The sequence below is a fragment of the Phreatobacter sp. genome (genome assembly GCF_027532945.1).
GTDB lineage: Bacteria > Pseudomonadota > Alphaproteobacteria > Rhizobiales > Phreatobacteraceae > Phreatobacter.
In genome coordinates, this window is sequence record NZ_JAPZTZ010000002.1 from 1 (window position 1) to 56275 (window position 56275).

Genomic DNA, 56275 nt, shown 5'->3' on the forward strand with positions numbered 1-56275 from the left:
TCTCCCGGCCTTCGGCCGACCTCTCCCCGCCGGGGAGAGGTGAAGGTGGCGCCTCCGCGGTGAAGGCGGGTCCGGGAAGGGGTTCCCCTCCCCTCACTTCCAGTCCCGGAAGCCCTTGCCCTCGGCGACCAGCTTTTCCAAGAGCGCGGAGGGCTTGAAGTCGGCGCCGTGCAGGTCCTCGAAGCCCTTCATCACCTTCAGCACCTCGGCCAAGCCGATCGTGTCGCCATAGAACATCGGACCGCCGCGATAGACCGGCCAGCCATAGCCGTTGACCCAGACCGTATCGATGTCGGAGGCGCGGATGGCCTTGCCCTCCTCAAGGATCTTCGCGCCCTCGTTGATCATCGGATAGATGCAGCGCTGGAGGATCTCCTCATCCGAGATCGGCCGGCGGTTGATGCCCTTTTTCGCCGCGAGGTCGAGGATGACCTTCTCGGTGATGGGCGAGGGCTTGGCGTTGCGCGCCTCGTCATAGTCGTAGAAGCCGGCGCCGGTCTTCTGGCCGCGGCGGTCCATCTCACAGAGAATCTCGCGCACCGTCTCGCCCTTTGAGGTCTCGCGCGACCAGCCGATGTCGAGGCCGGCGAGGTCGCTCATGGCGAAGGGGCCCATGGGCAGGCCGAAATCGTAGAGCACGCGGTCGACGTCCCAGGGCATGGCGCCCTCGAGGATGAGCTTCGTCGCCTCGCGCTGGCGCTGGGCGAGCATGCGATTGCCCACGAAGCCGTGGCAGACGCCGACGAGGACGCCGACCTTGCCGATGGTTTTCGCAAGGCCCATGGCGGTGGCGATGACGTCCTTCGCCGTCTTCTCGCCGCGCACCACCTCCAGCAGCCGCATGACGTTGGCCGGCGAGAAGAAGTGCATGCCGATGACGTCCTCGGGCCGCGAGGTGGCGGCGGCGATCTCGTTGACGTCGAGATAGGAGGTGTTGGTGGCGAGGATCGCGCCCTTCTTGACGATGGCGTCGAGCTTGCCGAAGACCTCCTTCTTGATCGCCATGTTCTCGAAGACCGCCTCGATGACGAGGTCGCAATCGGCCAGCGCCGCAAAGTCCATCGAGGGCGTGAAGCGGCCCATCCGCGTCTCGACATCGGCCATGGTGAGGCGGCCGCGCTTGGCGGTGTTCTCGTAGTTCTTGCGGATCACCGAGAGGCCGCGGTCGAGGGCCTCCTGCTTGGCCTCGACGATGGTGACGGGGATGCCGACATTGACGAAGTTCATGGCGATGCCGCCGCCCATCGTGCCGGCGCCGATGATGCCGACCTTGGCGATGGTGCGGGTCGGCGTGTCGTCCGGCACGTCGGGGATCTTGGCGGCCTGGCGCTCCGCGAAGAAGACATGGCGCTGGGCGAGCGACTGGGTGCCGACCATCAGCCGCATGATCGTCTCGCGCTCGAACTTGAGGCCGGCATCGAAGGGCATGGAGACCGCCGCCTCGACGCACTGGATGCAGGCTTCCGGCGCCTCGAAGCCGCGGAACTTGCGGGCATTGGCCTTGCGGAAGGCGGCGAAGACGGCGGGATCGGCATTCAGCTTTTCGGAGCGGTCGCGCACCTTCTTGAGGGGCGCCGCATCCGTGACAAGCTTCGCCGCGAAGGCGATGGCATCGGCCTTGAGCGAGCCCTCGCCCGCCACGGCATCGACGAGGCCGTGGGTCGCGGCCTCCGCCGCCTTCATCGGATCACCGAAGGCGATGACCTCGAGCGCCCGCTCGATGCCGACGAGGCGCGGCAGGCGCTGCGTGCCGCCGGCGCCGGGAACGAGGCCGAGCTTCACCTCGGGCAGGCCGAGCTTCGCCGAGGGCACGGCGACGCGGTAATGGCAGGAGAGCGCCAGTTCCAGGCCGCCGCCGAGCGCCGTACCGTGGATCGCCGCGACGACCGGCTTCGGGCAGGCCTCCAGGATGGCATTGACCTCGTTCAGCGGCACGCCCTTCGGCGGCTTGCCGAACTCGGTGATGTCGGCGCCGGCGATGAAGGTGCGCCCGGCGCAGTGGATGACCACCGCCTTCACGGCCGGATCGGCGCCCGCCTTCTGCACCGCCTCGGCAATGCCGGTGCGCACATTGGCGGAGAGCGCGTTCACCGGCGGCGAGGCGACGGTGACGACGGCGACGGCGCCGTCAGTGGCGAGATCGACGACTTCGTTGATGGCGGTCACGGGCGAACTCCTGATCGAGAACAAGCGGTCAGCGCGGGCGCTGGCCGGCGAAGGGAAGCGTGGAGGACAGGCCGCCATCGACGGGGAAGGCCTGGCCGTTGACGTAGCTCGCCTCGTCGCTGGCGAGGAAACAGGCCATGGCGGCGATCTCCTCGGGCTGGCCGGGGCGGTTCAGCGGGTTGAGCTGGCCGAGCTTGCCCTCGCTGCCGCGCTTGCGGGCGTGGTCGAAGATCGGGACGGTCATGCCGGTCTCGATGAGGCCGGGGCAGACCGCGTTGACGCGCACGCCGGTGCCGTAGAAGGCGTTGGCCGCCGTCTGGACGAGGCTGACGACGCCGGCCTTGGAGGCCGAATAAGGCGCGCCGCCGGCATTGGCCTTGAGGCCCGCGACCGAGGCCGTGCAGACGATGGCGCCATGGCCTTGCGCGATCATCAGCGGAGCGACCTCGCGGATGGCGAGGAAGGGGCCGATGAGATTGACGCGCAGGATCTCCTGCCAGCTCTCGACGGTGAGGTCGAAGAAGGGCGTGAGCCCACCGGAGATACCGGCATTGGCGTAGATGGCGTCGATGCCGCCGAAAGCCTTCTCCGCTTCCGCGACATAGGCCTTCACGTCGGTCTCCGAGCCGGCATCGGCGGCCATGGCGCGCGCCGTCGCGCCGGTTGAGCGGATCTCGGCGGCGACCGCCTCCACCGCCTCCGCCGAGCGGTCGACGAGGAGGACCGAGGCGCCCTCCCTGGCGAAGAGGCGGGCGCTCGCCCGGCCGATGCCGCTCGCCGCACCGGTGACGATGGTGCGCTTGCCCTGAAGCCTGCCCATGCGGGTCCTCCCGAGACCTTCAGTCGCCCTGTTACCGGGCCTTGTCGTCAGCATCCCAGGCCGAGATCACCGCGCGCATCGTGGTGATGAGGGCCAGTGGCTGGTCGATGAGCACGTGGTGCTGCGCCTCCGGGATCTCGACGAAGAACGTGCCGGCCGGCGCTTGGCGGCGCACGTAATCCTTGATCTCGTCGGGGAAGAGCACCGAGCGCGAGCCCCAGGTGATGGCGAGGCGGCACTTGGCGGCGGCAAGGTCCTCAGCCGGATCGCGGCGGGTCATGCGCGACCACATGAAGGGGTCGAAGCGCCAGGTCCACCCTGACGAGCCGTCGGCCTTCTTCACCTCGCGCAACGAATACCGAGCGATGTTGTCGACGATGTAGAGGTTCTCCGCCGTCTGGGCCGGCATGAGGCGGAACCGGGCAATCGCCTGTTCGAACCTGTCGTAGACGAGGGTGTCGCGCGGCTCTCTCGAGGGCGGCCGGCTGAAGTCGCGCTTCGCCCGCATCTCCTTCGACAGGAAGGGCGAGTCGATGGTGATGAGCCCGCCGATGCGCTCGCCATGGACGGCAGCGAAGGCCATGCCGGGGAAGCTGCCGAAGGAATGCGAGGCGACCAGCGGCTTTACCGGGCCCTCTTCCAGCCCCGTGGCCTCAAGCGTTGCCAGCATCTCGCCCATGAGGTCGTCCATCGAGTAGGCGGGACGCCAGTCGGTGCCGCCCATGCCCGACCAGGAGGTCGCGACGACACGGTGGGTGCTCGCGAAGAACGGCGCGAGATGGCTCCACCAGTCGGCATGGGCGGAGCCGCCGTGGAGCAGGAGCAGGCCGGGCTTGCCGCGCTCACCCCAGGCGAGCGTCTCGATGGTGACGCCGGCGCCCTGGTGCGTGGTGCGCTCCGGCGCCTTGGCCAGCGCATCGGTAAACCAGGCGGGGGCCGGCGGCCTTGCGCCGGCGAAGGCGACCAGTGGTGCGGGGATCGGCTCACTGGCCATGCGGAAGTCCCGGTGGATGCGACGGGCGGAAGCATTCACCCCGCTCCCGCCCCTCGCAATAGGTCGAACGGCAGGAGCGCAGGTCTGATGCTGCCGTCAGCCGGCCTTCTTCAGGTGGCCGAACATGACCTTGCGGGCCTCGTCGTCCATCTGCGCCTTGAAGGTGAAGCGATCCTTCAGCGCCACGGCGCGGGCGGCAGCGGGACGCGCCGAGACCGCATCGCACAGGCGCTTGACGTTCGGATAGCGGTCGAAGGCGCCCTCGCCGAGGACGAAGGGCAGCATCCGGATCCAGCCCCAGAGCGCCATGTCGACGATGGAATAGGCGTTGCCGACCATCCAGTCGCGGCCGGCGAGATGGCCCTCGACCACCTTGAGGTGACGGTCCGCCTCATACTGGTAGCGCTCATGGGCATAGGGCACCGGCTCGGGGGCGAAGTGCTTGAAATGCACCGCCTGACCGAAGAAGGGGCCGATGCCGGTGGCGACGAACATCAGCCAGGAGAGAAGTTCGCCGCGCGCCTTGGCGTCGCCCGCGGGGGGCAGGAACTGGCCGGTCTTCTCGGCGAGGTAGAGCAGGATCGCATTGGAATCGAAGACCACCGCGTCGCCGTCGGTGATGGCGGGCACCTTGCCGTTGGGGTTGATGGCGAGGAAGTCCGGCGCGAACTGCGCGCCGGTGCGGGTGTCGACGGCGACCGGCTCATAGGCGAGGCCGGTCTCCTCCAGCAGCAGGGCGACCTTGGTCGGGTTGGGCGAACCGTTGAAGTAGAAGCGGATCATCGGGGGACCTTTCGGGCGTCAGCCGGCGGACATGGTGAGGGGCGGACCGATCTCGTCGGGGATCGGGCAGAGGTAAGGGGTCGCGGCAGTGCGGCGGGCGAGGTCCGCCTTGGCGGCGGCCATGAGCTCGGGATTCGAGAGAACCGCAGCGCCGGTGGCGGCCATGGCTTTGGCCACCTGCACCATGGCCTTGTGGGCGGCCGGCATCTTGCCCTGCGTCACGACCTGCCAGGTGTGGAAGGGCGTGCCGATGGCGACGGTGGGCGCATGGGCCTGGACGGTCGGTACGACCCAGCTGACATCGCCGACATCGGTCGAGCCGATCAGCGGGTTGCGCTTGGCGTCGAGCGGCACGGTGAAATCGGCGAGCGGCCGGTCCTCGGGCTCCCGGCCGATCGTGTGATAGACGCTGGCAATGTCCTGGGGCGTCAGGGTCGCCTGGATATCCTTCGCGAAGGCGCGGTCGGCGTCGTCGAAATGCGGCGGTCCAAGATCCTCCAGCACAGTCTGCAGCGCCTGTTCCAGCGGCGTGTTGCCGAGGATGTTGGAGACGGCAGAGATGATCTTCACCTCGACCTTGGTCTCGGTCATCAGCGCGGCGCCTTGCGCGATCTTCTTCACGCGCTCGACGAGTTCGAGCATGCCGGGCAGGTCGCGGGCGCGGATGGAATAGCGCACGCGCGCATGGGCCTGCACGACATTCGGCGCGATGCCACCGGTATCGAGGAGGGCGTAGTGGACGCGGGCGTCGGAGGGCATGTGCTCGCGCATGTAGTTGACGCCGACATTCATCAGCTCGACCGCGTCGAGAGCCGAGCGGCCGAGATGCGGCGAGGCGGCGGCATGCGAGGCCTTGCCGGTGAAGATGAAGTCTGCGCGGGTGTTGGCGAGCGACAGCGGCGGGGCAACCTCCCACCAGCTCGACGGGTGCCAGGTGATGGCGACGTCGGCATCCCCAAAGGCGCCGGCGCGCACCATGAAGGCCTTGGCCGCGCCGCCCTCTTCCGCCGGGCAGCCATAATAGCGCACGCGGCCGGGCGTGCCGGTCTCGGCGAGCCAGTTCTTCATGGCGGTGGCGGCAAGCAGCGCCGCCGAGCCGAGCAGGTTGTGACCGCAGCCATGGCCGTGGCCGCCGGTCTCGACCGGGCGATGCTCGGCAACGCCGGCCTCCTGGCTGAGGCCCGGCAGGGCGTCATATTCGCCGAGGAAGCAGATGACCGGACCGCCCTCGCCCGCCTCGCCCATGACGGCGGTCGGGATGCCGGCGAGGTTCTCGGTGACGCGGAAGCCCTCGGCCTTCAGCTGCGCGGTGTGCTCGGCGCAGGAGCGGACCTCGGTGTAGCAGACCTCCGGCATCCCCCAGACGCGGTCGGAGAGTTCGATGAGACGGCCAGAGGCCGCGTCCACCTGCCGCCACAGGTCGCTTCGGTTATCCATGATGTCCTCGGGATCGGCTGCGAAGGCCGCATATCACTGCCGCACCGCGGCGAAGTCCAGCGCGGCGGTGCATGGGAGGGTCATCGGAGGAGGGCTAGCTGCAGGACGCACTTGCTCGATGCAGTCGCCCCACCCCTCAATCCGCAAAGCGCGGCACCCGCTTCTCCATATTGGCGACGATGGCCTCGACCTGGTTGGGCGAGCCGAGGATGGCCTGCTGCTCCACCGATTCCATCATCAGCCCCTCGGCGGAGGAGACGAGCGGCGCCGCATTGAGCAGGCGCTTGGCGGCGCTGATGGCGGCGGGGTTCTTCGCAGCGATATCGCGCGCCGCAGCCAGCGCCGCGGCCCGCGGGTCCGCCTCGATGCGGGTGACAAGGCCGAGGGCGAGGGCCTCCTCGCCGGTGACGACGCGGCCGGTATAGGTGAGGTCGCGCACCACGTCGTCGCGGCAAAGATGCCGCAGCAGCTGCGTGCCGGCGACATCGGGAACGAGGCCCCACTTGATCTCCATGACCGAGAGTTTCGCATCAGCGGTGGCGAAGCGCAGGTCGGCGCCGAGCGCCACCTGGAGCCCGCCGCCATAGGCGACGCCATGTACCGCGCAGATGACCGGCACGGGCAGTTCGCGCCAGCACCAGGCGGCGAATTGCGGCCGATTGGCGATACCGTGGGTGCGCGGCACGAGGTCGGAGAGGCTGCGGTCACCGCCCGCCTGCATGGCGGCGAAGGAGCCGAAATCGAGGCCGGCGCAGAAGGCGCGGCCTTCCCCGGAGAGGACCGCGGCGCGTACGCCCATCGTGTCCCGGACCAGCGCCGCCGCCTCGATCAGCGCGTCGAACATGGCGGGATCGAGCGCGTTCATCTTGTCGGGGCGGTCGAGGCGGATGTCGGCGACACCGGCCTCGATGGTGACGGCGATGCGGTCGCGAATGCGGGTGGCGGTCATGGGCGGCTCCTCGGGCCGGCATGATGGGAGAGGCGCCGGGACGGGTGAAGACCGCCGTTCGGGAGTGAGGATGGCCTGCCCTTCAGCCCAGTTCCGCCGCCAGCGCCGCCGCCAGATCGCCTCTGGGCATGACCCGCACATCAGCCAATCCGAGCCAGCGCGCCATGAGCGTGAGTTCCTCCGCCAGAGGGCCGGCGACCGCGTCGACCGCGCCCTGCTCGCGGTGGGCCGCCTGCACCACCAGCGCCGAAGCGCCCCGGTCAGCCTTGAGGTCGACGCGCGCCACCAGCCGGTCGCCGAGGAGGAAGGGCAGCACGTAATAGCCGTGGGTGCGCTTGTCGGCGGGCGTGTAGATCTCGAGGCGGATGCGGGCACCGAAGAGCCCTTCCGTGCGCTCGCGCTGCCAGACCAGCGGATCGAAGGGGGCGAGCAGCGCCCGCGCCTCGACCCTGCGGGGGATGCGGGCGCCCTTCGCGAGATAGGCGGGGTTGCGGAACCCCTCGACGGTGACGGGCACGAGGTCCCCCGCCTCGACCAGTTCCGCAACCGCCTGCCGCGTCCCGGCGACGCCGAGGCGGAAATAGTCGCGCAGGCACCGCTCGGTGCCGATGCCGAGGGCGATGGCCGAGCGCCGGACCAGCTCGCGGTGGGCCATCGCCTCGTCCGGGGTCGGCGCCTCGACGATGGCGCGGGGCAGCACCCGCTCGGTGAGGTCGTAGATGCGCTCGAAGGCGCCGCGCCGCGTCGCGGTCGTCACGATCCCCGCCCAGAACAGCCATTCGATGGCGCGCTTGCCCTCCGACCAGCCCCACCAGCCGCCCTCGCCGCGATGGTCGTGGGAGAGTTCGCCCGCGGCCTTCGGGCCTTCCTCCTCGATCTCCCGGCGCACCTGTTCGATGAGGTCGGCCCGCTCGCGGCCGAAGCCGGCGAGGCCGGTATAGATCCCCTCGCCACGCCGGGCCCGCTCCATCCGCCAGCGGAACAGCGGTTGCAGCGCGACCGGCAGATAGGAGGCCTCGTGGCCCCAATATTCGAAGAGGGCCCGGCGGCGGCCGCCATAGGCGAGGGCATCGAGATCGCCGGGATCGTAGAGGCCGAGGCGGGAGAAACCGGGAAGGGTATGGGCCCGCGCCACCACGTTGACGGAATCGATCTGGATGACGCCGAGATCCTCGGCCATGCGCTTCAGATGCCGCCGCTCGGCCGGGCGCGCGCCACGTCCCGCCCCATGGCCGGCGAGGTCGAAGCCCTGCGCGGCGATGGCGATGCGGCGGGCCTGGGCGAGCGAGAGGCTGTCGGAATGGCGGGGCATGGCGTCAGATGAGGCTAGCGCGAGGGATAAGTCGGACACCACCCGAAAGCTGTCAGCATTTTTTTGCGGCCCGCAAAGCCCCGCCGCCGCTGGCCCGGCCGCTTCGCGCGGCTGCCATGCCGCAATAAAAAGGGCGGCCACTTGTCCCCAAGGCGGTGAGCCGGGCTAATCTCGCCGCCCGTCCATCAGAAGACCCCGAGGAGAGACCCATGACGCCGCGCCAGCCTCCGATGAAGCGCCCCCTCGGCCGCACCGGTCTCTCCATCGCCCCGCTGGTCTTCGGCGGCAATGTCTTCGGCTGGACGGCGGATGAGGCGACCTCCTTCGCCCTGCTCGACGCCTTCGTGGAGGCCGGCTTCGACGCGGTGGACACGGCGGACGTCTATTCGGCCTGGGCGCCGGGCAATTCCGGGGGCGAGAGCGAGACCATCATCGGCCGCTGGATGAAGGCGCGCGGATCGCGCGCGAAGATCACCCTCATCACCAAGGTCGGCTCGCCGATGGGCGAGGGCAAGAAGGGCCTGTCGGCGCGCTACATCGCGGAAGCCGTGGAGGCCTCGCTGAAGCGGTTGCAGACCGACGCGATCGATCTCTACCTGTCCCACTGGCCGGACCCGGAGACGCCGCACGAGGAGAGCCTCGCCGCCTATGACAAGCTGCTGAAAGCCGGCAAGGTGCGCGCCATCGGATGCTCGAACCTCGATGCGGCCCAGCTCTCGGCCTCGCTCGAGGCCGCCAAGGCCCACGGCCTGCCGCGCTACGACGTGCTGCAGCCCGAGTACAATCTCCACGACCGCGCCAAGTTCGAGGGGCCGCTGGCGGATCTCTGCGTCGCCGAGGAGATCGGCGTGATCACCTACTTCTCGCTCGCCAAGGGCTTCCTGTCCGGCAAGTACCGGTCAGAGGCGGATCTCGGCAAGAGCCCGCGGGGCGAGCGCGGCGTCAGGCCCTATCTGACCGAGCGCGGCTTCCGCATCCTCGCGGCGCTCGACGCGGTGGCCGAGGCCCATGCCTGCAAGCCGGCCGAGGTGGCGCTGGCCTGGCTCATGCGCAAGCGCGGCGTCACCGCGCCGATCGCCAGTGCCACGACGCTGGAGCAGATGGACAGCCTGTTGCGCTCGGCGGCGCTGCGGCTCACGGATTCCGACATGCGGACGCTCGACGCGGCGGGCGCCTGAGGACGGTCGCCCGACCCGCACCGCTCCCAAACTATTGCGAAGCCTCGCAACGTCTTGTTTCTGCGGGCGATGGCGTGCACAGATGCGGTGTTTCGCCGTTTCGGCGAGGCACCGCCCCAGATGTCCGTCCCAGATGCCCGCCACGACAGCGGATCCCCCGCGATGACGACTGCCCTCGCCGCCGGCCTCGCCTGTCTCGGCGCCCTCGCCCTGGCGCCGGCGAGCGCCCATGCCCAATGGCGGGTGCGCGAGGTCCAGGAGGCCCATGGGGCACCGGCGCTGGAGATCATCTATCGCAGCTCCGGCGAACGGCTGACCCTGCTGTGCAGCGCCGGCTCGGCCTTTGTCTCCTTCGCGCCGGGCTACCGCCTGCCGGCATCCGACGCGCTGGTGGAAGGGCATTACAGCGTCGACGGCCGGCCAGCGAAGACGGTGCGCTGGCAGATGACGCGCAACTCCGCCTTCATCACGGCCGGCTTCGCCACCAGCTTCGTCGCCGACATCACCGGCGCGTCGCAACTGTCCATCGCCTTTCCGGCGGTCGAACAGACCTATGATCTCTCCCCGCTGCGGCCCCATGCCGCCCGGCTAAGGGCCATCTGCGGCTCCGCGAGCTGAGGGTTTCGCTCCGGTTTCCCTATGGGCAATTCATTTACCGCACCACCAGTTCACCCTGTTTCCACTTGGCCTTTAGGGGTTTCTTGAAGGGCCATCTGTATCGCTGGTTGTCAGACACACGATCTGGAACGCCGCGATGCCCCTCGCCCGACTTTTCCGTGACATCACCGCCCTGCTCGGCCGCACCCGCCGCGACACCTCCGGCGTGACCGCGGTCCTGTTCGCCATCTGCGCCGTGCCCGTCATGCTGATCATCGGCGCCGGCGTCGACTTCTCCCGCGTCTCGGCAGCGCGCACCGCCGCACAGGCGGCAGCCGACGCTGCGGCCCTCGCGGCCGCCTCCTCGAAGCTCGATGCCGAGGCCGCCATGCGCGTCATTGCCGACAACCATGCCAATGCCAATGTCCGCGAGACCAATGCGCATGGCTCGAAGATCACCGACTTCGCCTATAATGCGACGACCCGTGAGGTCACGCTGAAGATCACCGGTACGGTGCCGGCGACGTTCCTGGCGCTGGCTGGCTGGTCGACCCTGCCCTACCAGGCCGAGGCCAAGGCCGTGCGCGGCCTCAACGGCACGACCGAACTGGTGCTGGTGCTGGACAATACCTGGTCCATGTCAGGTGCGAAGCTGGACGCGCTGAAGGCGGCGGCCGAGGATCTGGTCGTCCAGCTGCGCCAGGACCCGAAGGCCGATGTGAAGATCGGCGTCGTGCCCTATGCCGACTACGTCAATGTCGGCGTGAACAACCGCAATACCGGCTGGGTCGATGTGCCGGCCGATTACAGCACCACGACGCCGCGCGTCTGCACCACACAGACCACGCGGCAGACCTGCACCACACGCACCTGCACCCGGGGCGCACCGCGCACCTGCACCCGCGTCGTCGACGGCGTAACCGAGAGCTATGACTGCACGCCGCAGACCTGCACCACCCCCACCTGCACGACGCAGACCGTTCCGCCCTACGAGACCTGCACCGGCGGCAGCACCACCTGGTATCGCTGGTACGGCTGCGTCGGCTCGCGCCGCACGGGCAACCTGCGCCTCAACGACACCACGCCCTCCGAGCGCTATCCCGGCTACCTCGCCACCAGTCAGAACTGCCTCAATCCGATCGTGCCGCTAACCGCGAGCCAGTCCACCGTCGTCTCGGCGATCCGCGGGATGGTGGTGAATATCGGCGGCTACCGGCCCTCCACCTACATCCCGGCCGGGCTCATCTGGGGCGTCAACGTGCTCTCGCCGACCGCCCCCTTCTCCGAGGGCGCCGCCTATGACCCGACCAACCGCCGCCCGCGCAAGGTCATGGTGCTGATGACGGACGGCGAGAACACCCTGCGCTTCCAGGCCTCCGACGGTCGCCACATCACGCCGAACGGCAATGCCACCGCCCAGGCGGCGCAGCTGAAGCAGACCTATGACGACATGAACGACATCTGCACCTATGCGAAGTCGAAGCAGATCGAGGTCTTCACGGTGGCCTTCGACATCACCGCGGCGACGGCCATCACCGCCATGCGCAACTGTGCCTCCTCGCCGGCGCATTACTTCGACGCCCGCGACCGCCAGGGCCTGGCCGATGCCTTCAAGGCGATCGCCCTGTCGCTGCAGAACGTGCGCATCACCCAGTAACGGGCGAGGCAGCGCCCGCAGGGGCGCTGCCGGTCCCGGCGACACGCGGCAAGCCCCCGGACGGCCCTTGGTTGGGATCCGGGGCGAGGCTTTGCCCGACATCACGCTATTGCGTTCACCCGCGCAGCGGGTCCCTGTTTCCACGACTTGACCCCCGGGATGGCGAGGCGCATAGGCGCCTGACGATCCCCCCGGGGATTGCCCACCCGCGACGGAACCCCATGCCCAGCGACAGTCCTGATCGATCGTCTGTGCCGATGCGGCGCGCGGGCTAGTCCGACCCCGGACCCTCGCCGCCGTATCGGCGCGAAGAGGTCCTGCATGAACATCGATATCCTTGCCGCGCGTGGCCCCGGCCGCGTGTCCTGGCCATTGCCACTGCCGATCCCCGTTCCGCATCGCGCCGGCCGCCGGCGACGAAGACCTGCGCCTCATCCCCTCCCGGGATCCCGCCGCACCGTCCTTTCGTCTCCCGCTGCCGGAGCCATGCCATGACCCGCCTCCTCTCGCTCGACCGCCTCGCCATGCGCCGTCCCGCCGCGCTCCCGACCCTGATGGAGCCGGTGCCGGACATCGTCGACCGCCTCAACGACCTACCCCTCATGGAGGCCGCCGCGGCGCTCGCGGCGCTGCCGCCGGCCCATGCGGTGGAGGTGCTCGACCAGGCGGCGCTGGAGCGCGGCGCCGACATCCTCGTGGCGTTCGACCGGACGCTGGCGGCGACGCTGCTCGCCGGCATGTCCGCCGACCGGGCCGCCGACCTCATCGGCGCCGTGGGGCCGGCCGACCGCCTCGCACTGATGGGGCGGCTCGACGCCGAGACGCGCGCTGGCCTCGACCGGCTGCTCGCCTATCCGGAAGGCACCGTCGGCTCGCTGATGACGACGGAGGTCGTCACCGTGCCCTCGACCCACACGGTCGGCGAGGCGCTGGACCATGTGCGCCGCGTCGAGCGGACGCGCGAGACCGTCTATGCCGTCTTCGTGCTGGACGCCGTGACCGGCGTGCTGCTCCATGCCGTGCCGCTGCGCCGGCTCGTCGCCTGCGACCCGGCCGCGCCCGTCCTCGCCGCTGTCTCCGAGCGGCCGATGGTGACGGTGGAGGCCAATGCGCCGGCCGACGAGGCGGTGCGCATCGTCGCCCGCCACGACTTCCTCGCCGTGCCGGTGGTGGATGGCGGCGGGCACCTGCTCGGCATCGTCACGGTGGACGACGTGCTCGACACGATGATCGCGCGGCAGACCGAGCAGGTGCAGCGCATGGGCGGCATGGAGGCAATGCACCAGTCCTACTGGCGCACCGGCTTCTGGCAGATGCTGCGCAAGCGCGGCGGCTGGCTCTCCATCCTGCTGGTCGGCGAGATGATGACGGCGAGCGCCATGCAGGGCTTCCAGGGGGAGCTGGAGAAGGCCATCGTCCTGTCGCTGTTCATCCCGCTGATCATGAGCTCGGGCGGCAATTCCGGCTCGCAGGCCGCCTCGCTGGTGATCCGCGGCCTTGCGCTCGGCGATATCCGCCTTGCCGACTGGTGGCGCGTCGCCTTGCGCGAACTGCCCTCGGGCCTGGCGCTTGGCGCCCTGCTCGGCGTCATCGCGGTGGCGCGCATCGTGCTGTGGCAGCTCTTCGGCATCTACGACCACGGGCCCCACTGGCCGCTGGTGGCGGCGACCATCGGCCTCGCGCTCGTCTGCATCGTCACCTTCGGCTCGATGAACGGCTCGATGCTGCCCTTCTTGCTGAAGCGCCTCGGCTTCGACCCGGCCACGGCCTCCGCGCCCTTCGTGGCGACGCTGGTCGATGTCTCCGGCCTCGTCATCTATTTCAGCGTGGCGCTGGTGGTGCTGCGCGGCACGCTGCTGTGAGCGGGCGGCGCGCCCCTCCCCTCAGGACGGGGTGACGATCCGCGGGAAGGCGAGGAGCAGGCCGGCGAGCAGGGCGATATTGCCGATCATGGCGAGCCAGTGGAGCTGGCGCAGCCGCTCGACGCCCGCGGGCTCGCCGGCATCGCGCGCCTCAACACCCCTGTCGAAGCCGGCGAGCAGGGCCTGGCGCGCGACGAGCGCGCCGCCGCCAACCGCCACCGGCACCAGCGCCACGGCGAAGCGGCCGCTCGCCGCGAAGGCCAGCGCCGAGGCGCCGGCGGCCATCTGCAATAGGCGCAGGTAGAAGCCGAAGAGCACGCGCAGCAGCACCGTCACGCCGGGAATGGCCAGCGAGACGAAGAGAAAGCTCGGCGAGGCGAAGAGGAAATAGGCCTGCGGCAGCAGCAGGACGACGACGGCGAGGATCGCCAGCGGATCGGGAATCATGGGCGCGGCTCGGCAGGCGGGGCTGGGAGAGTGTGCGCCGGGAGGGGGGAAGGCGGAAGGGGGAATGACGAAGAGGAAATGCGAATAGGCGGTGCGCGTTTATGCGCGACACGACCTGCGCGCTGTCGGGCCGATGAAGCTGAGGTGTTCAGGAAAATGGTGCCCGGGGGCGGAATCGAACCACCGACACTGCGATTTTCAGTCGCATGCTCTACCAACTGAGCTACCCGGGCGACCGCGGGGCGTGACCGTCAGATGACGATCCGCTGCAGCGCGGGCCGGCTTATAGAGGCAAGCGCCGGGGCTGTCCACCCTCCTTGCGCCGATTGATCCACAGGCGCGGCGACCGGTCGCGAAGCCGGCCCGCCGGCCCCTGCTCCGCCCCCGCAACCACCGCAAGAAAAGGCCCCGATGGCGGGGCCATCGGGGCGAGGTGTGAGGTCAGGCAGGCATGCACGGCGAAAGAACGAAGGATCAGCGCAGGACGACGACCCGGGTGCCGACGCGGACGCGGTCGTAGAGGTCGACGACGTCCTCGTTGGTCATGCGGAAGCAGCCGGAGGAGACGGCCTGGCCGATCGTGTGCGGCTCGTTGGAGCCGTGGATGCGGTAGAGCGAGGAGCCGAGATACATGGCGCGGGCGCCGAGCGGATTGTCCGGGCCGCCGGCCATGTAGCGCGGCAGGTCGGGGCGGCGCTGCAGCATCTGGACGGGCGGGCGCCAGTCCGGCCACTCGGCCTTGCGGGTGATGGTCTGCGAGCCGCCCCATTCGAAGCCGGGGCGGCCGACGCCGACGCCGTAGCGCATGGCCTGGCCGCCGGGCATGACGAGATAGAGGCGGCGGGCATTGGTGTCGACGACGACCGTGCCGGGGACCTCGCCGCCGTGATAGGCGACGATCTCGCGCGGGATGGCATTGGCCTGGGCGACGGCCGCGTGCGGGCGGGAGATCAGCGGCTCGCGGGTGTCGGGGTCGAACATCACCACATTGGCGAAGGGGTTGGCAGAGGCCGCGGTGGCGGCGGCGGTGGCAGCGGCGGCGATGCCGGCGGAGAGGAAGAAGCGGCGGTTCATGGTCGTGGGTCCGAGGTCGGGAGCGGGGGGCGATCAGTTGGTGGTCTGATCGAGGGCGACGGTGCGGATCTGGCGCAGATGGCCGCCGGAGGCGGAGGTCTGGCAGGCCTGCGGGATGTAGGGCCAGGTATGGCGGGCGCAGTCGGCGCGCTCGCCGCGGATGGCGGCCTGCTTGCCGGCGGCCTCGTCCTGCCGCGGCGCCTGGTCGAGGCGGTTGCGGAAGGTGTCGAAGGCGCCGTGCGCATGGTCGAGGTCGCCCTTGGAGGGGCTGACATGCAGCACCGGACCCGAGACCGAGGCGCGGCCATCGGGCATCGCGACGAGGCCCACGGCGAGGCCGCAGCCGGCGAAAAGAGCGAAGCCGAGAAGTTTCGACATCCTGTTCATCTGCGATCCCCCTTGTGCAGCGCCCTTCTTGGGCCGGTCTCCCTTTCAGTCGCTGCGGGGGCGAAAAAGGTTCAGGACTTTTTCGCGCCGCCCGTCTCATCGGGACAGTGACGTTCTAGGGGCCGGGATTTTCGCAGGCGTGTTGCGGTGTTTCCACCCGCGTTTCAGCGCAGGCACGAAGGTTTCAAGCCTTGCGGCCGGGTGTCGCCACGGGGTCGCCGATGTTTCGCGGGCGGGCCGAATGTTGCGTGGGAGCGTGCACGGGGCCGCGCCTCAGCCGGCCTCGCCCTCGGGCATGAACATGTAGCCAGCGCCGCGCACGGTCTTGATATAGGCGGGGCGGTCGGCATCCGGCTCGATCTTGCGGCGGATGCGGGTAATGCGCACGTCGATGGCGCGGTCGAAGGCTTCCGGATCGCGGGCGCCGGCAAGGTCCAGCAGCTTGTCGCGCGACAGGACGCGGCGGGGATTGTCGGCGAAGGCTTTCAGCAGGGCGAATTCGGAGGTGGTGAGCGGATGATCCTGCCCCTCCGCGTCGCGCAGCACATGGGCGGCGAGGTCCAGCACCTTGGTGCCGAAGGGCACCTGCTCGCGGCCGCCCGGCAGGCCGGGCGCCTCGGAGGGGGCGGCGGCGCGGCGCAACTGCGCCCGGACACGGGCGAGCAGCTCGCGCAGCTCGCAGGGCTTGGCGAGATAGTCGTCGGCGCCGATCTCGAGGCCGGTGATGCGGTCGTCGGGGCTCGCCGTGGCGGTGAGCATGATGACGGGAATGGCCATGCGGCCTTTCAGGTCGCGCACCACGGACAGGCCGTCCTCGCCGGGCATGTTGAGGTCGAGGACGACGAGGGCGGGGCGCTCGGTCGCCATCGCGGCGCGCAGGGCCTCGCCGCCGTCGCAGAGCAGGGTGCGATAGCCGTGCAGCGTCAGGTAGTCGCCGACCATCTCGCGGGCCGGGGCCTCGTCGTCGACGACGGCGATGAGCTCGCCGGCCATCAGGACGGCCCTCCGGGGGTCAAGGGCGGCAGGACGATGGTGAAGGTGGCGCCGCGCCCCGGCGCCGCATTGGCGGCGGTGATGCGGCCGCCATGCAGCTCGACGATGCGGCGGCAGATGAACAGGCCGAGGCCGGTGGAGCTCTCGCCGCCGGTCGGCGTCGCGGAGAGGCGCTGGAAGCGGCCAAACAGCCGCTGCTGGTCCTCGGGCGTCAGGCCCGGCCCACTGTCGGTGACGGCGATGGCATGGCCGGATTCGGAAGCCGCGAGCGTCACGGTGATACGCCCGCCGGGCGGGGAATATTTCACCGCATTGGAGACGAGGTTGTCGATGGCCTCGCGCAGGCGGTCCGGATCGCCGCGGCCGGTCAGGCTGTCGGGGCCATGATAGAGCAGGAGCTGGCCCTTGCGGTCGGCGAGCGGCACATTGGCATCGAGGACCGCGCCGACGATGGCGGCGGTGTCGATCTCGGCGAAGCGCAGCTGCACGTCCTCGGCGTCGAGCATGGCGTCGGCGAGGAGCTCGTCCACCATCGAGGTCATGCGGGCGACCGAGGAGCGGATCTGCTCGATCTGGCCGCGGGCGCGGTCGATATTGGGCGGATCGAGACCGAGCAGCTCGTTCATCATCTCGGAGCGGCCGAGGATGACGCCGAGCGGATTCTTCAGGTCATGGGCGACGGTGCCGAGCACCTCGGCCTTGTGGTCGTTGGTGCGCTTCAGCCGCTGCCACTGGGCCTTCAGCCGCTCGTTGGCGGCGGTGAGCTGGCGGGTGCGGTCGGCGACGCGCTTTTCCAGCGTGGCATTGGCGGCCTGGAGCTGCTCGTAGAGCAGGACCGTGTCGAAGGCGGCCGGCAGGCTGCCGCAGAAGACGCCGAGCAAGGCGGCCTCTGTCTCGGTCGGCGGCTCCTCGCAGACGAGGGCCACGACGACATCGCGGCCACCGGCGGTATGCAGCATGACGCCGACATCATGGCCGCCGGCGAGCGAGGCGCCGGCAGCGAAGGTGCGGCCGACGAGATCGGCGACGCGGCCGGGCAGGACGCGGCCGGAGAGCTCGCCCATGGCGTTGCGGGCGGCAAGGACGCGGGTTGCGCCGGCCTCGCGCATGACCACGGCGCCCTCGCCGCACTGGCCGACGAGGGCGGCGGCTTCCGCGAGGACGGCGGCGGCGAGGCGCTCGCCGCCGGGCAGGCCGTAGATGCGGGCGGAGGCACCGACGATGGCCTCGAGGCCGCGGCGCATCTCGGTGAGGCGGATGAGCTGCTGGTGGCTGCGCAGGGCGGCGGTGAGCGAGGTGAAGAGCTTGTCGCCGGTGAGCTCGGTCTTCGCCTTGTAGTCGTTGATGTCGTAGTCGACGATGACCTGCCGCTCCGGCGCCTGGCCGGGCTGGCCGGTGCGCAGGATGATGCGCACCGTGTCATTGCCGAGCTCCTTGCGGATGTATTCGACGAGGTCGAGGCCGGCGCCGTCGCTCTCCATCACCACGTCGAGCAGCACCACCGCCATGTCGGGATGGCGGGCGAGCAGGCTGCGGCCCTCGGCGGCGGAGAAGGCGGAGTGGAGGTCGAGCCGGTTGCCGGCGAGCTGGTAGTCCGACAGCGCATATTTGGTGCCGGAATGGACGGCCGGATCGTCGTCGATGATGGCGACCTTCCAGCGGCCCATGGCCGCCACGTCGGCGACGGGTCCGTCCTCAAGGATGGCGACGAGATCGTCGTCCTCGGGCGTCATGCGCATCTCGGCGTCGTTCTCGGACGTCATGCGGGGTCCTGACGGTCGGGCTCCTGCGGCGCGACCAGCGGCAGGACGATGCGGAAGGTCGTACCGGCGCCGGGCGTCGAGGACAGGGCAATACGCCCGCCGAGCCGGCGTGTCACGATGTTGAAGACGATGTTGAGGCCAAGGCCCGTGCCGCCCTCCCCGCGCTTGGTGGTGAAGAACGGGTCATAGGCCTGACGCTGCACCTCGGCTGACATGCCGATGCCGTCGTCGCGGAAGGTGATGACGACGTGGTCGCCCTCCTGCACCGCAGCGATGGCGAAAGTGCCGTTGCGCCCCTCCGGGAAGGCGTGGGTGAGGGCATTGATGAAGAGGTTGGTGACGACCTGGCCATAGGGGCCGGGATAGCTGTCGAGGACGATGCCGGCGGGCACCGAGACCTCGAGCTGGACCGGCGCGCGGCGCAGCGTCGGCCGGAGGCTCGCGACGATCTGGTCGGTGGCCTCGGCGAGATCGAAGGCGCGGCGGTCGGCATGGCTGCGGTCCACCGCCACCTGCTTGAAGGCCTGGATCATCTCGCCGGCGCGCTGGAGGTTGAGCGCGAGCTGGTTCGCCGCCTCGCGGCTGCCCTGGACGAATTCGGTGAGGCGGGAGCGGCGCAATTCGCCGCGCTCGACATCGGCGGCGAAGTCATCGACGCGGCGGGCCAGGGTCGAGGCGACGGTGAGCGAGATGCCGATGGGGTTGTTGACCTCGTGGGCGACGCCGGCGACGAGGCCGCCGAGGGCGGCGAGCTTCTCGGCCTCGACGAGGCTCTGCTGGGTGTCGCGCAGTTCCGACAGCGCGGTCTCGGCGCGGTTCTTGGCGGCGACGAGGTCGCGCTCGGCCTTCTGCTTCTCGATGGCATTCTGGCGGAAGACCTCGACGTCGCGGGCCATGCGGCCGAGGTCGTCGGCGGCGGTGAGACCGGCGGGCTGGCGGGCAAGGTCGCCGGCGACGATGGCGTTCATGCTGCCGGCGAGATCGTCGAGCGGCACGCGGATGGAGCGCGCGATGAGCGTCCAGATCACCGCGACGATGGCGAGGAAGATGCCGGCAATGCCGACCGCCTGGACGAAGACGATGCGCAGCGTCTCGTCGAGGCGCGCCTGGGCGGCGTCCTCCTTGGCGCGGACGCGCTCGGCCACCTCCTGGATGACGGTCGCCATGACCGCCTGGTTGCCGTCGATCTCCACCTGCAGGAGGCGGTTCTGCATGCCGAGGACCTGGATCATCCGGCCGAAGCCGGCGCGCAGCGCCGTGGTGCGCTCCAGCAGGGTCTTCAGCGCCGCGCGCTGGAACTCGGTCTCCGCCAGATCGACCATGACCGGGGCGGTCGCCTGGATCACCTCGATGGAGCGGGAGGCCTCGCGCTGCGCCTGCACCGACTGGGTGAGATAATAGTCGTTGATGGCGACGAGGAAGATGGTGAAGGCCTCGCGCGACTTGCCGAGTGAGGGCGCGATGAGCGCGGCGCGGTCGTTCATGGCCGTCTCGACCACGGCATAGAGCTGGGAGAGTTCGCTCGCGGGCTTGCGGATCTCGTTCTCGTAGATGGAGGAGATGGTCTCGCGCACCGAGCGCAACTCGTCGAAGCCGAGCATGAAGCGCTCGGTGACGGAGGAGACCGAGCGGGCCGGGTTCTGCAGGGCGAGGTCGATTTCCTGCTCGATGGCGAGCTTGGCGAGGAGCGCTTTGCGCCGTTGCTCGATCTCGTTCAGCACGGTCTCGTTCGGCAAAGCGAAATAGCGGTGGATGAGGGTCTGCAGCCGTCCGGCGTCATTCTCAATGGAGGACAGCAGGCGGTCGATCCGGCGGGCCTCCTGCAGGTCGTCCCAGGCGGAGCGAATGGCCCGCGCGCCCGAGGCGATGAGCAGCATCAGCAGCGTGATGAAGGCAAGGTTCAGGATGACGATGGTGGCGATGCGCCAGCGCACGGGGATGCGGCGGAACTGCTCCGATGCCCAGTCGAGCCGGCCGCTGATGCTGCGCTTGACCGGCCGGGCCTGCACTGCCGCTCCGCTCGCTGCCATCACTTCGCCTGGCGGATGCGCGCGACGAGGGCGGCGAGCGAAGGCTCGGAGGCATAGCGGTCGACAATGGGGCGCACCGCCGTCTCGAAGCCGGACCGGTCCTGGAGCGTGACGACGGAGACGCCCTGCGCCTCGGCCTCGCGGCGGGAGGCAGCCTCGAGCTTCTGCCACTCACCGCGCATGGCGAGCGCCGATTCCCGCGCGGCGGCCCGGAAGATCACCTGTTCCTCGGGCGTCAGCTCTTCCCAGCACTTCTTCGACACGACCAGCACTTCCGGGCTCATCGTGTGCTCGGTGAGGGTGATGTGGCGCGCGGCGCGGAAATGATCGGTGGTGACGTAGGAGGGCCAGTTGTTCTCGGCGCCGTGGATGAGGCCGGTGGTGAGGCTCACCGTGACCTGGCCATAGGGCAGCGCCACCGGCTCGGCCCCCAGCGCCCGCATCATCTCCACCATCATGTCCGACTGCTGGACGCGGATGCGCAGGCCCTTCAGGTCCTCGACGCGGCGGATGGGCCGGGCGGAGTTGTAGATGGAGCGCGCGCCGGAATCATAGAAGGCGAGGCCGATGAGGCCGTAGCGCTCGAAACTCGCAAGGATGTCGTCGCCGACCGGCCCGTCGAGCACGGCGTGGAGGTGGTCCACCGAGCGGAAGAGGAACGGCAGGGCGAGGATGTTCGCTTCCGGGATGAAGCTCGCCAGCGGCGCGACATTGGTGCGGTTGATGTCGATGGCGCCGATGCGGGTCTGCTCGATCGTCTCCTTCTCCTCGCCGAGCTGGCGCGAATGGAAGATGCGGAGCGTGTGGCGTCCGTTGGTGCGCTCGGTGATGAGGCGACCCATCAGCTCCAGCGCCTTCACCGTGGGATAGTCGGCGGGCTGGGTATCGGCGACGCGGAATTCGCGCGCCGCAAGGGGCGCCGCGGCCAACAGGGCCAGCATCGACGTCATCGCCAGCATCGTTGTGACGGCCGCAAGGCCTGACAGCCAGCGTCGCATCCCCTGCCCCCCGATCCGACCATTGCGGCCTTGGGCGACCAGCATGCCATACAAGTGGCGGTCCTTGCCACGGTCCCGCTCATCAGCCCGGCTGCTTTGGAACAGGCGGCTGTTTCAGCGCCGCGACGGCTGGCTGAAAACTGCGCAACGTCGGGGCCGGTCGGCGGCACGCTGAGGAAACCGACAGGACGGAAAGGTCCGCCCCGTCGCGGAGCCCTCGGGCGCCGCTCCCACAAGGACATGATCCATGCGCATCACCACCCGTCTGCTCGCGACCCTCGTTCTGGTCGGCGCCGGCGCCACCGCGAGCCTCGCGCAAGGGGCGAACGAGATCGGCGTGCCCTCCTGCGACCGCTTCATCAACGACTACGAGGCCTGCATCACCACCAAGGTGCCGGAAGCCCAGCGCGGTGCCTTCTCCCAGCAGATCACCCAGCTGCGCGGCACCTGGCGGGAGTTTGCCCGCGACGGCCAGGCGCGCCAGCAGCTCGACTCGGTCTGCACCGCGCAGAGCGCCCAGCTCCGGCAGGTGATGGCGCCCTACGGCTGCTCGTTCTAACGGGCGCAGTCCGCGCGAAGACGCGTGCGGAGGACGGGGCGGCCCTGGCCTCAGGCCGACGGTTCCCCGCCCGCGCAGCAGGGCTGCGCTGCTGGCCTGGCGCTAGCCACCGTCACCAAGGGCCCCCCATATCGTCCCCAAGGCTGAGGAGGAGACCATGGCCGACAGCTTCCGGGACGATCAGGCGCGCGGGCGCTTCGAACTTGATGTCGACGGGCGGATCGCCTTCGCGCGCTACCGCCGCCAGGACGACCGCCTCGTCATCGAGCATGTGGAGGCCGAGCCGGCGTTGCGCGGCACCGGCGCGGCGGGACGGCTGATGGAGCGCATCGTCGCCGTCGCGGGCGAAGAGTCGCGCAGCATCGTGCCGCTCTGCGGCTATGCGGCGAGCTGGCTGCGGCGCCACGAGCGCCGGGGCTGAGCCCCTCTCACCCCGCCATTTTGCCGGGGTTCATGATGTTCTGCGGGTCCACGGCGCGCTTCAGCGACACCATCAGGGCCAGCGCCGCGTCGCCATGCTCGGCGGCGAGGTATTTCATCTTGCCCTGGCCGACGCCGTGCTCGCCGGTGCAGGTGCCCTCCATGGCGAGCGCCCGCTCGACGATGCGGCCCATGAAGGCCTTGCAGGCCTCGACACTCGCCGGATCGCTCTCGTCCATCAGCGGCAGGACGTGGAAATTGCCGTCGCCGACATGGCCGACGATGGGGGCGATGAGGCCGCTCGCCTCGATGTCCTTCTTGGTTTCATCGATACATTCGGCGAGCCGCGAGATCGGCACGCAGACATCCGATGACTGGCCCTTCCAGCCGGGCCGGAGCGCCATGGCCGCCCAATAGGCATCGTGCCGGGCCTGCCAGAGGCGGGTGCGGTCCTCGGCCTTCGCCGCCCACTGGAAGTCGCCGGCGCCATAATCGTCGGCGATCGCCCGGAAGCGCTCGACCTGTTCGGCGACGCCGGCGTCCGTGCCGTGGAACTCCAGCAGGAGCAGCGGCTTCTCGGGCAGGGAGAGCTTCGAATAGGCGTTGACCGCGCCGACCTGCACCTCGTCGAGGAGCTCGATGCGCGCCATGGGGATGCCGGTCTGGATGGCGACGATGGTGGCGTCGGCCGCGTCCTTCACGGTCGGGAAGGTGCAGGTCGCCGCCGAGATGGCCTCGGGGATGCCGTGCAGCTTGAGGGTGATCTTCGTGATGATGCCGAGCGTGCCCTCGGAGCCGACGAAGAGGCGGGTGAGGTCGTAGCCGGCGGAGGTCTTGCGGGCGCGGCGCGCGGTGTCGATCACCTCGCCGTTCGGCAGCACCACTTCCAGGGCGATGACATTGTCCTTCATCGTGCCGTAGCGCACGGCATTGGTGCCGGAGGCGCGGGTCGCCGCCATGCCGCCGATGGAGGCATCGGCGCCGGGATCGATGGGGAAGAACAGCCCCATGTCGCGCAGGTATTCGTTGAGCTGCTTGCGGGTGACGCCGGGCTCGACCACGACGTCGAGATCCTCGGCATGGACCTCGATGATGCGCTTCATCAGCGAGGTGTCGACGGAGATGCCGCCGAAGGGCGCGTTGACGTGGCCCTCCAGCGACGAGCCGGTGCCGAACGGAATGACCGGCATGGCATGGGCCGCCGCGATCTGCATCACCGCCACGCAATCCTCGGTGCTCTCGGCGAAGACGACGACGTCCGGCGGCTGGTTCTCGATCCAGGTGAGGGTATGGGCATGCTGCTGGCGCACCGCCTGCGAGGTCACCGCGCGGTTGCCGAAGCGCGCCTGGAGCTCGCCGACCACCGCGGCGACGGTCTCCGGCGACGGGCGGGTGCGGGTGGCGGGCGTCTCAGGCAGCATCAGGCGGTCCTCGCTTCGCTCCGTCTGACGGCGCGGAGTGGTGGGAGGCGGACATTAGGCACTCGCGGGGGCCACGCAAAGGCCGTCGGTCGGGAGGGTGCCTTGAGCAGCTTCGCCCGGCCGATGCACGGCACACCTCTCCCCGGCGGGGAGAGGTCGACGAGCGAAGCGAGGCGGGAGAGGGGGAGATTTCGTTGGATCGGGCCCAGCCCCCTGTCCCGGCCTTCGGCCGACCTCTCCCCACCGGGGAGAGGTGGGGTTGCGCCTCGCCTGATGAGGCGGTGCCGGCCGGTATCCTCAGGAGGCCGCGGCAGCCCCCTCCCCCGCGCGGCGGCATTGCCGGTCCCCCGCGCCATCCGCTAAGCCGGAGCCATGAGCCTCTTCGACCTCTGCCCCGACACGGGCCTTGCCATCACCCCGCCCATGGCCGTGCGGCCGGAGATGATCGACTATAACGGCCACGTGAACGTCGCCTTCTACGTCAAGCTGTTCGACGAGGGGCTCGACATCCTGTTCGAGCGGATCGGCCTGTCGCGCGCCTATGTCGAGACGCGCCAGATGAGCTTTTTCGCGCTGGAGGCGCATGTGCGCTACCTCCGCGAGATCAGCCTCGCCGACCGGGTGCGGATGCGCCTGCGCATCCTCGATCTCGACCCGAAGCGCATCCACTACTGGATGGAGCTGGTCCATGCGGACGAGGGCTGGCTGTCGGCGACGATGGAATCGATCTCCATCCATGTCGACATGGCCTCGCGCCGGCCTGCGCCCTTCCCGGACGACATCATGGCGCGGCTGACCGCGTGGCACGCGGCGGATGCGGAAAGGCCGCGCCCGGAGGGCGTCGGCCAGGTCATCGGCATCCGGCGGAAGGGCTGAGCTTCAGCGCCCGAAATCAGCGCCGCAATCAGCGCGCGAACGGGAGCGTGTAGGAGCCGCCGAGCGTCGTCATGATCCCGGCGCGGCGCAGTTCGTCGGCGGAGACCACGGTCATGGCCTCGCGCGCCAGGCGCTCGGCGCGGGCGCGGCGGAAGGCGTTGAGATAGCGGGCGATCGTGGCGAAGAACATGGGGGTGCCCTCCTTCGGGGCGCGGAGACGGCGAGAGCCGACCCCGCCAAGGCGAGGCCGGCATCCCGACGTTCTGGGGTCAGGCGATGTCCGTCAGACGGACGCCATCATGGAACGGGTGCGGCGGATCATCTGGTCACGGGTCATGCCGTGGCGGGCGAGCTCGTCGTCCGACAGGTGGGCCAGATAGCCGTGCACATAGGTGGCGGCGCGCAGCTCCTGCGCCTCCACGATGGAATTGTAGAGCGAACGCCAGAAACCGGGCTTGTCGGACTTCGTGGACGTGACGGCCTTCTCGGCCGGAGCGGCGGAAGCGATCTTGTCGAGCGCAATGGTAGCCATGGTGGTCTCTCCTCTGAAAGAGTGGACGACCTCGAGGCTTCCTCCCTTTCGACAAGACCTATTTTGTTGCAGTGCAGCGATTTTTCAAGTTGTGCAGCGCACAATCAGCCTTGCATTCCGCGCATGGCTTGTGAAAACGATCCGTTAAGGATCTGAATCCGCAATCTTATTTCACGAGTTCGAACCACTCGTCCTCGGTCATGACGATGACGCCGAGGTCACGCGCCTTGTCGAGTTTGGAGCCCGCGCCGGGCCCTGCGACGACGTAATCGGTCTTCTTCGACACCGACCCGGCGACCTTGGCGCCCAGCCGCTCGGCCATGGCCTTGGCCTCGTCGCGGGTCATCTTCTCGAGCGAACCGGTGAAGACCACGGTCTTGCCGGCGACGGGGGTGTCGGATTTCGGCTTCTCCGCCTCCTGGACCGTGAGTTCGGCCACCAGCCGCTCGACCATGGCGCGGTTGCGCGGCTCGGCGAAATAGGCGGCGAGCGCGTCGATCACCGCATCGCCGATCTGGTCGAGCGAATCGAGCTCGTGGCGGGTATCGGCATCACCATCGGCGACGCGCACCGCGGCATCGTGGAACGACTGCCAGGTGCCATAGGCGCGGGCGAGGACGCGGGCCGTGGTCTCGCCGACATGGCGGATACCGAGCGCGGCGATGAGCCGGTCGAGCGGCACGGTGCGGCTCGCCTCGATGGCGTCGAAGAGGTTTTTGGCCGAGAGCGCGCCGAAGCCCTCCTTGTCCTTGAGCTTCTTGAGGTTCGCCCCGTCCCGCTGCGCCAGGGTGAAAATGTCAGCGGGCTCGCGGATCGGCAGGTCGGGGTCATCGTAGAAGAAGGGCAGCCGCTCCGCCCCGAGGCCCTCGATGTCGAGGACGCGGCGGGAGACGACGTGCCGGAGCCGCTCCAACGCCTGCGCCGAGCAGGCGAAGCCGCCGGTGCAGCGCCTGACAGCCTCGCCCTCCTCGCGGATGGCCGGGCTGCCGCAGGCGGGACAGGTCGACGGGAAGGCATAGGGTCTGGCGTCGGCGGGGCGCTTCTCCGCCACCACGTCGAGGACCTGGGGGATGACGTCGCCGGCGCGCTGGACGATGACCGTATCGCCGACGCGGATGTCCTGCTCGCGGAACCGCTCGCCGTCGGTGCCGATGCCCTTGATGTAGTCCTCGTTGTGGAGCGTCGCATTGGAGACGACAACGCCGCCGACGGTGACCGGGCGCAGCTTGGCGACGGGGGTGAGCGCGCCGGTGCGGCCGACCTGGATGTCGATGGCGTCGAGGATGGTCGTCGCCTTCTCCGCCGCGAATTTGTGGGCGATGGCCCAGCGCGGCGAGCGCGAGACGAAACCGAGGCGCGCCTGGAGGGCGAGGTCGTCGACCTTGTAGACGACGCCATCGATGTCATAGCCGAGGGTCGCCCGCATGGCGCCGATGCGGCGGTAATGGGCCAGCAGCTCTTCTGCGCTCTCGCAGACCACGGTGAGCGAATTGGTGGGGAACCCAAGCTCGCCGAACCACTTCACCATGCCGGATTGGGTGTCGCGTGGCCGGGCGGGCGCAATCTCCCCCCAGGCATAGGCGAAGAAGCGCAGGGGGCGCTCGGCGGTGATGCGCGGGTCGAGCTGGCGCAGCGAGCCGGCGGCAGCGTTGCGGGGATTGGCGAAGGGCGGCAGGCCGCGCTCCTCCTGCCGGGCATTGATGCGGCGGAAATCCTCGTGGGAGAGATAGACCTCGCCGCGCACCTCCAGGACCTCCGGCGCGCCCTGCAGCACCTGCGGGATCTCGTGGATGGTGCGGATATTGGCGGTGACGTCCTCGCCGACCGCGCCGTCGCCGCGGGTGGCGGCGACCGCGAGGCGGCCGCCGAGATAGCGCAGCGAGCAGGACAGGCCGTCGATCTTCGGCTCGGCGGTCATGGCCACCGGGGCCTCGGCCTCGAGGCCGAGGAAGCGGCGGACGCGGCCGACGAAATCGGTCACCTCCTCGTCGGCAAAAGCATTGCCGAGGGAGAGCATCGGGACCGCATGGGCGACCTTGCCGAACTTTCCCGAGGGCGCGGCGCCGACGCGCTCGGAGAGGCTCTCAGGTGTCCGCAGCGCCGGATGGGCCGCCTCGATCTCCTCGTAGCGACGACGCAGGGCGTCGTATTCGGCGTCGGTGAGGGTCGGCGCATCGTCCTGGTAGTACTGCCGGTCCGCCTCGGCGAGGGCTTCACCGAGGCGCTCGTGCTCGGCCCGGGCCTCCTCGGCGGAGAGGCTTTCGACGGGAACGGCGGGACTGAGGGATCGCGACATGACGAACTCGGCAGTGGAGGCGGAAGCGCCCGCCCGTCATGCCCTGAGGATGAGCGGATTTCCAAGAGGCTTGGGCGCGCGCCAGAACGATAGAGGGCGGGGTGGCGCCGGCAAGGGCCGATGTTGCCAGCCACTGGCATCACTCGACGATGCCGAGGCGCATGCCGCGGCGCGCGGCCTCGCGCAGCACAGCCTCGTTCGAGGGCCACCACATCTGGACGATGCCGGTCATGCCGAAACGGGCAAGCGCCGCGGGGGTTGCGGTCCATTCCTCCGCGAGGTCGCGGACGCCGGAGCGCGGGTCGCGGCGATAGGATGGGTCGTAGGTGATCGCGCCATCGACGCCGATCTCGCGGAAGAAGGCGCGGGTCAGCGCCAGCAGTTCGCGCTCTTCGCCGCCGCCGAACAGGCCGCCGAAGGCGCCGGGCGCGATGCCGCCGTGGAAGACGAGCAGCCCGCGGTCGGCCACCGCCTTGGTGCGGGCGGCGGGGAAGAGGAAATTGGCGCAGGAGGAGGCGCAGCGGTCGTCGACGACGAGCATAAGGCCGCGGGCGCGAATCGCCCGGGCGAGGCGGATGGCGGCGGTGACCTCGCCGCCATCGGAGGCGACGACCAGCGTCGTGAGGCCGGGGGTCGGGAGCAATGCGGTGGCGCGGGCAGCGGAGCCGGCATCGATGTCGCCGGTGAAGCAGAGGGTGGAGCCCGTGACGCGGATGGTGCCGGGCGCGCCGCGGCAGGCGGTGACGGCGGCGGGATCGGCGCGGCTGGGGACGGCGAGGGCGAGGAGAGCCAGAAGCGCGGCGGCGAGGCGGGGGATGGTCAAGCAGCGCTCCTCAGGGCCCGGGTGGAGTGTCTGGTGGCCAGAGAACCCAGCGGCTCCCCTCCCCGTTCCGCTCAGCCGACCTTGAGCAGCTTCTCGGCCGCAGCGCGGGCCTCGTCGGTGATGGTCTCGCCGGCGAGCATGCGCGCCAGCTCCTCGCGGCGTAGGTCGTAGCCGAGCGGCTTCACCCGGGTCGCGACCTTCTGGCCGGCCGTCTCCTTGGCAATGAGGTAGTGCCGCGTCGCGCGGGCGGCGACCTGCGGCGCATGGGTGACCGAGAGCACCTGCACCTTCGCGCCGAGCCGCGACAGCCGCTGGCCGATGGCATCCGCCACCGCGCCGCCGACGCCGGTATCGATCTCGTCGAAGACGAGGGTCGGCGCCGAGCCCTGGTCGGCGAGGACCACCTTCAGCGCCAGCATGAAGCGCGAGAGTTCGCCGCCCGAGGCGACCTTCATCATCGGGCCGGGACGGGTGCCCGGATTGGTCTGGACCCAGAATTCGGCGCGGTCCGTGCCCTCGGCGCCGGAGCCGTCCTCGACGATCTCGGTCATGAAGCGGGCACGGTCGAGCTTGAGGGGACCGAGCTCAGCATTGACCGCGACGTCGAGACGCTTGGCTGCGGCCTTGCGCTTCGCCGAGAGGGCCGTGGCCGCCTTGGCATAGGCTGAGCCTGCCTGCATCGCCGCCTTTTCCAGCGCCACGAGCCGGTCCTCGCCGGCATCGAGAGCCGCGACATCGGCGACATAGCGCGCCGCGAGGTCCGCGAGCCCATCCACCGGCACGGCATATTTGCGCGAGGCGGCACGCAGCGAGAACAGGCGCTCCTCGATGCGCTCCAGCTCGCGCGGATCGAATTCGGAGGCGCGTTGCGCCGTCTCCACGGCGGCCCGGGCATCCTCGATGCGGTCGAGGGCCTCGCCAAAGGCTTTCACGATGGGCTCGACGAGAGCCGGGGCCTGGGCGGCGCGGCGCTCCAGCCGACGCCAGGCGGCGGCGAGCGATGGAACAGCCGAGGCCGGCCCCGTCAGCACGTCGAGGGCCTCGGCGAGGTCGGAGGCGATCTTCTCCGAGGCCATCATGGACTGGCGGCGCGCCGCGAGGTCGGTCTCCTCGCCGGCCTCGGGTTTCAACTTCGCCAGTTCCTCGACGGCGTGGCGCAGGAAATCGCCATCGGCGCGCGCCTTGGCGAGCCGCTCCTTCGCCTCGTCGACGGCGCGGGTCGCCTCGCGCCAGGAACGCCAGGCGGCGCGGACGCTCGCGACCTCCGCCCCGAGGCCACCATAGGCGTCGACGAGGGCGCGGTGGGCGTCAGGCTCCATCAGGGCGCGGTCGGCATGCTGGCCGTGGATCTCGACCAGGGCGGCACCGATGGCGCGCAGCACCTGGACGCTCGCCGCCTGGTCGTTGACGAAGGCGCGGGTGCGGCCGTCGGCCAGCTGGATGCGGCGGAGGATGAGGTCGCCCTCGGTGTCGATATCGGCTTCCGCCGCGATGCGCCGCGCCGGATGGTCGAGCGGCACGTCGAAGACGGCGGTGACCTGGCCCTGATCCTGGCCATGGCGGACGAGCGAGGCTTCGCCGCGGGCCCCGAGGGCAAGGGAGGTGGCGTCGAGCAGGATGGACTTTCCGGCGCCGGTCTCGCCGGTCAGCACGGAGAGCCCCTCGGCGAAGGTCAGATCGAGCCGGTCGATCAGGACGATGTCGCGGATCGAAAGCTGGACGAGCATGGGCGGTTCGCGCAATCCCGACGGCGGAGGAGCCGGGGCGCCGCACGGATTCGGCAGCGCGCCCGCGTCACCGGCTTAACGCGAACGCAGCGCGAACGGAAGCCTCAGCCGGTGATGCGGCGGAAGGCGCGGCTGATCCACGAGCCGGTGTCCTCGCGCGGGGTCAGGCCCTGGCCCTGGATGAGGGCATAGGAGTCCTTGTACCACTGGCTGTCGGGGAAGTTGTGGCCGAGCACGGCCGCCGCGGTCTGCGCCTCGTTGACGATGCCGAGCGCCATGTAGCACTCGACCAGGCGGGCCAGCGCCTCCTCGATGTGGCGGGTCGTCTGGAACTGCGAGACGACGGTGCGGTAGCGGTTGATGGCGCCGGTGAACTGGCGGCGCTCGAGATAGTATTTCGCCACCGTCATCTCGCGGCCGGCGAGCTGGTCGCGGGCGACCTCGATCTTGCGGCGCGCGGCAATGGCATATTCCGACTGCGGCCACTTGCGGGTGACCTCGTCGAGAATAACGAGGGCGCGCTCGGTGCGGGTCTGATCGCGCTGCACGTCGGGAATCTGATCGTAGAGCGCTGCGCCCTGGAGATACTGGGCATAGGCGGCATCCGGCGCACCGGGATGGAGCTGCAGGAAGCGGCGGGACTGGTTGATCGTCTCCTCGTAGTCCTGCGACTCGTAGAAGGAATAGGCGGCCATGATGAGCGCCCGCTTGGCCCATTCCGTGTAGGGATGGGTGCGGTCGATCTCCATGAACTTGAGGGCTGCACGGCGCCAGTCGCGCCGGTTCTGCAGGGCAATGCCCTCGTTGTAGAGCTTCTCGGCCGGCTCGTCAGGCAGGCTCGCCGAATCGGTCCCGCCGAAGAGATTGCCGAAATTGGGCGTGTTGGCGCAGGCGCCCAGCGGCGCGGCGAGGGCCGCCACGGTCGCCATCAGCATGGCGCGGCGGGCGAGGGACGGGGCGGGACGCCCAGCGAGAGCCTGATCCGAAGGCTGGCTCTTCGAAGGATCCATCTGCACGGTCACGAACCTTCCCACTCGACGTTACGGCGCGGGTCCGCGGCGGGGGGCCGACGGAACCAGCACGGCTCATAAACGAAAACCGGGCCCGCCGCTATCGCCGGGCGGCCACGTTCTGACGGGCAGTTGAGGCCCAATTGCGGCGAAGGATCAGGTAGCGTCCGGACCGTAGGCGGGAACGGAGACGCCGATATCGGCATGGCCGCGCTCGCGGCGGGGGGCCTGCTCGACGATCGCATAGGCGGTCGGGTCGGCGAAGAGGGTCTCGAGCAGCTTGACGTTCAGGCGGTGGCCGCCGCGATAGGAGCGGAAACGGCCAACCAGCGGCGCGCCGGCGAGCGACAGGTCGCCGATGGCGTCGAGCAGCTTGTGGCGGACGAACTCGTCGCGGTAGCGCAGACCCTCGGGGTTGAGGATGCGGTCGTCGCCGACGACGATCGTGTTGTCGAGCGAGGCGCCGAGGGCCTTGTTCACCGCCCAGAGCTTGCTGACGTCCTGCATGAAGCCGAAGGTGCGGGCGCGGGCAATGTCGCGGCGGAAGGCCAGCGGATCGAGGTCGATGCCGCAGAGCTGGCGGCCGATGAGCGGATTGGCGAAGTCGATCTCGACCTCGAGGCGCAGGCCGCGATCATGGGGATGGAGTTCGACCACGCCGCGCTCGGTCTCCAGCACCACCGACTTGAGGACCTTCACCACCTTGCGGGGGGCGTCCTGCAGGATGATGCCGACCTGGTCGATGGCCTCGACGAAGGGGGCGGCGGAACCGTCGAGGATCGGCATTTCCGGACCGTCCACCTCGACGAGGCAATTGTCGATGCCGAGGCCGGCAAGGGCGGCCATCAGGTGCTCGACGGTGGCGACGCCGCCGCGCTCGGGCCGGCCGACGACGGTCGACAGATCGGCGGAGGAGACGTTGCGGAAAACGGCGGGGATCTCAGCGTGGTCCTGGTCGGAGCGAAGGAAAGCGATGCCCGAACCGGCTTCCGCCGGATGGAGAGTCACCGAGACCCGGGCACCCGAATGCACGCCGATTCCGTCCAGTGTGATGGAGTCGCGAACCGTCGTCTGCTTCGCAGCTTTCATGACCGACCGTCTCTGCCATCCGCCGGGGAGACCTTGCGGGTCTCGTCGGGGCAGGATGGCCCCCTTGCATGACCTGGCGAACCGGGTGCCGGATGGTCCGGCGATGATGCGGCGCAACGAATCGCCACTCACCGTTTCCAAGCTCGTCGAGGCCGGGACCATAAACAGGGCCTCCGGGGGGGCCAAGTCACGGTTTATGTCCGACTGTTACCAAAATTCGGACGCATTTCGCGGACCGCGTTAGGAGAATAAAAACCACGTGTTAACAAAAACTTACCCGGGTGCATGGCACCCGGGTGAAGTGATTTCCTGCAAGATTCGGTAACAATTACCGTAAGGGATCGTGACCGCCTCAATTGGCCTGGCGGCGGAGGAAGGCCGGGATGTCCAGATGATCCTCCTCGGCCCGCGGCTGCTGCGCTGCGGGGCGGCCGTGGATGTCGAGGCCGGCCGGTTCGCGGCGCATCTGCGGGGCAGGAGCGGCCGGCATCCGCGGCGCCTGGGCGACCGGGCGGGCCGGCTGCAGCGGCGGGGCAGCGCGCGGCGCCACCGGCGCCGGAGCCGGGGTGTCGGCCTCGCCACGGCGGGTGAAGCCGATCGACTGCAGCTTCTCCATCAGCGAAGTGCGCTTCTTCTCCACCGGGTTCTCCGGCATCCGCGGGGCAACTGCCGGGGCGGCGCGCATCTGGTCGCGGACGATGGGCGGCATCTCTTCGGCCGTCGGCATGCGCACCGGGCGCATCGGCTTCTCCGGGGCCGGCGGGATGAAGTCGCGGGCCGGCGGGGCGACCTCGTCGCGCGGCGGCATGCGGACCGGATCGAGCTCGATCGGCGCCTCGGTGAAGAGGGCCGGCTTCGGCGCGACCGGCTGGATCATCACCTCGGCGGCGGTCATGACCGGCTCGGGGGCCGGAACAGGAGCCGGCGGCTCGTAGGCGACGGGAGCCGGAGCCGGGGCGAGCTCCATGACCGGGGTCGGCGCGGCGGCCGGGATCGGGGCCGGGGCGGACGTCGTGGCGGCGGCGATGCGCTGGGCGCTCTGGCGCAGCTTCGCCGTCATCTCGGCAATGGTCTGGGTGTTGGCGGCCTGGGCCGACAGGTCGATGCCGGTGGCGACCACCGAGACGCGGATCGTGCCGTCGAGGGCGTTGTCGAAGGTGGCACCGAGGATGATGTTCGCCTCCGGATCGACCTCCTCGCGGATGCGGGTCGCGGCCTCGTCCACCTCGAAGAGGGTGAGGTCCTTGCCGCCGGTGATGGAGATGAGCAGGCCACGGGCGCCCTTCATCGAGGTCTCGTCGAGGAGCGGGTTGGCGATCGCCGCCTCGGCAGCGGTGATGGCGCGGCGCTCGCCGGTGGCCTCGCCGGTGCCCATCATCGCCTTGCCCATGTCGCGCATGACGGCGCGGACGTCGGCGAAGTCGAGGTTGATGAGGCCTTCCTTGACCATCAGGTCGGTGATGCAGGCGACGCCCGAATAGAGCACCTGGTCGGCCATGGCGAAGGCGTCGGTGAAGGTGGTGCGCTCGTTGGCGACCCGGAACAGGTTCTGGTTCGGGATGACAATCAGCGTGTCGACCGACTTCTGCAGCTCGAGGATGCCGGCATCCGCGGTCTTCATGCGGCGCACGCCCTCGAAGTGGAAGGGCTTGGTCACGACGCCGACCGTCAGTATGCCGAGCTCGCGGGCGACGCGGGCGATGACCGGGGCAGCTCCCGTGCCGGTGCCGCCGCCCATGCCGGCGGTGATGAAGGCCATGTGCGAGCCGGAGAGCTGGTCACGGATCTCGTCGATGACCTCCTCGGCCGCCGCAGCGCCGACTTCCGGGTGCGAACCGGCGCCGAGGCCCGAGGTGACGGCGAGGCCCATCTGGATGATGCGCTCGGCCTTGGAGGAGGACAGCGCCTGGGCGTCGGTGTTGGCGACGACGAAGTCGCAGCCCTGCAGGCCGCCCTCGATCATGTTGTTGACGGCGTTGCCGCCCGCGCCGCCCACGCCGAACACGGTGATCCGGGGCTTCAGTTCCCGAATGTCGGGCATCTTCAGGTTGATGGTCATCATGAGCCTCGTTCGAATCACTCACGCGACAGCCACGTCGCTTGTATCACTTGTCCTGCGGTCCGGCGGCGCCCGGGCCTGACGTTCGACGAACCCGCCGCATTCGCGCGACGGGCAATTCTCCTAGAAACTGTCCCTGATCCACCGGCCGACGCGGGAGAAGTAGCCATCCGTGCCCGTCGCGGCGAAAAGGCGCCGCTGCGGTTCGTAGTGCTCGGCTCCCGCGATCTGCGGATAGACGCTGAGGCCGACAGCGGCGGCAAAGGGCGGGCCCTTGGCGCTGTCGGGAAGTCCGGTGATGCCGACCGGCCGGGCGACCCGGACCTGGCGGCCAAAGACCTGGGCGGCGAGATCGGCAAGGCCTGGAAGCTGCGCGCCGCCGCCGGTGAGCACCAGCCGGCGGCCGGCCTCGGCGGCCGATCCCGCGGCGACCAGGCGGTCGCGCACCATCTCAAGGATCTCGTCGATGCGCGGGCGAATGATGCGGATGATCTGCGCCCGCGACACGGCATTGGGGATGTCACGGTCGTCTTCGGAGATGGAGGGGACGTTGACGATGTCGCGCTCGTCGGACTTGGCGACGAAACAGGCGCCGTTCAGCACCTTGATGCGCTCGGCGTCGGAAAGGCGTGTGGAGAGGCCGCGGGCGATATCCATGGTGACATGGTGCGAGCCCACCGCCACGGCGTCGGCATGAACGAAATGGCCGCCAGCGAAGACCGACAGCGTCGTGGTGCCGGCGCCCATGTCGAGGCAGACCGTGCCGAGTTCGGCCTCGTCGTCGGTGAGGACCGCAAGGCCGGAGGCGAAGGGCGCGGCGACGAGCGCCTCGACCGACAGGTGGCAGCGCTCGATGCAGAGCATGAGGTTGCGGGCGGTGGCGGCATCGCAGGTGGCGATGTGCATGTCGACGCCGAGCGAGGAGCCGAGCATGCCGCGCGGATCCTTGATGCCGCGCGTCTCGTCGAGGCGGAAGCCGACGGGCATGGAGTGCAGGACCGCCCTGCCCTTGCGGATGGAATGGTCGGAGGCCGCCTCCAGCACACGATGCAGGTCCTGGTCGGTGACCTGTGGCGTCGAACAGGTGACGCGAGTCTCGTAATGCTCCGAGGCGATGCGGCCGGCGGAAACCGTGGCGATGACCCGGTCGACCTGGACCTCGGCCATGCGCTCGGCGGCATCCACGGCCTGGCGGATGGCCGCCTCGGCCTTGGCCATGTCGGCGACGGCGCCGGCCTTCATGCCGCGGGCGCGGGTGTGGCCGATGCCGAGGATCTCGGCCTTGTGGGTGCGGTTCGGCAGGATGTCCGTGCCCTCGCGGGGGCGCAGGCGGACGATCATGCAGACGATCTTCGAGGTGCCGATGTCGAGGACGCACATGATCGCCGAACGCTTCGGCGAAATGGGCTTCATCTTCGGGGTCAGGCCGTGACGGAAGGACATGGTCATGTGCGCTGCCCCTGCAGGGCGCGGCGGCGGGCGCGGTCGCGCTCGCGCTCCTTGAGGGCTGCCTCATGGGCCTTCATCGCATCCTCGGTGAGGCGGACGGAGACGCGGTCGGGCACGCGCAGGTCGATGATCGCGACGTCACGGGTCATGATGCGGCGCTCGGCGTCGAGCCTGGCCAGATCCACCATGGCGCGGTCGAGGTCGGCGTCGGGCAGGCGCACGTCGATGCCGTTCTTGAGCACGAGGGTCCAGCGGCGCTCGGCGACGAGCACCGCGGCGCGAACGGCCTTGGCGACGTCGGCGTGATCGTTCAGAAGGCCGACGATCTCGCGGGCGCGCTCCTCGGCGCCCTTGCCGACGATGAGCGGCAGGTGCTGGAAGCGGGCATCGAGGTGGTCGACGATGACCTTGCCGTCGGCGGAGATGACGTGGATGCGGCCGTCGCGCTGCCAGAGTGCGAAGGGCTCGCGCTCCACGACCGAGATCATGATCTGGTCCGGATAGAGCTTCTGCACCGTGGCGTCGGCGAGCCAGGGATTGGCCTTCAGCCGCTCGCGGGCGAGATCCGCGTCGAAGAACAGAACCGAAGAATCGGGGCGGATGCCGGCGACGTCGAGGATGTGCTCGTGGCTCATCTGGCGGTTGCCGGTGAGGCGGACGCCGGTGACCTTGAGGCCGGCGGCATTGGCCGCCTGGTCGCCGAGGGCGAGGAGGCCGGCGTTCAGGGTGGGGCCATGGCCGCCACGCTGCACGCCATAGACGCCGGTGGCGACGAAGAGGGCGAGGGTGGCGAGGAGGCCGGCGCGGCGCGGCGGGCGGATCGACATGATCCGCATGCCGAGGCGCCGCAGCCGCATGGCGAGCGCGCTCGGGCGGGCATAGGACTCGTACGCCTCGTCACGCCGCGGGGCAGCGCGGTGGCGCAACCTCTCGCTGGCATGGGCGAGCGCGTCCGCGCCGGCTCCAGCGAGCCTGGCGGTCAACGATCCACTGACGCGTCCAACACCATCCATTCGACCAGCTCGGCGAACGAGATACCTTCGTGAGCGGCCATGTCGGGGACGAGCGAAGTCCCGGTCATCCCGGGCTGCGTGTTGACTTCGAGGCAGACGAGCTGCCCGGTTCCCCCGGGCGTATCGTCGTATCGGAAGTCCGCACGGCTGACCCCTTTACAGCCGAGCGCCTGATGCGCTGCGAGGGACAGTCTTTGGACCTCAGAGTAAATATTTGGTTTAAGCGGCGCGGGAATCACGTGGGCAGACCCGCCCGGCGTGTACTTCGCCTCGTAGTCGTAGAAGGTTCCGGCATAGGTGATCTCGATCACGCCGAGGGCCCGGTCGCCCATAACGGCGCAGGTGAGCTCCTTGCCGGCGATAAAGGGCTCGACCAGCACGGTGTCACCCAAAGACCACTCGGTCGAATGCAATTCCTGCGGCGGGTGCTCGTGGTCCTTGGTGACGATGAACACGCCGAGCGACGAGCCGTCGGTGTTGGGCTTGATGACATAGGGACGGGGCAGCAGATGCTCGCGCGCCGCCTCGCGCCGCGACACGACGAGGCCCTTCGGCACGGGGATGCCGGCGGCGTCCATGACGGTCTTGGCCATGGCCTTGTCCATGCAAAGCGCCGAGGCCATGACGCCGGAATGGCTGTAGGGGATGCGCAGGACCTCGAGGATGCCGGCAAGCGTGCCGTCCTCGCCGGGGCGGCCATGGGTGACGTTCAGCACCACGTCCGGCTTCACCGCGACGAGACGCTGGGCGATGTCGCGCCCGACATCGATGCGCGTCACCGGCCAGCCGCGGCCCTCGAGGGCCTCGGCGCAGGCCTTGCCGGAGGCCAGCGACACCTCGCGCTCGGCGGACCAGCCGCCATAAAGGACGGCGACGTGGGGTTTGGTCATGGTCGAACCTTCACGATGGATTGCCAGGAGCGGCGCCGTCGGCGCCGATGTTGTCGTCGTCCCCATGCCGCACGAGGTCGTCGAGATCGATGCGCAGCACCCGGGCGATGCGGGCCATCGTCTCCAGCGTGCCTTCGCGGCGGCCTGTCTCGATCTGGCTGAGATAGGAGGGACTGATGAGAGCGGCCTCGGCGAGATCCTTCACCGAGAGGCCGCGATGATCGCGCCAGACCCTGACCGGGTGCTCGTCGCCGAGAAGGCGCAGGGCAATGGCCGCGGGAACCATCTCGTCCTCACCGGCGGCAAGCTTTCGCTTCGCCTCGTCATAGGCGGCAACGTCGGCAAGGTCCTCGGCGGCCTCGACCAGCCGCTCATATTCCGCGCGCGGCAGCAGAACGAGGTCCTCGCCTCCCGGGGTGATGATGCGCTTGGCGAGGGTCATATGGTCTCCTCAGGGCTCATAGACGCTGCCACGCGGGCCAATGGCGAGAATGTCGAGGACATCACCCGCCTCGTCGAAGATGACCCGCCAATCGCCGACGCGCAGCCTGAAGCCAGGACGGCCTTGAAGCCGCTTCACCTGGGGAGCGAGTTGCTCCGGAAAGGCGGCCAGCTGGTCGATCTTCTGCATGACCCGTCTCGCCTCATTGGCTGGCATTCGACGGAGCACGCGCAGCGCTTCCTTTCGATATGCCACTTTTCGCGTCACGTTTCCATCGCTCTTTGCAACGGAAGGCCCACCCGCTTGATCTCCCAGTGCAGTTCGACGCCGCTGGTCTCCTTCACCCGCCGGCGGACCTCCTCGCCCAGCGCCTCGATGTCGGCGGCGGTGGCGGTGCCGGTGTTGATGAGGAAGTTGCAATGCATCTGCGACACCTGCGCGCCGCCGAGCGTCAGGCCGCGGCAGCCGGCGGCGTCCACCAGCTTCCAGGCGGAATGGCCGGGCGGGTTCTTGAAGGTCGATCCGCCGGTTTTCTCGCGGATGGGCTGGACCGTCTCGCGGTGATGCTGGACGGCGTCCATGCGCTCGCGGATGACGGCCAGATCGGTCGGCACGCCCTCGAAGATCGCGCCGGTGAAGATCACCGGGCGGCCGACGGCGGAAGCGCGATAGGTGAAGTTCATCGCGGCGTTGGAGAAGGTCAGTTGCTCGCCGTCACGCGCCACGGCGCGGGCCTCGACCAGCACGTCCTTGGTCTCGCCGCCATTGGCGCCGGCATTCATGGTCAGCGCGCCGCCGATCGTGCCGGGGATGCCAAAGAAGAATTCCAGCCCGCCGAGGCCTGCCGCCGCCGCGGCCTCCGCCACGCGCTTGTCGGGGGCCACGGCTCCGGCATGGATGCGCGTGCCCTCCACGCTCACCTCGCCGAAGCCGCGGGGCCTCAGCCGGATGACGATGCCCGGCACACCGCCGTCGCGGACGATGAGGTTGGAGCCGACGCCGATGGGCATGACCGGAAGGTCGGCCGGCAGGCGCGACAGGAGATAGGCGAGGTCCGCCTCGTCTTCAGGCGTGCAGAGCACCTGCGCCGGCCCGCCGACGCGGAACCAGGTGAGCGGTGCCAGCGGCTCGTTGGCGGCAAGGCGGCCGCGGAAATCCGGCGCGAGGTCGCGGATCAGCGGCGTGATGTCGTCGAACACGCTCACCCTCGCGCCAGGGCTTCGAGCTCGCCCGGCAGGGCATAGGCCCACTGGGTGATCGTCCCGGCGCCGAGGCAGATGACGTAGTCGCCGGGCTTGGCGAGGCCGGCCACGAGGCTGGCGAGCCGCTGCGGGCTCTCCATCGGCATGACCGACTTGTGGCCGCGCATCTTCAGGCCCGAGACGAGATCGTCGCGCGAGGCGCCGGGGATGGGCTGTTCGCCTGCCGCGTAGACATCGGCGACGATGACGTGGTCGGCATCGTTGAAGCAGGTGCAGAACTCGTTGAAGAGCGAGGAGAGCCGCGTGTAGCGGTGCGGCTGGACGATGGCGATGACCTGCTTGTCGGTGGAGGCGCGGGCGGCCTTCAGCACCGCCGCGATCTCCACGGGATGGTGGCCATAGTCGTCGTAGATGGTCGCGCCATTCCACTCGCCGGTGCGGGTGAAGCGCCGCTTGACGCCGCCGAAGCCGGCCAGCGCCTTGCGGATCTGCGGCCCGGCCATGCCGAGCTCGCGGGCGACCGCGATGGCGGCGGTGGCGTTCAGCGCGTTGTGGCGGCCCGGCATGGGCAGGACGAGGTCGTCGATCTCCTCGACCACGACGCCGGTGCGGTCGCGGAACTGCACCTTGAAGCGGCAGCGGCCACCGGAGAGGTCGACGTCCAGCAGACGCACGTCGGCCTGCGGGTTCTCGCCATAGGTGATGACGCGGCGGTCGGCGATGGAGCCGACCATGTCCTGCACCACCGGATGGTCGATGCACATGACGCCGAATCCGTAGAAGGGCAGGTTTTCGATGAAGGAGCGGAAGGCGGCCTTGACGGCGTCGAAATTGCCGTAATGGTCGAGGTGCTCGGGATCGATATTGGTGACGATGGCGACATCGGCGGGCAGCTTCAGGAAGGAGCCGTCGCTCTCGTCGGCCTCCACCACCATCCAGTTGCCGGCACCAAGGCGGGCATTGGTGCCGAGCGCGTTGATGATGCCGCCATTGACGATGGTCGGGTCGAAGCCGCCGGCATCGAGCAGGGTCGAGACCATCGAGGTGGTGGTGGTCTTGCCGTGCGTGCCGGCGATGGCGACGCAGGATTTCAGCCGCATCAGCTCGGCCAGCATCTCGGCGCGGCGGACGACGGGGATGCGCCGCTCGCGCGCGGCGACGAGCTCGGGATTGTCCTTCCGGATGGCGGTCGAGACCACCACGACCTCGGCGGCGCCGAGATTCTCGGCGGCATGGCCGATGGAGATGGTGGCGCCGCGATCCTTGAGGCGCTTGATCGTGTAGCCCTCGGCGGCGTCCGAGCCCTGGACCTTATAGCCGAGGTTGAGCAGCACCTCGGCGATGCCGGACATGCCGATGCCGCCGATGCCGATGAAATGGATGGGACCGATGTCGCGAGGCAGTTTCATGGGCGTCTTCTAGCGGATTCGGACGGCGTTTGAGTGCGGAAATGCGGCTGGAAGAAGGAGGCGTGGCAGAAGCGGCCCTCAGGCCGCCAGCCCCGCGGTCTTCACCACGAGATCGGCGAGGCGGTCGGCGGCATCCGCGTGGCCCTGGGCGCGGGCGGCGGTGGCAGCCGCGGCGAGCGGGGTGGGATCGGTGAGGAGGCGCGTCAGCTCACCGGCGAGCCAGTCGGGCGTGAAGTCCGATTGCTTGACCACCGTCGCCGCCCCTGCCGAGGCCAGCGTCGCGGCGTTCATCAGCTGGTCCTGGTCGAGGGCGTGCGGCAGCGGCACGAGAATGGAGGGCCGGCCGATGACCGAGAGTTCAGCCACGGTGGAGGCGCCGGACCTGCCGATGACGAGATGGGCGGCGGCGATCCGCGCCGGCAGGTCGACGAAGAAGGGCGCAACCTCGGCCGCGACGCCGAGCCCGGCATAGGCGGCCTCGACTCCCGCGCGGTCTTCAGCGCGGGCCTGCTGGACGAGGACGAGGCGGGCGCGCAGCGAAGGATCGATCTGCGCAAGGGCGGGGGGCACGATCTCGCTCATGACGCGGGCACCCTGGCTGCCGCCGAAGACGCACAGGCGGAACGGCCCTTCGGGTTGCGGCGGATCATAGGGGATGGCGGCGGCCTCGATGACCATCGGGCGGACGGGATTGCCGGTGAAGATCGCCTTGGCGGCGAGCGCCGGATTGCCGTCGAGCACGCCGGGAAAGGAGGTGGCGATGGCGGTGACGCGCGATGAGAGCTGCCGGTTGGCGCGGCCCATCACGGCGTTCTGGTCATGGATGATCGTGGGCACGCCGACCTGGGTGGCCGCGAACATCGGCGGCAGGGTGGGATAGCCGCCGAAGCCGACGACGGCCACCGGCCGCAGGCGCCGCATCAGGCCACGCGACGAGAGATAACCGGCGCCGAGACGCCAGGCTGCGCGGGCAAGATCCAGCGGGTTCTTGGAGCCGATCGTGGCGGAGGAGACGATATGCGTCGAGCGGGCCGGGAAGGCCCGGCCATATTTCTCGGCGCGCTCGTCGGTGACGAGGTCGACGGTGCAGCCGCGCGCCGCGAGCGCTACCGACAGCGCCTCGGCGGGGAAGAGATGACCGCCGGTGCCGCCGGCGCAGACGAGGACGAGGGGCTGGGTCATGTCAGGCCCGGCCCGCCCGGTAGTGACCGACCTCGGCCAGGGTCTCGGCCCTCGGCCGCCGCCGCGTCAGGGCGATGAGCATGCCCATGCCGAAGGCCAGCGCGATGAGGGAGGAACCGCCATAGGAGACGAAAGGCAGCGTCATGCCCTTTGGCGGGATGAGGTGGAGGTTCACCATCAGGTTGATGCAGCTCTGCAGGCCGAACAGCATGGCAAGGCCCGCCACGGCGAAGCGGCAGAACGGGTCCTCGTCACGATAGGCGTGGGAGAGCGAGCGCAGCACGACGAAGGCGAAGAGGGCGATGATGACGAGGCAGAGGATGGCGCCGAATTCCTCGGCCGCCACGGCGAAGATAAAGTCCGTGTGGCTGTCGGGGATGATGCGCTTGACCGTGCCCTCGCCCGGTCCCTTGCCGAACCAGCCGCCCTGCTGGAAGGCGTCGATGGCGACATCGACCTGGAACGTGTCGGCAGTGCCGGGTTCCATGAACTTGTCGATGCGGCGGCGCACATGGGGGAAGGTGAAATAGGCACCGACAATGCCGGCAGCGCCGACCCCGGCGAGGCCGAAGACCCAGAGCCAGCGCATGCCGGCCATGAAGAACAGCGCCGCCCAGACGGCGGTGATGAGCGAGGTCTGGCCAACGTCGGGCTGGAGGACCAGCGGCGTGACGGTGGCGCCGAGGAGCAGCATGGCGAGGAGGTTTGCCGGCATTTCCGGGCGCTTGGCGCTCTCGGCGAAGAGCCAGGCGGCCAGCACCACGAAGGCGGGTTTCAGGAACTCGGAGGGCTGGAGGCCGATTCCGGCGAAGCTCAGCCAGCGGCGCGCGCCCTTGATCTCGGCGCCGATGAAGAGGGTCGCGACCACGAGGACCAGCGCACCGATGAAGGCGACGAAGGCGAGGCGGCGGATCCAGTAGGGCGACAGGAACGATGTTCCGATCAGCACCGCCGTGGCGGGGATCAGGAAGAAGACCTGGCGATTGACGAAGTGGAACGTGTCGAGGCCGATGCGGTGGGCGACCGCTGGCGATGCGGCGAGCGACAGCACGATGCCGGCCAGCATCAGGCCGAACAGGGCCGAGAGCAGCAGCCGGTCGACCGTCCACCACCATTCGCCGAAGGTGGTGCGTTCAGCCCTGGAGATCATGCGCCATCCCCGCCATGCAAAATCCGCCCGCTGGAGCAGGCTTTCAGGAAATCTAAAGCGCGTGGCTCAACGCTTCGTTAACCGCGCGGGGTGGGGGCGCCAGCGAGAGGCGTCAGGCCTTCTCGACCCCGGGCATGGCCAGCACCAGGTCCCGGAAGGCCTTGCCGCGGACCTCGAAGTTGGGGAACTGGTCATAGCTGGCGCAGGCCGGCGAAAGCAGCACCACCGGGTGCGCGGCGGCGCCCGCGGCCGCATCGGCGGCAGCCAAGGCCACAGCCCTGTCGAGCGTGCCGGCGACGACGTGGGGATGGGCGCCCAGCGTCCCAGCGAAATCCTCGGCCGACTTGCCGATGAGATAGCTCTTCGCGATGCGCGGAAAATAGGCCGCGAGCGGGGCGATGCCGCCCTCCTTCGGGGTGCCGCCGGCGATCCAGTAGATGTCGGAGAAGGCGGCCAGCGCCTTCTCGGCGGAATCGGCATTGGTCGCCTTGGAATCGTTGACGAAGAGCACCTTGCCGATCCGGCCGACCTGCTCCATCCGGTGGGCAAGGCCCGGGAAGGTCAGCATGGCCGCGACGATGGCCTCGTGCGAGAGGCCGAGCGCCTCGCAGGCGCCGTAGGCCGCCATGGCGTTCTGGGCATTGTGGGTGCCGCGCAGCGCCCCACAGCCGGCGAGCGAGAAGCGTTTCGTCACCGCCCCGGCCGCGACCCTCACGATGTCGGGGCCATCGAGGCAGAGGCCGTCGGCGACGGGATTGCGGATGGAGATGCGCAGCACGCGGCGCCCTGCCCGCTCGGCGCGGTCGGCCATGGCCTGGGTGTGGCGGTCGTCGATACCGCAGATGACGGTGCCGCCAACCGGCACGCCGGCGACAAGGCGCTCCTTCACGCCGGCATAGAGGTCGAGCGTGCCGTGGCGGTCGAGATGGTCGGGCGTCACATTTAGGCAGATGCCGACGGACGGATCGATCGAAGGCGCAAGATCGATCTGGAAGGACGAGCACTCGACCACGTGGCTGCGGCCGGTCGCCGGCGGGCTGAGGGACAGCACGGCGGTGCCGATATTGCCGCCCATCTGCGGATCGCGGCCGGTCGCCGCGAGGATGTGGGTGACGAGCGCGGTGGTGGTCGACTTGCCGTTGGTGCCGGTGATGGCGACGAAGGGCGAGGCCGGCGCGGTGGCCCGCCGCTCGCGGCAGAACAGCTCGATGTCGCCCAGCACCTCGACACCATTGGCGCGGGCAAGGCCGACGCTCCAGTGCGGTGCGGGATGGGTCAGCGGCACGCCGGGGGCAAGGACGAGGGCCGCGACGCCGGACCAGTCGATGGTGCGCAGGTCGGCGGTCTCGTGGCCGGCGGCAGCGGCCTTCGCGACCGAGCCGGGATTGTCGTCCCAGGCGATGACGCGGGCGCCGCCCTCGCGCAGGGCCGCGCAGGTGGCAAGGCCCGATCCGCCGAGGCCGAAGACCGCGACCGAGGTGCCGCGGAAGGTCGTGACCGGGATCATGTCAGCGCAGCTTCAGCGTCGACAGGCCGGCGAGCGCCAGCACGAAGGCGATGATCCAGAAGCGCACCACCACCTGCGGCTCGGACCAGCCCTTCTTCTCGAAATGGTGGTGGATCGGCGCCATGCGGAAGACGCGCTTCCCCGTCAGCTTGAACGACACGACCTGCACGATGACCGAGACGGCCTCCAGCACGAAGAGGCCGCCGACCACCAGCAGCACGATCTCGTGCTTCACCGCGACCGCGATGGTGCCGATGAGGCCGCCCAGCGCCAGCGAGCCGGTGTCGCCCATGAAGATCTGCGCGGGCGGGGCGTTGAACCAGAGGAAACCGAGACCCGCGCCGATCAATGCTCCGATGACGACGATGATCTCACCGGTGCCAGGCACGTGGGTGATCTGAAGGTAGTTGGCGAAGAAGGCATTGCCCGAGAGATAGGCGATGATTCCGAATGTGCCGGCGGCGATCATCACCGGCACGATGGCGAGGCCGTCGAGGCCGTCGGTGAGGTTCACCGCATTGCCTGAGCCGACAATGACGAAGGCCCCGAAGAGGATCATCAGGTAGCCGATATTGACCGACAGATCCTTGATGAAGGGGAAGAAGACCGAGGTGTTGAGCGGCTCGCGCGTCACCGACATGACGGCGGTGACCGCAAGGCCGGCGATGAGGAATTCGAGGGCGAGCCGTGCCTTGCTGGAGAAGCCGGCATGGGTCTGCTTCGTGACCTTCAGATAGTCGTCATAGAAGCCGATGGCGCCGAAGCCGAGCAGGACGAAGAGCAGGATCCAGACATAGGGGCTCTTCAGGTTCGCCCAGAGCAGGGTCGAGATGACGAGGCCGGAGAGGATCATCAGGCCGCCCATGGTGGGCGTGCCCTTCTTGGCGAGGTGGCTCTCGGGGCCGTCGGCGCGGATCGGCTGGCCCTTGCCCTGCTTGAGGCGCAGGAGCTGGATCAGCCCCGGTCCGAACAGGAAGACGAAGATGAGCGCCGTGACGATGGCCCCGCCGGTGCGGAAGGTGATGTAGCGGAACAGGTTCAGCGGCGAGAACACGCCGGCAAATTCGGCAAGGAAGGCGAACATTGCGTGTGTCGTCTTTCTGTCGTGATCCGTCCCCGCCCTCGCGAATCAGCGCGGCGGCCCGGCTTCCCCCGGCTCCGATATGCCCTGCGGGACCGGCGAGGCAAACCCCGCCGGTTCGCCCATGCCCATGCGGCTCAGGCGGCGCCCTGCTGGTCCTCGGCCGGAACCGCCTCGTAGGTGGCTTTCAGCGTCTCCACCAGGGGGGCCATGCGGCTGCCGCGCGATCCCTTCACCATCACCACGTCGCCGGGCTTGAGGCCGCGGACCACCAGCGGCTCGAGTTCGGCGGCGGTCGGCGCATAGCCGGCGCGGCGGTGGGGCGGCAGGCGGTCCCAGAGATGGCGCATCATCGGGCCGGAGCAGAAGACGAGGTCGATGCTGCCCTTGTCGATGGGCTCGGCGAGTTCGGCGTGGAGCCGCTCGGCCTCATTGCCAAGCTCCAGCATGTCGCCGAGCACGACGATGCGGCGGCCCTGCGGCCCCTTCGGCGCGCCGGCAAGCACGGAGATGGCGGCGCGCACCGAGACCGGATTGGCGTTGTAGCTCTCGTCGAGCAGGGTGAAGGCGCCCGAGGGCAGGCGGCGCAGGCTCTTCTCGCCGCGGCCGGCGACCGCACGGGTCTCGCCGAGGGTGAGCGCGGTCAGCGCGAGATCACAGCCGACGAGCTTCGCCGCTGCGAGCACGGCCAGCGAGTTCATGGCGAGATGCTTGCCAGGGGCGCCAAACTTGTAGGTGACGTCCGTGCCCATGACGCGGGCGAAGACGGTGGAGCATTCGGCCGCCAGCACGATGCGCATGAGGCGGACATCGGCCTCCTCATGTTCGCCGAAGGAGACGATCGTCTCGATACCGGCGGCGCGGGCGGCCTTGGCGAGTCGCTCGTAGAAGCGGTTGTCGCGCGGCAGGACGGCGACACCGCCATGCTCGACGCCGACGAAGATCTCGGCCTTGGCGTCGGCGATGGCCTCTATCGAGCCGAGATTCTCGATATGGACCGCCTCGATGGCGGTGATGACGGCAACGTCGGGTCGGACCATGCGGGTGAGCGGCGTGATCTCGCCGGCATGGTTCATGCCGATCTCGAAGACGCCGAACTCCGCGCCGGCAGGCATGCGGGCAAGGGTGAGCGGCACGCCGATATGGTTGTTGAAGCTCTTCGGCGGGGCATGGGTGCGGCCCTCGCGCGCCAGCACGCGGGCCAGCGTCTCCTTGGTCGAGGTCTTGCCGACCGAGCCGGTGATGCCGACGATCTTCGCGGCGGTGCGGGCGCGGGCGACGATGCCCGCCCTCTCCAGCGCCTTTAAGGGATCGGCGACGGCGATATAGGCGCCGGGCGGGGCCGCCTGCGCCCAGTCCTCCGAGATAACTGCAACGGATGCGCCCTTCTCCAGCGCGGCGCCGGCAAAGGCGTGGCCGTCATGGGCAAGGCCCTTGATGGCGACATAGGCCTCGCCCGCATTCAGCGTGCGCGTGTCGATGGAGATGTCGGAGATCGTGGCGGCGGGCTTGCCGAGGATGCGGCCGCCCATGGCGCGGGCGAGAGCTTCGGTGGTCCACAGGGGCTGCTGGGTCATGCGGCCGGGCCTTTCGCGGAGCGGTCGGACGAGAAGTCACGGATCGCGGCGAGGGCGACCTCGTGGTCGGAGAATGGCAACGTCACGGAGCCGACGATCTGGCCGGTCTCGTGGCCCTTGCCGGCAATGACAAGGAGATCGCCCGGCCGAAGATCGCGCACGGCGGCGCGGATCGCCTCGGCGCGGTCGCCGATCTCCTCGGCGCCGGGAGCATCGGCGAGGACCTGGGAGCGGATCGCAGCCGGGTCCTCGGAGCGGGGATTGTCGTCGGTGACGATGACGCGGTCGGCCTTGTCGACGGCGATACGGCCCATCATCGGCCGCTTGCCGGGATCGCGGTCGCCGCCGCAGCCAACGACCACGACGAGCTTGCGCGCCGCGAAGGGGCGGGCCGCCTCGAGCACGGTCTCGAGGGCGCCCGGCTTGTGGGCATAGTCGACGACGACCGGGGCGCCGTCCTTGGCTCCGACGAATTCGAGCCGGCCCTTGGCGCCCTCCAGCGTCTCCAGCGCGGCGAGCGCTGTGTCCGGATCGGTGCCGCAGCCGACCGCAAGGCCGGCGGCGACGAGGGCGTTCTCCACCTGGAAGCGGCCCAGCAGCGGGATCAGCACCTCACGGTCACGGCCGAAGGCGCGCAGCCGGACGCGCTGGGCGGCGCCTTCGATCGTCTCGGAGAGGATGGCGATGCCGGTCTCGCCAAAGGCGGGATCGCGGCCGACCATGACGAGGTGCTGGCCGCGCGCGCGCGCCGCGGCGGCGAAATGGTCGCCCTCGGGACCGGCGACCACCACCGCCGTGCCGTCCGCCGGCAGCAGGTCGGTGAAAAGCCGCAGCTTCGCCGTGCGATAGGCCTCGAAGGTCTTGTGGTAGTCGAGATGGTCGCGGGACAGGTTGGTGAAGCCGGCGGCCTGGATGCGCACGCCGTCGAGCCGGTGCTGGTCGAGGCCGTGGGACGAGGCCTCGAAGGCGACGTGGGTGACGCCCTCGCCCGCCAGCGTGTCGAGCGTCTGGTGCAAGGTCACCGGATCGGGCGTCGTCAGGCCGCCATAGACCTTGCCGGAGGGGCGCACGACGCCGACCGTGCCGATGGAGGCGCTCGGATGGCCGTCAAAGGCGAAGATCTGGCGCAGGAAGGCCGCCACGGAGGTCTTGCCGGAGGTGCCGGTGACGGCGGCGATGGTGGCGGGCTGGCGCGGATGGAAGCGGCTCGCGGCCATGGCGAGGGTGCGGCGCGCATTGGCGACGTGGACGACCGGCACATCGCCTATAGCCGCGGGAGCGGCGGGAGAATCGGTGACGATGGCGGCGGCGCCGGCGCGGGCGGCGGCCTCCGCATAGGCCATGCCGTCGGTCTTCTCGCCCTTGAGGGCGAAGAACAGGCTGCCCTTCGCCACGGCCCGGCTGTCGGCGGTGACGCCGGTGACGGGGGTCGCAGCGCCGTCGCCGGGCGCCTCGTCGGCGAGCAGGGATTTCAGGGAAGAGGTGGTCATGCGGGCTCTCGGATCGCGCGCATCAGCACGGGACAAGATGGCGGACTTTAGGCGGTGTCCCGGTCGGGGCGATGCGACCGAGGGTCACCGTCCCGGCATGCGGTAGCCGACCTGGATCGTCTGCATGGCCGGGGCGAGGTCGAAGCGCGGCTGAAGGCCGAGGAGCGGCGCGGAACGGGCGATGACGCGGCCAGCCGTCGGCGCGGCGTTGAAGCCGGCGGTCGCGAGGCCGTGGGTCTCGGGGATGCCGCGCGGCTCGTCCAGCATGACGAGGAGCAGGTAGCGCGGCTGGTCGGCCGGGAAGATCGCCATGAAGGAATTGAGCTGCTTGTCCTTGGAATAGCGTCCGCCGATGACCTTCTCGGAGGTGCCCGTCTTGCCGCCGACATAGAAGCCCTCGACATCGGCGCGCCGGCCGGAGCCGCGCTCGGAGTTGAGGCGCATCAGGAAGCGCATGGCGTTGGAGGTCTCGGGCCGGATGACCTGGCGCGAGGCGGCCTGGACCTGCTCGGGCGAGCGGCGCAGGAAAGTGGGGGTGATGAGACGGCCGCCATTGACCAGGGCCGCCGTGCCCATGACCGCCTGGAGCGGGGCGACCGACATGCCGTGGCCGAAGGAGACCGTTGCGGCGGTGATGTCGGCCCAGCGGCGCGGCACGAGCGGCGCGGTGGACGGACCGATCTCGGTGACGACGCGGTCGAACTGACCGAGCCGGCGCAGGAAGGCGCGCTGATGCTCGCCGCCAAGCGACAGCGCCATGCGGCTGGTGCCGATATTGGAGGAGAAGGTAAAGACCTCGGGCAGGGTGAGCACGCGGCGCTGGGCGTGGAAGTCCTTCACCTGGTGCCGGCCGACCGCCATGGGGAAGCGGGCGTCGAAGGTGGAGTTGATGTTGAAACGGCCCGAATCCAGCGCCATGGCGGTGGTCAGCGACTTCATCACCGAGCCCATCTCGTAGACGCCGGTGGTGATGCGGTTGGCGCGGTCGAAGCCGGCGGCGGTCGAGGGCTGGTTCGGGTCGTAGTCGGGGATCGAGGCGAGCGCCACGACCTCTCCAGTGTTGACGTCGACGATGACGCCGGCCGCTGCCTTGGCGCGGAACTTCTGGTGCGCCTGGATCAGCTCGTCGCGCAGCACGTGCTGGACGCGCAGGTCGATGGAAAGCTGCACGGCCGCCTGGTTGCGGTCGGTGACAAGGCCGGCGCGGTGGAGTTCGGCGAGGCCCTGGTTGTCGATGTAGCGCTCGATGCCGCCGAGGCCCTGGTTGTCGACATTGACCATGCCCAGGACGTGGGAGAGCGTCGGGCCGTTCGGATAGGAGCGCTTGGCCTCGCGCAGGAAGCCGACGCCGGGAATGCCGAGGCGATGGATCTGGTCACGCTGGGCCGGGGTGATCTCGCGGCGCAGCCAGACGAAACCCTTGCCGGAGCGCAGGCGCTCGCGCACCTCGCGGGCGTCGAGATCGGGCAGGACGGCGGTGAGCAGCTCGGTCGCCTCGTCGACGTCGAAGCTCGCCGCCAGCTTCCTCGGCTCGGCATAGAGCGAGATGGCGCGCACGTCGGTGGCCAGGACCTCGCCGTTGCGGTCGAGGATATCCGGGCGAGTCGAGGATACGGCTTCGGCGCTGCGCACGCCGGACTGCGCCGAGCGGTCATAGCGCACGACATAGACGACGAGGCTGACGGCGATCACCGCGTAGAGCGCGCCGAAGCCGAGCATGGCGAGCCGCACGCGGGTGCGCGCCTTGCGCAGGCGCTCGGACTGCGGACCGGCCAGCACCCAGGCGAAGAAATGCCGGGTGCGCATCAGGAAGGACGGCCGCTCCACGGCGTCGGCGGTCGTGTCGGTCATCAGCGGCCTCCTGCCGGGCGGCGCTGCGGCAGCGGCATCGCGCCGGGGATGGTGCCGGTGGTGATGCCCCCCTCGCCGCCGGCCTCCATGGCCTGCAGCATGGAGCCGATCGGATCCGGGTCGATCACCGGCTTCTCGGGGAGCCCCGCGAGATCGTGCAGCTGGTTGATGGCGAGCGGCCGCAGGCGCAGATGCTTCTCGGCCAGCGCCTGGAGCCGGTCGGGGCTGTTGAGCTGCGCCCACTGGGCCTTCAGCTCGGCAATGGCCTCGCGCTCCCGGGTGATCTCGAGGCGGAGCTTCGCCACCTGCTCGCCGTGGCGCGTCGCCTCATACTTGATGCGATAGACATAGGCCGCCGCCGTCACCAGCGCCGCAACCACGAGGATGTTGAGGACGCGCATCATGGCCGGCGCCTCGCGGGGGCGGTGGTCCTGACCGCGGCGCGCAGCTTGGCGGAGCGGGCGCGCGGATTGGCGGCGCTCTCGGCGTCGGAGGCAGCGACAGCCTTGCGGTGGAGCAGCGTGAAGGTCGGCTCCGGCGCGCTCATGGCGGGCGCGTGGCGCGAGCCAGCCGGGGCCTTGCCGGACCGGTCGACGAGAAACTGCTTGACGATGCGATCCTCGAGCGAGTGGAAAGTGACCACCACCAGCCGCCCGCCGGGTTTCAGCACGTGCTCGGCCGCGGCCAAGGCCGTTTCGAGCTCGCCGAGTTCGTCGTTCACCGCGATGCGCAGCGCCTGGAAGGTGCGCGTCGCCGGATGGATGTCGCCGGGCTTCGAGCGGACGACGCGCCCGACGATGTCGGCGAGGCGCTTGGTCGTGGTGATCGGGGCTTCCGCACGCTCGCGGACGATCGCCTTGGCGATGTGGCGCGACAGGCGCTCCTCGCCATAGGTGTAGATGAGATTGGCGAGGTCGGTCTCGTCGAGCCTGGCGACCAGGTCGGCGGCGCTGTCGCCCTCGCGGGCCATGCGCATGTCGAGCGGTCCGTCGAAGCGGAACGAGAAGCCGCGGTCGGCCTCATCGAGCTGCATCGAGGAGACGCCGATGTCGAGCACGACGCCGTCGACCAGGGCGTGGCCGCAATCCGCGGCCACCGCGTCGAGATTGGCGAAGCGGTCGTGGACGAGGGTGAGCCGGCCGGCTGACGCATCGACCATCGCAGCGCCTGCGGCGATGGCGGTGGGGTCGCGGTCGATGGCGATGACGCGGGTGTCGGCGGCAGCGAGGATGGCGGCGGTGTAGCCACCGGCGCCGAAGGTTCCGTCGATGAGGATGTCGCCGTCGCGCGGCGTGAGGCTGCCAAGGACCTCGGCCAGCAGCACGGGCACGTGCCGGGGCGCGTCGCCCCCACCGTCCCTTGCCATGGCTGACGTCATGCCGCCCCTCCCGCGCGCCGCCCCCGCGAGGCGCTGGCGGGTCCGGGCGGTGCGCCTCGGCCACGACGGCGACGCGCGGCCGGGGCGCGTCGGAGGCGTGGGGATCGGCTGCTCGCTGCGGACCGGCATGGCATCACGGGCGTGGTGACGACGCCGTCCCGCCGGCCTTTCCGCGGGCATCGTGCCGTCAACGCCTGATTAACGCCGTCGGCCGTTAAGAAACGGTTTCCGTCAAGGGTTTGGTCACCATGACGGGCCGCATCAGGCGACCGGTTTGGGATGGACGCCGTCGAAGGTCGAGCGGATGGCGCGGGCGAGGAAAATGTAGGACCAGCCCTGGAAGATCAGTTCCACCGCGAGGAAGGTACCGAGCACCCAGGTCGCCGCCTGCGGCAGCTGGACGGCGATGACGAGGCCGAGGAGGAGCGACAGCAGCCCCGAGGCGAGGATCCAGCCCCAGGCGACCATCGGCCGGAGCTGGAAGGCGGCGATGATGCGAAGCAGGCCGACCACCATCAGCATGGCGGCGCAGACCACGGTGAGGGCGAGGACCGCCTGGAGCGGATTGTAGAAGACGAGGATGCCGGTGACGACATAGACCACGCCGATACCGATCATGGTGAGGCGGCTCTGCCAGCCCTTGTGCTGGAAGGCATCGACGAGGAGCACAGTGCCGCCCGCCAGCATCATGGCGCCGAAGGCGAGCGCGCTCACCAGCGAGAAGAGGTGGACGGCGGCAAGGCCGAAGAGACCGAGCCCGATCAGGACGATGCCGGCGGCCAAAAGCCACCCGGAATTGCGCCTCAGCGGCACGAGATGGGCGCCGAGCGAACGGCCGGTCGGGGCGGTGTCGGGGGTGGTGGGACGACTATCGGTCATGGATCGGCTCCTGGCCTGCTCCAACACAATGCGTCGCTGACCAACCCGTTCCGTCATGGACGGCCCATCACGTCACCTCTGTCCGCGCCGCATGACGGGAAAATCAAAGCTGCGGCCGGGAAACGGCTCCTGCACCAGCTGGAAGTGCCACCATTCCTTCGCATAGGCGCGAAAGCCATTGCGCTGCATCAGGGAGGCCAGCATGGCGCGGTTGGCCGCCGCCTCGCGGCCGATGCCGGGGGCGCGAACATGGGCGGCGGCATCGAAGCAATCATAGGAGGTGCCGAAATCAAGGGCGCCGTCGTCGAAGCGCTGGCCGATGGGCGCGGTGCAGGCGCCGCTCGCGAAGCCCGGCGCGGCACCCGCCCGGGCGATGCCGAGATCGACGGTCGAGCCGCGAGAATGGGTGGAGCGCGAGGAGAGATAGCCGTCGAGCGAGAGGCGGGCCTTGTCCACGGCCGGGTAGAACACCGCCTTCATCCGCTGGTCGGCCGCGTCCCGCGTCCAGGCCATCATGTCGGCGACGGCGGTGGCAGGGCGATAGCAGTCCCAGACGACAAGGGTCAGGCCGCGCGGGGCGATCTCGGCCTGGGCCCGGGCGAGCGCCTCGGCGGCGCGGCGGGTGAGGATGCACTCGCCGGCGAGATAGCCGGCGACGGGCCGGCCCAGGAAGTTGCGGGAGCCGGCATAGCGGATGTCCTGGCGGATGGTCGGCGCGACGTCCGCGAGGTGGATGAAGCCCTCGGGCAGGCTCGACTGGGCGGACGCCGGAACCGACGCGAACAGGACGGCGAGGAGGGCAAGCACGGCGCGCATCATGCGAACCTCCCGCCCCGCCCGTCGTTTGGCAAGCCGGTCAGCGGGCGCCAAGGAGGTCGCGCAGCGTGCGCAGCGTCGAGGCATCGGCGATGCCGTCGACGCGCGCCTGCCGCCAGTGGCGCTGGAAAGCGGTGACCACCGCCTCGGTCGGCGCATCGAAGACGCCGGTGACCTGCAACCCATAGCCTAGCATGCCGAACATGGCCTGCAGCGCCTGGATGGGCGGGCCCTCCTCGCCGCGGCGATAGGTCGGGCCATCCTGAATTGGCGCGGCGGGCACCCAGAGGCCGACGCCCTCCTCCGCCAGCCGTTGCCAGGGGAAGAGCTCTCCGGGGTCCTGCTTGCGGCCGGGTGCGGTGTCGGAATGAGCGAGCACCCCGAGCGGCGGGATATGTCCGCGGCGCAGGAGGATGTCGCGCGACAGGTTCACCACCGCCGCGATCTGCGCCTCGGGGAAGGGACGATAGCCCCATTCATGGCCGGGATTGACGATCTCGATGCCGATGGAGCGGGAATTGACGTCCTCCCGGCCCTGCCACGAGCCGGCCCCGGCATGCCAGGCGCGGCGGCTCTCGGCGACGCACTGGATGATCTCGCCATCCTCGAAGACGACATAATGGGCGGAGACGCGCGGCGCATTCGGATCGCAAAGGCGCTTCAGCGCCGCCATGCCGTCGGTCATGCCGGTATAGTGCAGGAGCAGGATGTCGATGCTCGCCCGACGCTCATCGTGGTTCGGCGAGGGAGCAAGGGCGGTCGCCCAGGGCGAGTCCGGGCGGTCCAGTGCATCGACCTGATGGTCGTGGTCGTGGTGATGATCTTGGGGATCGCTCATGCAAAGGGCCTCTTGCCGCACTTCGACCGCGCGGCAGTCGACGGGCTGTCATGAAGGCTGTTTAGGACGCCCCGGCCCGTCCCGCCAAGCGGCGACATGGCAAGGCACCGCTTGCGCCGCGGCACGGCGGCGGGCAAAGCATTCATCCTCCGTCTCACCCAAGGGAATCACGCCATGTCCGGCCACGGTCATATGGACCCCTCCAACAAGACGATCGCCCTGCTGATCGCCGTCCTCGCCCTGTTCCTGGCCCTCGCCGAAACGGCCGCCAAGAGCTCGCAGACCGATGCGCTGAACGCCAATGTCGAGGCCTCGAACCTGTGGGCCTTCTTCCAGGCGAAGACGATCCGCATGACCGCGGTGACGACGGCAGCCGAGGACATGACCATCACCCGCAATGCCGTCGCCGACGAGGCGGCCAAGGCGGCGATGACGCGACAGATCGAGACCTGGCAGGGCCGCGCCGCACGCTGGGACAACGAGCCTGAGACCAACGAGGGTCGCCGCCAGCTCTCCTCGCGCGCCCAGGCGGCGGAGAAGAAGCGCGACGTCGCCTACAAGCGCTACCACGACTTCGAGATCTCCTCCGCGGCCTTCCAGATCGCCATCGTGCTCGCTTCCGCCGCGGTGGTGACCGGCGCCATGGCGCTCGCCTGGCTCTCCTGCGGCCTCGGCCTCATCGGCATCGCCTTCTCAGCCATCGGCCTGTTCAAGCCCGGCCTGATCCACCTGTTCTGAAGGCAGTCCCCATGAAGATGTCCGACATCCCCTTCGGCACGGTCGACTGGGAGGCGGTCGAGCCGACCCGCCATCCCGGCGAGGTGGGCGAGGCGCTGTGGCGGACGCGGCATTTCGGCCCGGCGGACAACGCCATCCGCGTGCGGATGGTCGAGTACACGCCGGGCTATGTCTCCGACCACTGGTGCTCGAAGGGCCACGTGCTCTTCTGCCTGTCGGGAGAGCTCGAGACGACGCTGGAGGACGGCCGCGTCTTCGTGCTGAAGCCCGGCATGAGCTACCAGGTGGCCGACGGGGCAGAGGCCCATCGCTCGACGGCTCCGAAGGGCGCAAGGCTTTTCATCGTCGACTGAGACGCCGGCTCAGCCGAGCCGGTCGCCCTGCACGAAGGCGTAGAGCACGTGGTCCATCCACGTGCCGTTGATGCAGAGATATTGCCGGGCGAGGCCCTCGCGGGTGAAGCCGACGCGCTCCAGAAGCCCCACGGACACAGCGTTGTGCGGCAGGCAGGCCGCCTCGATGCGGCGGAAGCCGAGCGTCGCGAAGGCATAGGGAATGAGCGCCCGAACGCCAGCGCTCATGTAGCCCTGGCCGGCATGGGCCTCGCCCATCCAGTAGCCGAGCGAGACCATCTGCGCGACGCCGCGCCGGACATTGGTGAGGGTGAGCCCGCCGACGAGGGCGCCATCCCCGGTCCGATGCAGGAAAAAGGCATAGCCCTGGTCGTCGCGCCAGTCCTGGCGATAGCGGGCGATGCGGCGGCGGAAGGCAGGACGGGTCAGGTCGTCCGGCGGCCAGGCCGGCTCCCAGGGCGCAAGGAAGCGGCGGCTCTGGTCGCGCAAGCTTGCCCAGGCCTCGAAATCCCCCATGTCGGGAAGGCGCAGCGTCACCTTCGGCGTGAGGATGGGCTCCGGCGCGCTGTAGGCGAGACCCACCGCGCGCAACAGCGACAGCGGCTTTGCGGCGGCCGACCTTTGCGGCGGAGCCTTGGTGGGGCGAGTCATGTCGGGCGGAATTGTTCCGCCAGCTTCCGCACCTTGTCCAGCCCACGCTTGGGTCCGATGGCCGCAAAGGTCATGGGCGAGGAGCGCACCAGCCTTGCGCCGGCCGCGCGGGCATCCTCC

The 56275-nt window shown here is 69.6% G+C and carries 53 protein-coding genes and 1 tRNA gene (1 of these 54 cut by a window edge); 9 read left to right on the forward strand and 45 right to left on the reverse strand.

Translation table 11 applies throughout. From position 1 onward, the window contains the following. Window positions 1-93: 93 nt before the first annotated feature. From O9344_RS00795 to O9344_RS00825, 7 genes are all read right to left on the reverse strand, one after another. Window positions 94-2157: a 3-hydroxyacyl-CoA dehydrogenase NAD-binding domain-containing protein gene (locus O9344_RS00795; RefSeq protein WP_298471777.1), complete on the reverse strand. Its 2064-nt coding sequence runs from the start codon at window positions 2155-2157 to the stop codon at window positions 94-96. A gap of 37 nt (window positions 2158-2194) precedes the next feature. Next, window positions 2195-2986 (reverse strand): SDR family oxidoreductase, encoded by a 792-nt coding sequence (locus O9344_RS00800; protein ID WP_298471664.1) that lies wholly within the window; start codon window positions 2984-2986, stop codon window positions 2195-2197. Window positions 2987-3017: 31 nt separating this feature from the next. Then, a complete protein-coding gene (locus O9344_RS00805; RefSeq protein WP_298471666.1) occupies window positions 3018-3980 on the reverse strand; it encodes an alpha/beta hydrolase in 963 nt (320 codons plus the stop codon). 96 nt (window positions 3981-4076) lie between these two features. Beyond that, window positions 4077-4763: a glutathione S-transferase family protein gene (locus tag O9344_RS00810; RefSeq protein ID WP_298471668.1), complete on the reverse strand. Its 687-nt coding sequence runs from the start codon at window positions 4761-4763 to the stop codon at window positions 4077-4079. An 18-nt stretch (window positions 4764-4781) separates the two neighbouring features. Then, the gene (locus tag O9344_RS00815; protein WP_298471670.1) at window positions 4782-6200 is read right to left on the reverse strand and encodes a M20 family metallopeptidase; all 1419 of its coding nucleotides are present in this window, start codon (window positions 6198-6200) and stop codon (window positions 4782-4784) included. A 136-nt stretch (window positions 6201-6336) separates the two neighbouring features. Continuing rightward, complete coding sequence (locus tag O9344_RS00820) at window positions 6337-7134, reverse strand: crotonase/enoyl-CoA hydratase family protein (protein ID WP_298471781.1); 798 nt, start codon at window positions 7132-7134, stop codon at window positions 6337-6339. Window positions 7135-7231: 97 nt separating this feature from the next. Next, window positions 7232-8461, reverse strand: a complete 1230-nt coding sequence (locus O9344_RS00825; RefSeq protein ID WP_298471674.1) for a crosslink repair DNA glycosylase YcaQ family protein — start codon at window positions 8459-8461, stop codon at window positions 7232-7234. Between the two features lie 209 nt (window positions 8462-8670). Here O9344_RS00825 and O9344_RS00830 point away from each other — a divergent pair, with 209 nt between their 5' ends. The 4 genes from O9344_RS00830 (at window position 8671) to mgtE (ending at window position 13755) form a co-directional block, all read left to right on the forward strand. Further along, window positions 8671-9639 (forward strand): aldo/keto reductase, encoded by a 969-nt coding sequence (locus O9344_RS00830; protein ID WP_298471677.1) that lies wholly within the window; start codon window positions 8671-8673, stop codon window positions 9637-9639. Window positions 9640-9801: 162 nt separating this feature from the next. Next, a complete protein-coding gene (locus O9344_RS00835) occupies window positions 9802-10257 on the forward strand; it encodes a hypothetical protein (protein ID WP_298471679.1) in 456 nt (151 codons plus the stop codon). 136 nt (window positions 10258-10393) lie between these two features. Next, on the forward strand, window positions 10394-11893 hold the full coding sequence (locus O9344_RS00840) for a pilus assembly protein TadG-related protein (protein WP_298471682.1): 1500 nt from the start codon (window positions 10394-10396) through the stop codon (window positions 11891-11893). 524 nt (window positions 11894-12417) lie between these two features. Continuing rightward, on the forward strand, window positions 12418-13755 hold the full coding sequence (gene mgtE, locus O9344_RS00845; protein ID WP_298471784.1) for a magnesium transporter: 1338 nt from the start codon (window positions 12418-12420) through the stop codon (window positions 13753-13755). Between the two features lie 21 nt (window positions 13756-13776). On the opposite strand, the gene O9344_RS00850 is transcribed toward mgtE, so the two are convergent. The 8 genes from O9344_RS00850 to O9344_RS00885 all read right to left on the reverse strand — a co-directional run bounded on the left by O9344_RS00850 (window position 13777) and on the right by O9344_RS00885 (window position 21408). Further along, entirely contained in the window at window positions 13777-14202 is a 426-nt protein-coding gene (locus O9344_RS00850) for a hypothetical protein (RefSeq protein ID WP_298471687.1), read from the reverse strand. Between the two features lie 157 nt (window positions 14203-14359). Next, a tRNA-Phe gene (locus tag O9344_RS00855) sits at window positions 14360-14435 on the reverse strand. A gap of 241 nt (window positions 14436-14676) precedes the next feature. Then, window positions 14677-15276, reverse strand: a complete 600-nt coding sequence (locus O9344_RS00860) for a L,D-transpeptidase (protein ID WP_298471689.1) — start codon at window positions 15274-15276, stop codon at window positions 14677-14679. 33 nt (window positions 15277-15309) lie between these two features. Further along, window positions 15310-15654, reverse strand: a complete 345-nt coding sequence (locus tag O9344_RS00865) for a hypothetical protein (RefSeq protein ID WP_298471691.1) — start codon at window positions 15652-15654, stop codon at window positions 15310-15312. 282 nt (window positions 15655-15936) lie between these two features. Then, window positions 15937-16659: a response regulator gene (locus O9344_RS00870; protein ID WP_298471787.1), complete on the reverse strand. Its 723-nt coding sequence runs from the start codon at window positions 16657-16659 to the stop codon at window positions 15937-15939. Next, the gene (locus tag O9344_RS00875) at window positions 16656-18419 is read right to left on the reverse strand and encodes an ATP-binding protein (protein ID WP_298471693.1); all 1764 of its coding nucleotides are present in this window, start codon (window positions 18417-18419) and stop codon (window positions 16656-16658) included. Before O9344_RS00875 ends, O9344_RS00870 begins: the two co-directional genes overlap by 4 nt. Further along, a complete protein-coding gene (locus O9344_RS00880) occupies window positions 18416-20449 on the reverse strand; it encodes a HAMP domain-containing sensor histidine kinase (protein ID WP_298471694.1) in 2034 nt (677 codons plus the stop codon). Before O9344_RS00880 ends, O9344_RS00875 begins: the two co-directional genes overlap by 4 nt. Beyond that, complete coding sequence (locus tag O9344_RS00885; RefSeq protein ID WP_298471790.1) at window positions 20449-21408, reverse strand: TRAP transporter substrate-binding protein; 960 nt, start codon at window positions 21406-21408, stop codon at window positions 20449-20451. Before O9344_RS00885 ends, O9344_RS00880 begins: the two co-directional genes overlap by 1 nt. Window positions 21409-21694: 286 nt before the next feature. Here O9344_RS00885 and O9344_RS00890 point away from each other — a divergent pair, with 286 nt between their 5' ends. Further along, window positions 21695-22006 carry a hypothetical protein gene (locus O9344_RS00890; protein WP_298471696.1) on the forward strand — a complete coding sequence of 104 codons (312 nt, stop codon included), beginning with the start codon at window positions 21695-21697 and terminating at the stop codon, window positions 22004-22006. A 157-nt stretch (window positions 22007-22163) separates the two neighbouring features. Then, the gene (locus O9344_RS00895; protein WP_363321896.1) at window positions 22164-22427 is read left to right on the forward strand and encodes a GNAT family N-acetyltransferase; all 264 of its coding nucleotides are present in this window, start codon (window positions 22164-22166) and stop codon (window positions 22425-22427) included. 7 nt (window positions 22428-22434) lie between these two features. Here O9344_RS00895 and O9344_RS00900 read toward each other — a convergent pair whose 3' ends face one another. Continuing rightward, window positions 22435-23847: an FAD-linked oxidase C-terminal domain-containing protein gene (locus tag O9344_RS00900; protein ID WP_298471698.1), complete on the reverse strand. Its 1413-nt coding sequence runs from the start codon at window positions 23845-23847 to the stop codon at window positions 22435-22437. Between the two features lie 372 nt (window positions 23848-24219). On the opposite strand from O9344_RS00900, the gene O9344_RS00905 reads away from it, so the two are divergent. After that, a complete protein-coding gene (locus tag O9344_RS00905) occupies window positions 24220-24723 on the forward strand; it encodes a thioesterase family protein (protein WP_298471700.1) in 504 nt (167 codons plus the stop codon). Between the two features lie 28 nt (window positions 24724-24751). Here O9344_RS00905 and O9344_RS00910 read toward each other — a convergent pair whose 3' ends face one another. The 27 genes from O9344_RS00910 to O9344_RS01040 all read right to left on the reverse strand — a co-directional run bounded on the left by O9344_RS00910 (window position 24752) and on the right by O9344_RS01040 (window position 54413). Then, window positions 24752-24913 (reverse strand): hypothetical protein, encoded by a 162-nt coding sequence (locus O9344_RS00910; RefSeq protein ID WP_170118142.1) that lies wholly within the window; start codon window positions 24911-24913, stop codon window positions 24752-24754. Window positions 24914-25006: 93 nt separating this feature from the next. Next, window positions 25007-25255: a hypothetical protein gene (locus O9344_RS00915; RefSeq protein ID WP_298471709.1), complete on the reverse strand. Its 249-nt coding sequence runs from the start codon at window positions 25253-25255 to the stop codon at window positions 25007-25009. 166 nt (window positions 25256-25421) lie between these two features. After that, on the reverse strand, window positions 25422-27551 hold the full coding sequence (ligA, locus tag O9344_RS00920) for an NAD-dependent DNA ligase LigA (protein ID WP_298471712.1): 2130 nt from the start codon (window positions 27549-27551) through the stop codon (window positions 25422-25424). Window positions 27552-27690: 139 nt separating this feature from the next. Continuing rightward, window positions 27691-28374 (reverse strand): hypothetical protein, encoded by a 684-nt coding sequence (locus O9344_RS00925; RefSeq protein ID WP_298471715.1) that lies wholly within the window; start codon window positions 28372-28374, stop codon window positions 27691-27693. A gap of 71 nt (window positions 28375-28445) precedes the next feature. Next, window positions 28446-30101 (reverse strand): DNA repair protein RecN, encoded by a 1656-nt coding sequence (gene recN / locus O9344_RS00930; RefSeq protein ID WP_298471717.1) that lies wholly within the window; start codon window positions 30099-30101, stop codon window positions 28446-28448. Between the two features lie 104 nt (window positions 30102-30205). After that, window positions 30206-31117: an outer membrane protein assembly factor BamD gene (locus O9344_RS00935; protein ID WP_298471719.1), complete on the reverse strand. Its 912-nt coding sequence runs from the start codon at window positions 31115-31117 to the stop codon at window positions 30206-30208. A 150-nt stretch (window positions 31118-31267) separates the two neighbouring features. Continuing rightward, window positions 31268-32200, reverse strand: coding sequence for a UDP-3-O-acyl-N-acetylglucosamine deacetylase (gene lpxC, locus O9344_RS00940; RefSeq protein ID WP_298471721.1), 933 nt, complete (start codon window positions 32198-32200; stop codon window positions 31268-31270). A 352-nt stretch (window positions 32201-32552) separates the two neighbouring features. Next, on the reverse strand, window positions 32553-34259 hold the full coding sequence (gene ftsZ, locus O9344_RS00945) for a cell division protein FtsZ (RefSeq protein WP_298471797.1): 1707 nt from the start codon (window positions 34257-34259) through the stop codon (window positions 32553-32555). A gap of 123 nt (window positions 34260-34382) precedes the next feature. After that, a complete protein-coding gene (gene ftsA, locus O9344_RS00950) occupies window positions 34383-35702 on the reverse strand; it encodes a cell division protein FtsA (protein WP_298471800.1) in 1320 nt (439 codons plus the stop codon). Between the two features lie 2 nt (window positions 35703-35704). Then, on the reverse strand, window positions 35705-36691 hold the full coding sequence (locus O9344_RS00955; RefSeq protein WP_298471723.1) for a cell division protein FtsQ/DivIB: 987 nt from the start codon (window positions 36689-36691) through the stop codon (window positions 35705-35707). After that, window positions 36688-37611 carry a D-alanine--D-alanine ligase gene (locus tag O9344_RS00960; RefSeq protein ID WP_298471726.1) on the reverse strand — a complete coding sequence of 308 codons (924 nt, stop codon included), beginning with the start codon at window positions 37609-37611 and terminating at the stop codon, window positions 36688-36690. Before O9344_RS00960 ends, O9344_RS00955 begins: the two co-directional genes overlap by 4 nt. 10 nt (window positions 37612-37621) lie before the next feature. Further along, the gene (locus O9344_RS00965; protein ID WP_298471728.1) at window positions 37622-38053 is read right to left on the reverse strand and encodes a helix-turn-helix transcriptional regulator; all 432 of its coding nucleotides are present in this window, start codon (window positions 38051-38053) and stop codon (window positions 37622-37624) included. A gap of 9 nt (window positions 38054-38062) precedes the next feature. After that, complete coding sequence (locus O9344_RS00970; RefSeq protein ID WP_363321897.1) at window positions 38063-38320, reverse strand: type II toxin-antitoxin system RelE/ParE family toxin; 258 nt, start codon at window positions 38318-38320, stop codon at window positions 38063-38065. Beyond that, the gene (gene murB / locus O9344_RS00975) at window positions 38317-39252 is read right to left on the reverse strand and encodes a UDP-N-acetylmuramate dehydrogenase (protein ID WP_298471730.1); all 936 of its coding nucleotides are present in this window, start codon (window positions 39250-39252) and stop codon (window positions 38317-38319) included. Before murB ends, O9344_RS00970 begins: the two co-directional genes overlap by 4 nt. 2 nt (window positions 39253-39254) lie before the next feature. Further along, on the reverse strand, window positions 39255-40664 hold the full coding sequence (gene murC, locus O9344_RS00980) for a UDP-N-acetylmuramate--L-alanine ligase (protein WP_298471731.1): 1410 nt from the start codon (window positions 40662-40664) through the stop codon (window positions 39255-39257). Between the two features lie 78 nt (window positions 40665-40742). Beyond that, the gene (murG, locus tag O9344_RS00985) at window positions 40743-41846 is read right to left on the reverse strand and encodes an undecaprenyldiphospho-muramoylpentapeptide beta-N-acetylglucosaminyltransferase (RefSeq protein ID WP_298471734.1); all 1104 of its coding nucleotides are present in this window, start codon (window positions 41844-41846) and stop codon (window positions 40743-40745) included. Between the two features lies 1 nt (window position 41847). Beyond that, window positions 41848-42996 (reverse strand): putative lipid II flippase FtsW, encoded by a 1149-nt coding sequence (gene ftsW, locus O9344_RS00990; RefSeq protein WP_298471738.1) that lies wholly within the window; start codon window positions 42994-42996, stop codon window positions 41848-41850. A gap of 112 nt (window positions 42997-43108) precedes the next feature. Next, window positions 43109-44503, reverse strand: a complete 1395-nt coding sequence (gene murD, locus O9344_RS00995) for a UDP-N-acetylmuramoyl-L-alanine--D-glutamate ligase (RefSeq protein ID WP_298471741.1) — start codon at window positions 44501-44503, stop codon at window positions 43109-43111. 1 nt (window position 44504) lies between these two features. Beyond that, window positions 44505-45587: a phospho-N-acetylmuramoyl-pentapeptide-transferase gene (gene mraY, locus O9344_RS01000; RefSeq protein WP_108174994.1), complete on the reverse strand. Its 1083-nt coding sequence runs from the start codon at window positions 45585-45587 to the stop codon at window positions 44505-44507. A 134-nt stretch (window positions 45588-45721) separates the two neighbouring features. Then, complete coding sequence (locus O9344_RS01005) at window positions 45722-47161, reverse strand: UDP-N-acetylmuramoylalanyl-D-glutamyl-2,6-diaminopimelate--D-alanyl-D-alanine ligase (protein ID WP_298471745.1); 1440 nt, start codon at window positions 47159-47161, stop codon at window positions 45722-45724. Then, window positions 47158-48651, reverse strand: a complete 1494-nt coding sequence (locus O9344_RS01010; protein ID WP_298471747.1) for a UDP-N-acetylmuramoyl-L-alanyl-D-glutamate--2,6-diaminopimelate ligase — start codon at window positions 48649-48651, stop codon at window positions 47158-47160. Before O9344_RS01010 ends, O9344_RS01005 begins: the two co-directional genes overlap by 4 nt. An 84-nt stretch (window positions 48652-48735) precedes the next feature. Next, the gene (locus O9344_RS01015) at window positions 48736-50502 is read right to left on the reverse strand and encodes a penicillin-binding protein 2 (RefSeq protein WP_298471750.1); all 1767 of its coding nucleotides are present in this window, start codon (window positions 50500-50502) and stop codon (window positions 48736-48738) included. Then, window positions 50502-50906, reverse strand: coding sequence for a hypothetical protein (locus O9344_RS01020; protein WP_298471753.1), 405 nt, complete (start codon window positions 50904-50906; stop codon window positions 50502-50504). The genes O9344_RS01015 and O9344_RS01020 overlap by 1 nt, the downstream gene beginning before the upstream one ends. Further along, window positions 50903-51880 carry a 16S rRNA (cytosine(1402)-N(4))-methyltransferase RsmH gene (gene rsmH / locus O9344_RS01025; RefSeq protein ID WP_363321900.1) on the reverse strand — a complete coding sequence of 326 codons (978 nt, stop codon included), beginning with the start codon at window positions 51878-51880 and terminating at the stop codon, window positions 50903-50905. Before rsmH ends, O9344_RS01020 begins: the two co-directional genes overlap by 4 nt. A gap of 261 nt (window positions 51881-52141) precedes the next feature. Then, window positions 52142-52759: an HdeD family acid-resistance protein gene (locus tag O9344_RS01030; RefSeq protein ID WP_298471755.1), complete on the reverse strand. Its 618-nt coding sequence runs from the start codon at window positions 52757-52759 to the stop codon at window positions 52142-52144. 72 nt (window positions 52760-52831) lie between these two features. Continuing rightward, window positions 52832-53578 carry a M15 family metallopeptidase gene (locus O9344_RS01035; RefSeq protein WP_363321902.1) on the reverse strand — a complete coding sequence of 249 codons (747 nt, stop codon included), beginning with the start codon at window positions 53576-53578 and terminating at the stop codon, window positions 52832-52834. A 37-nt stretch (window positions 53579-53615) separates the two neighbouring features. Then, a complete protein-coding gene (locus O9344_RS01040; RefSeq protein WP_298471758.1) occupies window positions 53616-54413 on the reverse strand; it encodes an N-acetylmuramoyl-L-alanine amidase in 798 nt (265 codons plus the stop codon). A gap of 174 nt (window positions 54414-54587) precedes the next feature. Here O9344_RS01040 and O9344_RS01045 point away from each other — a divergent pair, with 174 nt between their 5' ends. Both O9344_RS01045 and O9344_RS01050 read left to right on the forward strand, forming a co-directional pair. Then, window positions 54588-55151, forward strand: coding sequence for a DUF4337 domain-containing protein (locus O9344_RS01045; RefSeq protein ID WP_298471762.1), 564 nt, complete (start codon window positions 54588-54590; stop codon window positions 55149-55151). A gap of 11 nt (window positions 55152-55162) precedes the next feature. After that, a complete protein-coding gene (locus tag O9344_RS01050; RefSeq protein ID WP_298471765.1) occupies window positions 55163-55504 on the forward strand; it encodes a DHCW motif cupin fold protein in 342 nt (113 codons plus the stop codon). 9 nt (window positions 55505-55513) lie between these two features. On the opposite strand, the gene O9344_RS01055 is transcribed toward O9344_RS01050, so the two are convergent. Beyond that, on the reverse strand, window positions 55514-56155 hold the full coding sequence (locus tag O9344_RS01055) for a GNAT family protein (RefSeq protein WP_298471768.1): 642 nt from the start codon (window positions 56153-56155) through the stop codon (window positions 55514-55516). Then, a protein-coding gene (locus O9344_RS01060) for a pitrilysin family protein (protein WP_298471771.1) crosses the window boundary here: on the reverse strand, window positions 56152-56275 show its 3' end. 1145 nt of this gene lie beyond the right edge of the window; 124 of the gene's 1269 nt are visible here — the last part of the coding sequence; its start codon lies off the right edge, out of view; it ends in the stop codon at window positions 56152-56154. The genes O9344_RS01055 and O9344_RS01060 overlap by 4 nt, the downstream gene beginning before the upstream one ends.

What these genes read in the sequence shown, in the direction of transcription:
- O9344_RS01045 (WP_298471762.1), top strand. Translation starts at nt 54,588, where the DNA reads ATGTCCGGCCACGGTCATATGGACCCCTCCAACAAGACGATCGCCCTG.
- O9344_RS00835 (WP_298471679.1), top strand. Translation starts at nt 9,802, where the DNA reads ATGACGACTGCCCTCGCCGCCGGCCTCGCCTGTCTCGGCGCCCTCGCC.
- O9344_RS00900 (WP_298471698.1), bottom strand. Translation starts at nt 23,847, where the DNA reads ATGCTGCCTGAGACGCCCGCCACCCGCACCCGCCCGTCGCCGGAGACC.
- O9344_RS00890 (WP_298471696.1), top strand. Translation starts at nt 21,695, where the DNA reads ATGCGCATCACCACCCGTCTGCTCGCGACCCTCGTTCTGGTCGGCGCC.
- O9344_RS00960 (WP_298471726.1), bottom strand. Translation starts at nt 37,611, where the DNA reads ATGACCAAACCCCACGTCGCCGTCCTTTATGGCGGCTGGTCCGCCGAG.
- O9344_RS01020 (WP_298471753.1), bottom strand. Translation starts at nt 50,906, where the DNA reads ATGATGCGCGTCCTCAACATCCTCGTGGTTGCGGCGCTGGTGACGGCG.
- O9344_RS01010 (WP_298471747.1), bottom strand. Translation starts at nt 48,651, where the DNA reads ATGACCACCTCTTCCCTGAAATCCCTGCTCGCCGACGAGGCGCCCGGC.
- recN (WP_298471717.1), bottom strand. Translation starts at nt 30,101, where the DNA reads ATGCTCGTCCAGCTTTCGATCCGCGACATCGTCCTGATCGACCGGCTC.
- O9344_RS00880 (WP_298471694.1), bottom strand. Translation starts at nt 20,449, where the DNA reads ATGGCAGCGAGCGGAGCGGCAGTGCAGGCCCGGCCGGTCAAGCGCAGC.
- ftsZ (WP_298471797.1), bottom strand. Translation starts at nt 34,259, where the DNA reads ATGACCATCAACCTGAAGATGCCCGACATTCGGGAACTGAAGCCCCGG.
- O9344_RS00815 (WP_298471670.1), bottom strand. Translation starts at nt 6,200, where the DNA reads ATGGATAACCGAAGCGACCTGTGGCGGCAGGTGGACGCGGCCTCTGGC.
- O9344_RS00875 (WP_298471693.1), bottom strand. Translation starts at nt 18,419, where the DNA reads ATGACGTCCGAGAACGACGCCGAGATGCGCATGACGCCCGAGGACGAC.
- O9344_RS01050 (WP_298471765.1), top strand. Translation starts at nt 55,163, where the DNA reads ATGAAGATGTCCGACATCCCCTTCGGCACGGTCGACTGGGAGGCGGTC.
- O9344_RS01035 (WP_363321902.1), bottom strand. Translation starts at nt 53,578, where the DNA reads ATGATGCGCGCCGTGCTTGCCCTCCTCGCCGTCCTGTTCGCGTCGGTT.
- O9344_RS00865 (WP_298471691.1), bottom strand. Translation starts at nt 15,654, where the DNA reads ATGTCGAAACTTCTCGGCTTCGCTCTTTTCGCCGGCTGCGGCCTCGCC.
- O9344_RS00885 (WP_298471790.1), bottom strand. Translation starts at nt 21,408, where the DNA reads ATGCTGGCGATGACGTCGATGCTGGCCCTGTTGGCCGCGGCGCCCCTT.
- O9344_RS00965 (WP_298471728.1), bottom strand. Translation starts at nt 38,053, where the DNA reads ATGACCCTCGCCAAGCGCATCATCACCCCGGGAGGCGAGGACCTCGTT.
- O9344_RS01040 (WP_298471758.1), bottom strand. Translation starts at nt 54,413, where the DNA reads ATGAGCGATCCCCAAGATCATCACCACGACCACGACCATCAGGTCGAT.
- O9344_RS01055 (WP_298471768.1), bottom strand. Translation starts at nt 56,155, where the DNA reads ATGACTCGCCCCACCAAGGCTCCGCCGCAAAGGTCGGCCGCCGCAAAG.
- lpxC (WP_298471721.1), bottom strand. Translation starts at nt 32,200, where the DNA reads ATGAAAGCTGCGAAGCAGACGACGGTTCGCGACTCCATCACACTGGAC.
- O9344_RS01005 (WP_298471745.1), bottom strand. Translation starts at nt 47,161, where the DNA reads ATGACCCAGCAGCCCCTGTGGACCACCGAAGCTCTCGCCCGCGCCATG.
- O9344_RS00840 (WP_298471682.1), top strand. Translation starts at nt 10,394, where the DNA reads ATGCCCCTCGCCCGACTTTTCCGTGACATCACCGCCCTGCTCGGCCGC.
- O9344_RS00850 (WP_298471687.1), bottom strand. Translation starts at nt 14,202, where the DNA reads ATGATTCCCGATCCGCTGGCGATCCTCGCCGTCGTCGTCCTGCTGCTG.
- O9344_RS00805 (WP_298471666.1), bottom strand. Translation starts at nt 3,980, where the DNA reads ATGGCCAGTGAGCCGATCCCCGCACCACTGGTCGCCTTCGCCGGCGCA.
- O9344_RS00830 (WP_298471677.1), top strand. Translation starts at nt 8,671, where the DNA reads ATGACGCCGCGCCAGCCTCCGATGAAGCGCCCCCTCGGCCGCACCGGT.
- murC (WP_298471731.1), bottom strand. Translation starts at nt 40,664, where the DNA reads ATGAAACTGCCTCGCGACATCGGTCCCATCCATTTCATCGGCATCGGC.
- rsmH (WP_363321900.1), bottom strand. Translation starts at nt 51,880, where the DNA reads ATGACGTCAGCCATGGCAAGGGACGGTGGGGGCGACGCGCCCCGGCAC.
- O9344_RS00915 (WP_298471709.1), bottom strand. Translation starts at nt 25,255, where the DNA reads ATGGCTACCATTGCGCTCGACAAGATCGCTTCCGCCGCTCCGGCCGAG.
- mraY (WP_108174994.1), bottom strand. Translation starts at nt 45,587, where the DNA reads ATGTTCGCCTTCCTTGCCGAATTTGCCGGCGTGTTCTCGCCGCTGAAC.
- O9344_RS01030 (WP_298471755.1), bottom strand. Translation starts at nt 52,759, where the DNA reads ATGACCGATAGTCGTCCCACCACCCCCGACACCGCCCCGACCGGCCGT.
- O9344_RS00810 (WP_298471668.1), bottom strand. Translation starts at nt 4,763, where the DNA reads ATGATCCGCTTCTACTTCAACGGTTCGCCCAACCCGACCAAGGTCGCC.
- O9344_RS00800 (WP_298471664.1), bottom strand. Translation starts at nt 2,986, where the DNA reads ATGGGCAGGCTTCAGGGCAAGCGCACCATCGTCACCGGTGCGGCGAGC.
- ftsW (WP_298471738.1), bottom strand. Translation starts at nt 42,996, where the DNA reads ATGATCTCCAGGGCTGAACGCACCACCTTCGGCGAATGGTGGTGGACG.
- O9344_RS00895 (WP_363321896.1), top strand. Translation starts at nt 22,164, where the DNA reads ATGGCCGACAGCTTCCGGGACGATCAGGCGCGCGGGCGCTTCGAACTT.
- O9344_RS00860 (WP_298471689.1), bottom strand. Translation starts at nt 15,276, where the DNA reads ATGAACCGCCGCTTCTTCCTCTCCGCCGGCATCGCCGCCGCTGCCACC.
- O9344_RS00910 (WP_170118142.1), bottom strand. Translation starts at nt 24,913, where the DNA reads ATGTTCTTCGCCACGATCGCCCGCTATCTCAACGCCTTCCGCCGCGCC.
- O9344_RS00825 (WP_298471674.1), bottom strand. Translation starts at nt 8,461, where the DNA reads ATGCCCCGCCATTCCGACAGCCTCTCGCTCGCCCAGGCCCGCCGCATC.
- mgtE (WP_298471784.1), top strand. Translation starts at nt 12,418, where the DNA reads ATGCGCCGTCCCGCCGCGCTCCCGACCCTGATGGAGCCGGTGCCGGAC.
- O9344_RS01015 (WP_298471750.1), bottom strand. Translation starts at nt 50,502, where the DNA reads ATGACCGACACGACCGCCGACGCCGTGGAGCGGCCGTCCTTCCTGATG.
- murG (WP_298471734.1), bottom strand. Translation starts at nt 41,846, where the DNA reads ATGACCCAGCCCCTCGTCCTCGTCTGCGCCGGCGGCACCGGCGGTCAT.
- ligA (WP_298471712.1), bottom strand. Translation starts at nt 27,551, where the DNA reads ATGTCGCGATCCCTCAGTCCCGCCGTTCCCGTCGAAAGCCTCTCCGCC.
- murD (WP_298471741.1), bottom strand. Translation starts at nt 44,503, where the DNA reads ATGATCCCGGTCACGACCTTCCGCGGCACCTCGGTCGCGGTCTTCGGC.
- O9344_RS00905 (WP_298471700.1), top strand. Translation starts at nt 24,220, where the DNA reads ATGAGCCTCTTCGACCTCTGCCCCGACACGGGCCTTGCCATCACCCCG.
- ftsA (WP_298471800.1), bottom strand. Translation starts at nt 35,702, where the DNA reads ATGTCCTTCCGTCACGGCCTGACCCCGAAGATGAAGCCCATTTCGCCG.